At 36.8% G+C, this 57,671-nt stretch carries 64 protein-coding genes and 2 pseudogenes (1 of these 66 running past the window's edge); 43 read left to right on the top strand and 23 right to left on the bottom strand.

The features are described 5' to 3' along the window. On the top strand, positions 1-918 hold the end of the coding sequence (yicI, locus tag B1R93_RS00320) for an alpha-xylosidase (protein ID WP_088102007.1). Its footprint begins 1,398 nt before the window's first position; only the last 918 of its 2,316 coding nucleotides appear in the window; the start codon falls outside the window, past its left edge; it ends in the stop codon at positions 916-918. 77 nt (positions 919-995) lie between these two features. Here the strand turns inward: yicI and B1R93_RS00315 are convergent, their stop codons facing one another. The 3 genes from B1R93_RS00315 to B1R93_RS00305 form a co-directional block, all read right to left on the bottom strand. After that, positions 996-2,120 (bottom strand): polysaccharide deacetylase family protein, encoded by a 1,125-nt coding sequence (locus B1R93_RS00315; RefSeq protein WP_088102006.1) that lies wholly within the window; start codon positions 2,118-2,120, stop codon positions 996-998. A 146-nt stretch (positions 2,121-2,266) separates the two neighbouring features. Then, complete coding sequence (locus B1R93_RS00310; RefSeq protein ID WP_245308151.1) at positions 2,267-3,040, bottom strand: response regulator transcription factor; 774 nt, start codon at positions 3,038-3,040, stop codon at positions 2,267-2,269. Continuing rightward, the gene (locus B1R93_RS00305; protein WP_165763685.1) at positions 3,037-4,863 is read right to left on the bottom strand and encodes a cache domain-containing sensor histidine kinase; all 1,827 of its coding nucleotides are present in this window, start codon (positions 4,861-4,863) and stop codon (positions 3,037-3,039) included. The genes B1R93_RS00310 and B1R93_RS00305 overlap by 4 nt, the downstream gene beginning before the upstream one ends. A 155-nt stretch (positions 4,864-5,018) precedes the next feature. On the opposite strand from B1R93_RS00305, the gene B1R93_RS00300 reads away from it, so the two are divergent. The 5 genes from B1R93_RS00300 (at position 5,019) to B1R93_RS00280 (ending at position 9,447) form a co-directional block, all read left to right on the top strand. Further along, positions 5,019-6,317 (top strand): ABC transporter substrate-binding protein, encoded by a 1,299-nt coding sequence (locus B1R93_RS00300; RefSeq protein ID WP_088102004.1) that lies wholly within the window; start codon positions 5,019-5,021, stop codon positions 6,315-6,317. A 260-nt stretch (positions 6,318-6,577) separates the two neighbouring features. After that, a complete protein-coding gene (locus B1R93_RS00295; protein WP_088102003.1) occupies positions 6,578-7,453 on the top strand; it encodes a carbohydrate ABC transporter permease in 876 nt (291 codons plus the stop codon). After that, entirely contained in the window at positions 7,454-8,278 is an 825-nt protein-coding gene (locus B1R93_RS00290; protein WP_088102002.1) for a carbohydrate ABC transporter permease, read from the top strand. A 211-nt stretch (positions 8,279-8,489) separates the two neighbouring features. Then, on the top strand, positions 8,490-8,822 hold the full coding sequence (locus B1R93_RS00285) for a hypothetical protein (protein ID WP_088102001.1): 333 nt from the start codon (positions 8,490-8,492) through the stop codon (positions 8,820-8,822). Continuing rightward, positions 8,809-9,447, top strand: coding sequence for an O-methyltransferase (locus tag B1R93_RS00280; protein WP_088102000.1), 639 nt, complete (start codon positions 8,809-8,811; stop codon positions 9,445-9,447). The genes B1R93_RS00285 and B1R93_RS00280 overlap by 14 nt, the downstream gene beginning before the upstream one ends. A 126-nt stretch (positions 9,448-9,573) precedes the next feature. Here the strand turns inward: B1R93_RS00280 and B1R93_RS00275 are convergent, their stop codons facing one another. Then, positions 9,574-10,023, bottom strand: a complete 450-nt coding sequence (locus tag B1R93_RS00275) for an AraC family transcriptional regulator (protein WP_088101999.1) — start codon at positions 10,021-10,023, stop codon at positions 9,574-9,576. A gap of 758 nt (positions 10,024-10,781) precedes the next feature. Between B1R93_RS00275 and B1R93_RS00270 the strand changes: the two genes are divergently transcribed. The 3 genes from B1R93_RS00270 to B1R93_RS00260 all read left to right on the top strand — a co-directional run bounded on the left by B1R93_RS00270 (position 10,782) and on the right by B1R93_RS00260 (position 13,186). Then, a complete protein-coding gene (locus tag B1R93_RS00270; RefSeq protein ID WP_088101998.1) occupies positions 10,782-11,351 on the top strand; it encodes a CBO0543 family protein in 570 nt (189 codons plus the stop codon). A 236-nt stretch (positions 11,352-11,587) separates the two neighbouring features. Continuing rightward, positions 11,588-12,367, top strand: coding sequence for a class I SAM-dependent methyltransferase (locus B1R93_RS00265; RefSeq protein WP_088101997.1), 780 nt, complete (start codon positions 11,588-11,590; stop codon positions 12,365-12,367). A 111-nt stretch (positions 12,368-12,478) separates the two neighbouring features. Further along, positions 12,479-13,186 (top strand): DinB family protein, encoded by a 708-nt coding sequence (locus B1R93_RS00260; RefSeq protein ID WP_088101996.1) that lies wholly within the window; start codon positions 12,479-12,481, stop codon positions 13,184-13,186. A 154-nt stretch (positions 13,187-13,340) separates the two neighbouring features. Here the strand turns inward: B1R93_RS00260 and B1R93_RS00255 are convergent, their stop codons facing one another. Beyond that, positions 13,341-13,811 (bottom strand): GyrI-like domain-containing protein, encoded by a 471-nt coding sequence (locus B1R93_RS00255; RefSeq protein ID WP_088101995.1) that lies wholly within the window; start codon positions 13,809-13,811, stop codon positions 13,341-13,343. A 401-nt stretch (positions 13,812-14,212) separates the two neighbouring features. Here B1R93_RS00255 and B1R93_RS22620 point away from each other — a divergent pair, with 401 nt between their 5' ends. Continuing rightward, positions 14,213-14,824, top strand: a complete 612-nt coding sequence (locus B1R93_RS22620; RefSeq protein ID WP_133058588.1) for a DUF3953 domain-containing protein — start codon at positions 14,213-14,215, stop codon at positions 14,822-14,824. A 209-nt stretch (positions 14,825-15,033) separates the two neighbouring features. On the opposite strand, the gene B1R93_RS00245 is transcribed toward B1R93_RS22620, so the two are convergent. After that, positions 15,034-16,176 carry a hypothetical protein gene (locus B1R93_RS00245; protein WP_088101994.1) on the bottom strand — a complete coding sequence of 381 codons (1,143 nt, stop codon included), beginning with the start codon at positions 16,174-16,176 and terminating at the stop codon, positions 15,034-15,036. A 403-nt stretch (positions 16,177-16,579) separates the two neighbouring features. Between B1R93_RS00245 and B1R93_RS00240 the strand changes: the two genes are divergently transcribed. The 6 genes and pseudogenes from B1R93_RS00240 to B1R93_RS23245 all read left to right on the top strand — a co-directional run bounded on the left by B1R93_RS00240 (position 16,580) and on the right by B1R93_RS23245 (position 19,501). Then, entirely contained in the window at positions 16,580-16,933 is a 354-nt protein-coding gene (locus tag B1R93_RS00240; RefSeq protein WP_088101993.1) for a VOC family protein, read from the top strand. A gap of 328 nt (positions 16,934-17,261) precedes the next feature. Beyond that, positions 17,262-17,906: a GNAT family protein gene (locus tag B1R93_RS00235; protein WP_088101992.1), complete on the top strand. Its 645-nt coding sequence runs from the start codon at positions 17,262-17,264 to the stop codon at positions 17,904-17,906. A 349-nt stretch (positions 17,907-18,255) separates the two neighbouring features. Then, on the top strand, positions 18,256-18,618 hold the full coding sequence (locus B1R93_RS00230; RefSeq protein ID WP_088101991.1) for a VOC family protein: 363 nt from the start codon (positions 18,256-18,258) through the stop codon (positions 18,616-18,618). A gap of 95 nt (positions 18,619-18,713) precedes the next feature. Beyond that, the gene (locus B1R93_RS23255; protein ID WP_245308150.1) at positions 18,714-19,016 is read left to right on the top strand and encodes a hypothetical protein; all 303 of its coding nucleotides are present in this window, start codon (positions 18,714-18,716) and stop codon (positions 19,014-19,016) included. Beyond that, positions 18,983-19,057: pseudogene (locus tag B1R93_RS24015) on the top strand (hypothetical protein); the annotation flags it as partial. The gene B1R93_RS23255 and the pseudogene B1R93_RS24015, both read left to right, overlap by 34 nt. 36 nt (positions 19,058-19,093) lie before the next feature. After that, positions 19,094-19,501, top strand: a complete 408-nt coding sequence (locus B1R93_RS23245; RefSeq protein ID WP_245308149.1) for an alpha/beta hydrolase — start codon at positions 19,094-19,096, stop codon at positions 19,499-19,501. Positions 19,502-19,780: 279 nt separating this feature from the next. Here B1R93_RS23245 and B1R93_RS00220 read toward each other — a convergent pair whose 3' ends face one another. Continuing rightward, on the bottom strand, positions 19,781-20,581 hold the full coding sequence (locus B1R93_RS00220; RefSeq protein ID WP_088101990.1) for a CsxC family protein: 801 nt from the start codon (positions 20,579-20,581) through the stop codon (positions 19,781-19,783). 271 nt (positions 20,582-20,852) lie between these two features. On the opposite strand from B1R93_RS00220, the gene B1R93_RS00215 reads away from it, so the two are divergent. From B1R93_RS00215 to B1R93_RS00185, 7 genes are all read left to right on the top strand, one after another. After that, positions 20,853-21,566 (top strand): metallophosphoesterase, encoded by a 714-nt coding sequence (locus B1R93_RS00215; RefSeq protein WP_088101989.1) that lies wholly within the window; start codon positions 20,853-20,855, stop codon positions 21,564-21,566. A gap of 210 nt (positions 21,567-21,776) precedes the next feature. After that, the gene (locus B1R93_RS00210; protein WP_088101988.1) at positions 21,777-22,289 is read left to right on the top strand and encodes a hypothetical protein; all 513 of its coding nucleotides are present in this window, start codon (positions 21,777-21,779) and stop codon (positions 22,287-22,289) included. Continuing rightward, the gene (locus B1R93_RS00205) at positions 22,255-22,716 is read left to right on the top strand and encodes a hypothetical protein (RefSeq protein ID WP_088101987.1); all 462 of its coding nucleotides are present in this window, start codon (positions 22,255-22,257) and stop codon (positions 22,714-22,716) included. Before B1R93_RS00210 ends, B1R93_RS00205 begins: the two co-directional genes overlap by 35 nt. Before the next feature lie 245 nt (positions 22,717-22,961). Next, positions 22,962-23,156, top strand: coding sequence for a hypothetical protein (locus tag B1R93_RS00200; RefSeq protein ID WP_088101986.1), 195 nt, complete (start codon positions 22,962-22,964; stop codon positions 23,154-23,156). A gap of 82 nt (positions 23,157-23,238) precedes the next feature. Continuing rightward, positions 23,239-23,502, top strand: coding sequence for a hypothetical protein (locus B1R93_RS00195; RefSeq protein WP_133058587.1), 264 nt, complete (start codon positions 23,239-23,241; stop codon positions 23,500-23,502). A gap of 129 nt (positions 23,503-23,631) precedes the next feature. Next, positions 23,632-23,979 (top strand): VOC family protein, encoded by a 348-nt coding sequence (locus tag B1R93_RS00190; protein ID WP_088101984.1) that lies wholly within the window; start codon positions 23,632-23,634, stop codon positions 23,977-23,979. Positions 23,980-24,282: 303 nt separating this feature from the next. After that, positions 24,283-24,909, top strand: a complete 627-nt coding sequence (locus tag B1R93_RS00185) for a LysE family transporter (protein ID WP_088101983.1) — start codon at positions 24,283-24,285, stop codon at positions 24,907-24,909. Here the strand turns inward: B1R93_RS00185 and B1R93_RS00180 are convergent. The 4 genes from B1R93_RS00180 to B1R93_RS00165 form a co-directional block, all read right to left on the bottom strand. Then, a complete protein-coding gene (locus tag B1R93_RS00180; protein WP_088101982.1) occupies positions 24,901-26,274 on the bottom strand; it encodes an amino acid permease in 1,374 nt (457 codons plus the stop codon). The genes B1R93_RS00185 and B1R93_RS00180 overlap by 9 nt on opposite strands. A 115-nt stretch (positions 26,275-26,389) precedes the next feature. Next, positions 26,390-27,265, bottom strand: a complete 876-nt coding sequence (locus tag B1R93_RS00175; RefSeq protein ID WP_245308148.1) for a dimethylarginine dimethylaminohydrolase family protein — start codon at positions 27,263-27,265, stop codon at positions 26,390-26,392. Between the two features lie 115 nt (positions 27,266-27,380). After that, positions 27,381-27,863, bottom strand: a complete 483-nt coding sequence (locus B1R93_RS00170; RefSeq protein WP_088101981.1) for a DUF456 domain-containing protein — start codon at positions 27,861-27,863, stop codon at positions 27,381-27,383. A gap of 19 nt (positions 27,864-27,882) precedes the next feature. Then, positions 27,883-28,407 carry a hypothetical protein gene (locus B1R93_RS00165; protein WP_088101980.1) on the bottom strand — a complete coding sequence of 175 codons (525 nt, stop codon included), beginning with the start codon at positions 28,405-28,407 and terminating at the stop codon, positions 27,883-27,885. A 113-nt stretch (positions 28,408-28,520) separates the two neighbouring features. Between B1R93_RS00165 and B1R93_RS00160 the strand changes: the two genes are divergently transcribed. Next, complete coding sequence (locus tag B1R93_RS00160) at positions 28,521-28,880, top strand: hypothetical protein (RefSeq protein WP_088101979.1); 360 nt, start codon at positions 28,521-28,523, stop codon at positions 28,878-28,880. Between the two features lie 78 nt (positions 28,881-28,958). Then, complete coding sequence (locus tag B1R93_RS00155; protein ID WP_088101978.1) at positions 28,959-29,303, top strand: hypothetical protein; 345 nt, start codon at positions 28,959-28,961, stop codon at positions 29,301-29,303. Positions 29,304-29,342: 39 nt separating this feature from the next. Here B1R93_RS00155 and ymzB read toward each other — a convergent pair whose 3' ends face one another. After that, complete coding sequence (gene ymzB, locus B1R93_RS00150; protein WP_088101977.1) at positions 29,343-29,696, bottom strand: protein YmzB; 354 nt, start codon at positions 29,694-29,696, stop codon at positions 29,343-29,345. Positions 29,697-29,821: 125 nt separating this feature from the next. On the opposite strand from ymzB, the gene B1R93_RS00145 reads away from it, so the two are divergent. The 5 genes from B1R93_RS00145 (at position 29,822) to B1R93_RS00125 (ending at position 36,595) form a co-directional block, all read left to right on the top strand. Continuing rightward, positions 29,822-30,046, top strand: coding sequence for a DUF3892 domain-containing protein (locus B1R93_RS00145; RefSeq protein ID WP_088101976.1), 225 nt, complete (start codon positions 29,822-29,824; stop codon positions 30,044-30,046). A gap of 156 nt (positions 30,047-30,202) precedes the next feature. After that, complete coding sequence (locus B1R93_RS00140; RefSeq protein WP_207634105.1) at positions 30,203-31,549, top strand: multi antimicrobial extrusion protein MatE; 1,347 nt, start codon at positions 30,203-30,205, stop codon at positions 31,547-31,549. Positions 31,550-31,691: 142 nt separating this feature from the next. Beyond that, positions 31,692-32,744 (top strand): flavin-containing monooxygenase, encoded by a 1,053-nt coding sequence (locus B1R93_RS00135; RefSeq protein WP_088101975.1) that lies wholly within the window; start codon positions 31,692-31,694, stop codon positions 32,742-32,744. A 299-nt stretch (positions 32,745-33,043) separates the two neighbouring features. Beyond that, positions 33,044-34,315, top strand: a complete 1,272-nt coding sequence (locus tag B1R93_RS00130; RefSeq protein ID WP_088101974.1) for an erythromycin esterase family protein — start codon at positions 33,044-33,046, stop codon at positions 34,313-34,315. A gap of 195 nt (positions 34,316-34,510) precedes the next feature. Continuing rightward, on the top strand, positions 34,511-36,595 hold the full coding sequence (locus B1R93_RS00125) for a bifunctional diguanylate cyclase/phosphodiesterase (RefSeq protein ID WP_088101973.1): 2,085 nt from the start codon (positions 34,511-34,513) through the stop codon (positions 36,593-36,595). Positions 36,596-36,784: 189 nt separating this feature from the next. On the opposite strand, the gene B1R93_RS00120 is transcribed toward B1R93_RS00125, so the two are convergent. Continuing rightward, a complete protein-coding gene (locus B1R93_RS00120) occupies positions 36,785-37,057 on the bottom strand; it encodes a hypothetical protein (RefSeq protein ID WP_088101972.1) in 273 nt (90 codons plus the stop codon). Positions 37,058-37,235: 178 nt separating this feature from the next. Here B1R93_RS00120 and B1R93_RS00115 point away from each other — a divergent pair, with 178 nt between their 5' ends. Then, on the top strand, positions 37,236-37,934 hold the full coding sequence (locus tag B1R93_RS00115; protein WP_088101971.1) for a class I SAM-dependent methyltransferase: 699 nt from the start codon (positions 37,236-37,238) through the stop codon (positions 37,932-37,934). Positions 37,935-38,124: 190 nt separating this feature from the next. After that, positions 38,125-39,780: a PAS domain-containing sensor histidine kinase gene (locus B1R93_RS00110; RefSeq protein ID WP_207634104.1), complete on the top strand. Its 1,656-nt coding sequence runs from the start codon at positions 38,125-38,127 to the stop codon at positions 39,778-39,780. 55 nt (positions 39,781-39,835) lie between these two features. Here the strand turns inward: B1R93_RS00110 and B1R93_RS00105 are convergent, their stop codons facing one another. Next, positions 39,836-40,651 (bottom strand): Cof-type HAD-IIB family hydrolase, encoded by an 816-nt coding sequence (locus B1R93_RS00105; protein WP_088101969.1) that lies wholly within the window; start codon positions 40,649-40,651, stop codon positions 39,836-39,838. A 164-nt stretch (positions 40,652-40,815) separates the two neighbouring features. Between B1R93_RS00105 and B1R93_RS00100 the strand changes: the two genes are divergently transcribed. Further along, complete coding sequence (locus B1R93_RS00100; protein ID WP_088101968.1) at positions 40,816-41,109, top strand: Dabb family protein; 294 nt, start codon at positions 40,816-40,818, stop codon at positions 41,107-41,109. 300 nt (positions 41,110-41,409) lie between these two features. On the opposite strand, the gene B1R93_RS00095 is transcribed toward B1R93_RS00100, so the two are convergent. Next, positions 41,410-41,808, bottom strand: a complete 399-nt coding sequence (locus B1R93_RS00095; protein WP_088101967.1) for a (deoxy)nucleoside triphosphate pyrophosphohydrolase — start codon at positions 41,806-41,808, stop codon at positions 41,410-41,412. Positions 41,809-41,989: 181 nt separating this feature from the next. Here B1R93_RS00095 and B1R93_RS00090 point away from each other — a divergent pair, with 181 nt between their 5' ends. Continuing rightward, positions 41,990-42,736, top strand: coding sequence for a Cof-type HAD-IIB family hydrolase (locus B1R93_RS00090; RefSeq protein ID WP_088101966.1), 747 nt, complete (start codon positions 41,990-41,992; stop codon positions 42,734-42,736). 79 nt (positions 42,737-42,815) lie between these two features. On the opposite strand, the gene B1R93_RS00085 is transcribed toward B1R93_RS00090, so the two are convergent. Continuing rightward, positions 42,816-44,009, bottom strand: a complete 1,194-nt coding sequence (locus B1R93_RS00085; RefSeq protein ID WP_245308147.1) for an HD-GYP domain-containing protein — start codon at positions 44,007-44,009, stop codon at positions 42,816-42,818. Positions 44,010-44,167: 158 nt separating this feature from the next. Here B1R93_RS00085 and B1R93_RS00080 point away from each other — a divergent pair, with 158 nt between their 5' ends. After that, positions 44,168-44,773 (top strand): lysophospholipid acyltransferase family protein, encoded by a 606-nt coding sequence (locus B1R93_RS00080; protein ID WP_088101964.1) that lies wholly within the window; start codon positions 44,168-44,170, stop codon positions 44,771-44,773. Next, the gene (locus B1R93_RS00075; RefSeq protein WP_245308146.1) at positions 44,773-45,537 is read left to right on the top strand and encodes a ThiF family adenylyltransferase; all 765 of its coding nucleotides are present in this window, start codon (positions 44,773-44,775) and stop codon (positions 45,535-45,537) included. Before B1R93_RS00080 ends, B1R93_RS00075 begins: the two co-directional genes overlap by 1 nt. An 84-nt stretch (positions 45,538-45,621) precedes the next feature. On the opposite strand, the gene B1R93_RS00070 is transcribed toward B1R93_RS00075, so the two are convergent. From B1R93_RS00070 to B1R93_RS00060, 3 genes are all read right to left on the bottom strand, one after another. Beyond that, the gene (locus B1R93_RS00070; protein WP_088101963.1) at positions 45,622-46,467 is read right to left on the bottom strand and encodes a MetQ/NlpA family ABC transporter substrate-binding protein; all 846 of its coding nucleotides are present in this window, start codon (positions 46,465-46,467) and stop codon (positions 45,622-45,624) included. Between the two features lie 67 nt (positions 46,468-46,534). Further along, positions 46,535-47,197, bottom strand: coding sequence for a methionine ABC transporter permease (locus tag B1R93_RS00065; RefSeq protein WP_088101962.1), 663 nt, complete (start codon positions 47,195-47,197; stop codon positions 46,535-46,537). Further along, positions 47,190-48,200: a methionine ABC transporter ATP-binding protein gene (locus B1R93_RS00060; protein WP_088101961.1), complete on the bottom strand. Its 1,011-nt coding sequence runs from the start codon at positions 48,198-48,200 to the stop codon at positions 47,190-47,192. The genes B1R93_RS00065 and B1R93_RS00060 overlap by 8 nt, the downstream gene beginning before the upstream one ends. A 279-nt stretch (positions 48,201-48,479) precedes the next feature. Between B1R93_RS00060 and B1R93_RS00055 the strand changes: the two genes are divergently transcribed. The 4 genes and pseudogenes from B1R93_RS00055 (at position 48,480) to B1R93_RS00040 (ending at position 49,755) form a co-directional block, all read left to right on the top strand. After that, entirely contained in the window at positions 48,480-48,878 is a 399-nt protein-coding gene (locus B1R93_RS00055; protein WP_245308145.1) for a hypothetical protein, read from the top strand. Between the two features lie 94 nt (positions 48,879-48,972). Next, entirely contained in the window at positions 48,973-49,071 is a 99-nt protein-coding gene (locus tag B1R93_RS00050) for a YjcZ family sporulation protein (RefSeq protein ID WP_088101960.1), read from the top strand. 294 nt (positions 49,072-49,365) lie between these two features. Beyond that, a pseudogene (locus tag B1R93_RS00045) lies at positions 49,366-49,512 on the top strand (TRAP transporter substrate-binding protein); the annotation flags it as partial. Positions 49,513-49,536: 24 nt separating this feature from the next. Further along, positions 49,537-49,755 carry a hypothetical protein gene (locus tag B1R93_RS00040; protein WP_088101958.1) on the top strand — a complete coding sequence of 73 codons (219 nt, stop codon included), beginning with the start codon at positions 49,537-49,539 and terminating at the stop codon, positions 49,753-49,755. 124 nt (positions 49,756-49,879) lie between these two features. Here B1R93_RS00040 and B1R93_RS00035 read toward each other — a convergent pair whose 3' ends face one another. After that, on the bottom strand, positions 49,880-51,196 hold the full coding sequence (locus tag B1R93_RS00035) for a Glu/Leu/Phe/Val family dehydrogenase (protein WP_088101957.1): 1,317 nt from the start codon (positions 51,194-51,196) through the stop codon (positions 49,880-49,882). A gap of 145 nt (positions 51,197-51,341) precedes the next feature. On the opposite strand from B1R93_RS00035, the gene B1R93_RS00030 reads away from it, so the two are divergent. Further along, a complete protein-coding gene (locus B1R93_RS00030; protein WP_088103338.1) occupies positions 51,342-52,721 on the top strand; it encodes an NAD-dependent malic enzyme in 1,380 nt (459 codons plus the stop codon). Positions 52,722-52,767: 46 nt separating this feature from the next. Here B1R93_RS00030 and B1R93_RS00025 read toward each other — a convergent pair whose 3' ends face one another. After that, the gene (locus B1R93_RS00025) at positions 52,768-52,947 is read right to left on the bottom strand and encodes a DUF3918 family protein (RefSeq protein WP_088101956.1); all 180 of its coding nucleotides are present in this window, start codon (positions 52,945-52,947) and stop codon (positions 52,768-52,770) included. Between the two features lie 229 nt (positions 52,948-53,176). Between B1R93_RS00025 and B1R93_RS00020 the strand changes: the two genes are divergently transcribed. Then, positions 53,177-54,682 carry a BCCT family transporter gene (locus B1R93_RS00020; protein WP_088101955.1) on the top strand — a complete coding sequence of 502 codons (1,506 nt, stop codon included), beginning with the start codon at positions 53,177-53,179 and terminating at the stop codon, positions 54,680-54,682. 50 nt (positions 54,683-54,732) lie between these two features. Here B1R93_RS00020 and B1R93_RS00015 read toward each other — a convergent pair whose 3' ends face one another. Together B1R93_RS00015 and B1R93_RS00010 are read right to left on the bottom strand one after the other, a co-directional pair. Continuing rightward, positions 54,733-54,819, bottom strand: coding sequence for a YjcZ family sporulation protein (locus B1R93_RS00015; RefSeq protein ID WP_088101954.1), 87 nt, complete (start codon positions 54,817-54,819; stop codon positions 54,733-54,735). Between the two features lie 190 nt (positions 54,820-55,009). Then, positions 55,010-55,774 (bottom strand): 3D domain-containing protein, encoded by a 765-nt coding sequence (locus tag B1R93_RS00010; protein WP_088101953.1) that lies wholly within the window; start codon positions 55,772-55,774, stop codon positions 55,010-55,012. Positions 55,775-56,008: 234 nt separating this feature from the next. Here B1R93_RS00010 and B1R93_RS00005 point away from each other — a divergent pair, with 234 nt between their 5' ends. Then, the gene (locus tag B1R93_RS00005) at positions 56,009-57,133 is read left to right on the top strand and encodes an NAD(P)/FAD-dependent oxidoreductase (protein WP_088103337.1); all 1,125 of its coding nucleotides are present in this window, start codon (positions 56,009-56,011) and stop codon (positions 57,131-57,133) included. Positions 57,134-57,671: the final 538 nt, after the last annotated feature.

The raw sequence follows: 57,671 nt of genomic DNA, 5'->3' as shown, positions 1-57,671 counted from the left end.
GCAGGTGGACAACAGTTCCCAGTTCACTGGGGAGGCGATTGTACGGCCACGTATGAATCGATGGCGGAAAGTCTGCGGGGAGGATTATCTCTCGGGATGTCAGGGTTCGGGTTTTGGAGTCATGATATCGGTGGGTTTGAAAGTAATGCAACCGCAGATGTATACAAACGTTGGATTGCCTTTGGTCTATTATCGAGCCATAGTCGTCTTCATGGAAGCAGGTCATATCGTGTGCCTTGGCTTTATGATGATGAAGCTGTTGATGTATTACGTTATTTTACTAAATTAAAATGTCGCCTCATGCCTTACTTATTCCAGCAAGCAACTGAATCGGCAAGCAAAGGCATTCCGATGATGCGGCCAATCGTGTTGGAGTTTAATGATCCAACATGTGATTATTTGGACCGTCAATATATGCTAGGTGATTCACTGTTAGTGGCACCAATTTTTAGTGAGGATGGAATGGTTCAGTATTATTTACCAAAAGGAGAGACATGGACTCATTTCGTTACAGGCGAAAAAGTCACAGGGGGCGTGTGGCGAAAGGAGAAGCATGATTATCATAGCCTGCCATTATTTGTACGTGCCAATACACTCATTGCGATTGGCCAAGAAGATTCCAAACCGGATTATGACTATACAGACGGAGTGGAATTTCACCTTTTTGAATTAGAGGAAGGACAACAGACAACCGCAACTGTGTGTACGACACAGGGCGCGCCGACAGCGACATTAACGGCATCGCGTCAATCGAATAAGATAGTATTTGCAATAGAAGGCTTCGTATCGAACTGGAGCGTGATGCTGCGTGGGAATGAACAGGTTCAAGCAGTTATTGGCGGGTCGTTAGTTAATGATAAACATGGCTCACGACTAATACCGAACGCGGGTGAGTCGAATATAGAAGTACGTGTATAACAGAACGAGAGATGTAATGAGGCGGTGCCAAAAGGTTGTTTTTTAACCTTTTGGCACCGTCTCTACTTACATTCGTACTATTCCTTGAGTTTTCCTTCGAATGAACGCTGATTTCTTTCAATCGAGGCGGACTGTTCTTTTGCTAATAATGTTTGTAAGGTTACAAATGTATACCCTTCTTTTTGTAAATCGTCAATGATTCGCGGAAGTGCTTCAACAGAGCCGTCTAATAAGCGTCCATATTGAAAGTTATGCTGCAATACAATCCCACCAGGGTTGATTTCTTTATGAACAATCTCGATTATTTTATCAGCTGATAGTCCACTCCAGTCTAAGGTGTCAACAGACCACATAATATTCCTCATACCAATCTCGTTCAAAACTTTGATATCAGCTTTAGTTATGGCACCGTATGGGGGACGGAACAAATCAGATTTTCGACCGACAACTCTTTGCAATTCTTCCTGTGTTGATAAAATTTCTTCTCTAACGACAGAGGACCATTGCGTTCTAAGATTCGGATGGCTTTTTGTATGATTTCCTATTCCATGCCCTTCTTTAACGATACGCTTCATGACGTCCGGATACTTCGTTATTTCGTTTCCAACAACGAAAAATGTAGCAGGCACACCTTTCTCCTTTAAAACATCTAAAATCTTTGGAGTGTAATAATCTTCTGGTCCATCATCAAACGTTAATGCGACAAGTTTTTCGTTTGTTTCTACACTTTTAATGGAGTTTGACTTTATGGTGATATTTGTTGTGATAAACGTTCTGTTTAGTGTAGGGTTGTATTTGATATTCATTCCTAATTTTTTGGCAACATCAACTAAAGGAACAAATACATCACCCTTAAATTCAATCGCTTCGGTTGAAAGTACACCTCTTTTCCATGTGCCACTATCATACTCATCTGTGAATTTCTTTCCAACTGGTAATGCAATCAGTTCTTCATTTCCTTTAAATACAACTGACCGATATTCACGATTCCAATCAACAAACGCTCCAGTATGCTTAAAAAACATGGCAGGAACTAACATATGTCCTTCTTTAAAAAGGTATTTTGTGTTTACTGGTTCCTCATCAACAAAAATAGGCGCTTGTGCAAGGGTTGAATCTTGAGCATAAATAGAAGGAATGAACATAAATAGGAACGTGATAAGAAACAATGGCCATAAATAGGGTGTTCGTTCTGTCTTCATATGTTTCAGCTCCTTTTAAATTCATTAATCAGAACTATTTATAACGTGCACAATATCCTCATTAATATTAGTTGTAGATGGAAAAGTAAGCAGCATAAAAACCCATTCCACCTTGAACAATAAGAAGGATGGAATGGGTTAATTGCCTATTTAAAAGCAGAATGTCGATATTCGCTTGGATAAACACCAGTATGTGTTTTGAATATTTTGCTAAAATAATGTGGATCTTGATAACCTACAAGCTCACCGATAGTCTTTATTTCAAGCTCTAGATTCGAAGAAAGTAAGGATTTTGCCTCATTCATTCTAAGATGAGTGATATATTTTATTGGTGTCATTGTACGATGCTTTTTAAAGAGTTTACTTAAATAATCAACAGAATAATTAAGCTGGCTTGCAATTTCTTTTAAAGATAAATTTTTCGTATAGTTTTCTTTAATAAAAAGCTCTAATTGATTCACTAGTTCAGTAGGTGTCATTGTTTGGCTCGAGGAGGAAGATGCATGTACTAATGCTTCTATATCCTTTTTTATCGTTAATTCGATTTTGCCTAACATCGCTTGTAAACTATCAGAACAAACGGGTTTTAATAAGTAATCCTCTACGCGATATTTTATTGCCTGTCGAGCGTATTCAAACTCATAGAGGCCACTTAGTATCACGACTTTTGTGTTAGGATAGGCAAAATAGAGGCTTTTTGCCAATTCAATTCCGTTCATATTCGGCATTTGAATATCTGTTATTACAAGATGAGGGTGCTCTTCCTCAATGAGGTTTAATGCTTCTTGACCATCAATACAATCACCTACAACTTTAAAATTAGAATTAAGCTCTTGCACCTTTTTAACAATATGACGCCTAATAAGATGTTCATCTTCTACTACGATTGTTTTAAAAAGATTGGACTGTTTCACGTTCACATCTCACCTCCATGTAAACTACCACCGATTGTAACAGAGGCTCCTTGTGATCTTTCTTTCTCGATTTCAAAAATAGCCATATCCCCGTACATTAATTTAAGTCTTAAATAGATATTTTTTAGGCCCATTCCACCGATTTCAATATCTGGTACAGATGATAGGTGATTTTTTTGTGAAATAAATTGTTCAAGTTGCTGGATGATATCTGGATCAAACCCAAGACCATTATCGGTAATCGTCAGTTTCCATGTGGAAGAATCCATATACCCTTTCATATGAATGTGCCATGGTGGGGAGGTATTCATCCCATGCTTAAGCGAATTCTCTATTAACGGCTGAACAAGTAGTTTAGGCACGGTGAACTTTTTCAACTCTTCAGGAATATCAATTGAATAGCTTAATTGGTCGCCGAAACGAATTTTCATGCATTCTAAATAGTTCTCTGTATATTCTAGTTCAGACTGCAGACAAATTCCTTTTTTGCTATCCTTTGAAATATACCTCATCATGAACGAGATATTGTTACAAAGTTGAATAATTTCTTCATTCATTTGCTCTTCGGCCATAATGCTAATGTTTGTTAAATTGTTGTATAAAAAATGCGGATTCATTTGAGATTGCAGTGCTAAAAATTTTGCATCCATTTCCTGTGATTTTGCATGTAAAAGCTCTTGTAACGACTGTGATAATTTGTGATTCATGTCGTTAAAGGCACGGTTTAAATCTGCAATTTCATCTAGTTTTGAATGATGAACATCTGATTGATTTATATTCGATAAATTCATTTTCTTGATAGCATGTTGCAGCTGCTTTAGTGGGTCCGTAACCTTTTTTGCTACGATATACGTTATGATTAAAGTGAAAATGAGGGCAAGAATAAGCACAATAAAAAACCATTGCTGCAGCTGTTTCAAGTAAGAAAACACTTCATAGTGTGACTGTGCAAGAATAACCGTCCAGCCAGTTTGTTGTGAAACAGCATGACTAATCAACTGTTTAGAGCCATTTACGGGGCTGTTAACTTCTATAATTTTCGATGGGCTATCATTTAATTCTTGAATCTTACTTCGATAAAAGTGGCCCTCATAGTCGTGAACTGAATGATAGGGGTAAATAAAGCTACCACTTGCATCGAATACAAAAATTTGAAGCTGGTGATGTGTTTTCTTTAAATCATTTAAATAGTGAAAGAAAATCTCTGTGTCCTGCAATATTTCGACGATACCTTGGGGTACATAGTTTCCGTCTTTATATACTCTCGTGTGAGCAATATACATTGGAATATTTTTTTGACGCATTGAAAAAGGGAGTTGTCCTTGCGAGAGTAGACTTAAATGCTTCTTTCCGTCCTTCTCTATTGTATTCGTAAACCACGGTTTATTCGTTAAATCAGTTTTCAGTTCTCCGTTAAAAGTTCCAGCACCAATCATTTGCCCATCTAGGTCGTATATATTGGCTTGTTTTGCAGTTTCAGAACTACTAATAATCGCAAGAATGACATCAATTAATGTTGTTAAATTAGCAAAATGATTCGGATCATGCTGTGCATTTTGGATCGGTGTTAAGTTTTTTTGGAAATGCTCTTTCACTAGGTTCGAATACACAATATTCATGGAGAAATTATTCATCTTGTTTACTTCTTGTTCCAGTGAATTAACAATCGACTTATTAAGCTGTTCTTGCTGTTCCATGACATTTTGCTCAGTATTTTCGATTAAATAGTTGTATAGGGGAATGGATAAACAAATTAAGAACAGGATAAAAAACAAAGAATAGTAAGCAAATAAACTCGTTTGAATCGTTTTGAATTTAAAGAATTTCAATGAACTCCCTCCAATAATGATACCTGAAATGTACAAAAGAGATACCGGTTTCATTCATTGTACTTATTGTTGAAAACGCTATCATTAAAGTAGAAGGTTCAAAGGGCTTTGAGCTTCTATTATAGCTTAGAATAGAAAGAAAAGGGGATGGAAAAATGAAAAAATGGCTATTTTTATTATTACTTTTAACAGTTACGCTCGTCATTACGGCTTGCGGTGGTAGCTCTTCAACGGGGGAAGAAGCAAAATCTGATGTTACTTTAACGTTTGGAACGCATCAGTCTGGAATTCCACGGTCAGGTATTATGCAAGAGATGGCGGTAGACTTCGAGAAAGAAACAGGGATTAAAATTGATTTTCAAGTCGTTCCAGATGCGCAGTGGCGTGATTTAATCAAAGCAAAACTAGCATCAGGAGAGGCACCCGATATTTTTAATATCGATGTTGATCCAATTAGCATGCCTTCACAAGTTCGCCCAGAAGAAAATGCAATCGATCTTACAGATGAAGAATTTACAACGAGAATGTCTGAGGATATTTTACCCTCTGTTAGCTATAATGGAAAGGTTTATGGAGTGTCCTATGCACCGAGAAAAATTTGGTACATCTATTACAATAAAGCTATTTTTGAAGAGTTAAATTTAGAGATTCCAACAACCTATGAACAGTTTAAAGATATCTCGCAAAAGATCAAAGATAGTGGGGTGACGCCTCTATGGCAAGCACCTGGAAGTGGGTGGTATCAAGTTCTGCCACTGTTTGAAACAGGACCGCACTATGAAAAGCTTGAACCAGGTCTTTATGAAAAACTAAATAATAATGAACTAAAGGTGTCAGACATTCATCATTTAAAAACCGTAATCGAACAGCAAAAGGAATTTGCTGACTTGGGCTACTTCGGTGAAAACTTTATGTCAAATACGGTTGAAGGTGGCATTCAAGCATTTGGTCAAGGGAAAGCGGCCATGATTTATCGAGTACCAGGATCTGAAAAGGAAATTTCTGATGAGTACCCTGAGATGGAAGGAAATATGGGATTTTTCGTAATGCCATGGGCAGATAACCAAACGATTGGTATTAATCCAGGTGGTTCTGGTGCGATGTTTGGAAATAGCCATACTTCTCATAAAGAAGAAGTCCTTGAGTTTTTCCGTTGGATGACGAAGCATGAGAATATTCAAAGATTTTTCGACCATAATGATGGGAATTTAACGACAAGCTGGCCGGAAATTGAACCGAAGCTTACAGAAGAATATATCGAGTACGAAAAGGGACTTGAGTCAGGTACCGTTATGCAGGCTGCAGTTAAGTATATTGATCCACAATGGATGGACATTGGGAAAGACTTACAAGGGATGTTCGCCGGCCAATTAACGCCAGATGAAATCCTTGAGATTATTGATAAGCGTCGGGAGGAGCAAGCAAAAGTTCAGAAAGATCCTGCATGGCAATAAACGATAGAAATACGATGGCAATGACCTTGCACGCTACTTAGAGGCTGTGCCAAAAGGTTGTTTATTAACCTTTGGCACAGCCTTCATGCAGGGTTCTCATCGTATAGCGAACAGAGCCATTGCTGCGCAGGCTTTAAGCTTTTGAGACAGCCACCCTTTTTAAAAAAGCAGCTGCTTTATTGCCTAGTGGGTATCCGAAACGGTGCAGAGGCATTTATATACCCGCATTGTTAGAGTTATAGAAAGGAGTGGTTAGCTCTATGAAATCATCCAAGATGTATCCTTGGTATTTCTCTTCTGGTGCATTAATCATTTATTTTACCTTTATCGTCTTACCATCATTTATCGGGATTTATTATTCGTTTACGGATTGGAATAGCTTTTACCCTGAAATTCGATTTGTAGGCTTTGATAATTATAAGACGATTCTTTTTGAAGATCGTGCTTACTTAGCTTATATCAAAAATACGGTATTGTTTACAGTTGTAACAACCATTGCTAAAACGATTTTAGGACTTTTACTAGCGATGTTATTAGTTAGCGGAATTAAAGGAGCTAGTTTTCATCGGATGGTGATGTTTTCACCACAGGTACTATCATTTCTTATTGTAGGGTTAGTGTTCAAAAGCTTATTAGATCCGAATTTCGGTTTTTTAAATTATTGCTTAAGAGCCATTGGACTCGACTTCTTAGCTCAGGATTGGCTAGGGTCGTTAACATGGGCAATGCCATCTGTTATGGCGGTTGATACATGGAAGGGGATGGGATATATTATGGTGCTGTTTATCGCCGGTTTGCTCGCTATCCCAAAAACATTCTATGAGGCTGCTGATATTGATGGGGCAAGTCAGTTGCATAAATTTTTTCGGATTACGTTGCCACTTTTACTTCCAACGATCACGATTACAACCATTCTTAATATAACGTATGGATTGCGTGTCTTTGATATTATTTATGTGTTAACAGGCGGTGGACCAGGTTATGCAACAGATGTGATTAATACTGCTGTTTATTCAGCTTTTGCAAAAGGTTATTGGGCGATGGGAAGCGCACTTTCAACGATTCTTTTTATCATTATGGTTTTTGCATCTTATTTCGTCATACGGGCGATGAATAAAAAGGCGGTGGAATATTAAATGATGCGTAGGAAAATAGTTAAAGCATATATATTGAATCTTATCGCATGGATACTGAGCCTAGTTGTGATGATTCCATTTGCCGTGATTATCATGAACTCGTTAAAAACATCAGGAGAGGCGACTGTTTTAACTCTTTCTTTGCCGAGGGAATGGGTGTTTGAAAATTACACTATTGTATTTGAACGTGGGAAGCTAGGGCAGTCCTTTATAAATAGTTTTCTGCATTCAATTGTAAGTACGACATTACTTGTGATTGTCGTCGCATTTTCGTCTTTTGTTTTGGCAAGAAACCAATCGAAACTAAACAAATTCATCTATTTTTTCATGATTCTTGGTATCACGCTACCACTGAACTATATCCCACTTATGAGTGTAATGAAATCGTTAGGGTTAATTAACACACATTTTGGAATGATTCTTCTCTATACAGGTATGGGGATCCCGATTTCTATCTTTATCGTTTATGCCTTTGTTGGCTCAATTCCGAGAGATTTAGATGAAGCAGCGGTTATTGATGGTTGTGGCCCATACAGTTTATTCTTTAAAATCATTGTCCCACTATTAAAACCCGTACTTGTCACAGTGTTTGTCCTAAACTTTATGGCTGTATGGAATGAATTCACCGCACCGCTTTACTTTTTGAATTCAGTTGATAAATGGCCAGTAACGTTAGCTGTTTATAATTTCTTCGGGCAATTTTCTGCGCAGTGGAATCTTGTTAGCGCTAATATTGTTCTTACCTCACTACCGGTGTTGCTCGTTTTTTTAATTGGCCAAAAGCACATAGTAGGTGGGCTGACATCCGGTGCTGTGAAAGGGTAATCTTGCTGTTAATAACATAAGTTGTTTAGTACTGTCAGCTCTCATTTAGCGGCTGGCAGTTTTTATTTTGTAAAAGGCCCAGCTGGTTGAACATAGTTTAAAAAGTATTCCCAAATTAATTACAATCTATTTATTGACTTTCTGTATATGTTCGTATACATTATAAATGTCATATTTAGTATACAAATGTATACATAAAAGGGGTTTTGTTATGAGAGATGAAGGAGATAAGAGTGATAATAAAGAAAGAAAAAGCCGTGGTGATCGTTATAAACGAAAAGAACAGAATTCTCACCAACGTGGTGCAAAAACGTTTCGCCGCGGAAGAGCAATTGCCTTTTTAGAAATGATGAATCTTAAACGTTCCACATTAAAAAAGCAGTTGCATACACCAGAGTTACAATCGATTCATCCAATTTTAGTCGGTGAATTAAAAGCGATTGATATGGTAATAAACGAATTTATGCAACTATTTGAAATACACGAAAGTGAAGCACCAGAAACCTCTGATGAGAAAGGAAGCGAATGTAATGAAACAAATTAATCATTATATTGATACAGTGTTCCATGCTCAAGATGCTCTTTTGGAGGAAGTCATTTCTTCCATAAAAGATAACGGAATGCCCTCCATCTCCGTTTCACCCTCCTCTGGAAAACTTCTCACCATGCTTATTTCAATTTCAGGCGCTAAAAATGTCCTCGAGATAGGAGCGCTTGGGGGGTATAGTGGGATTTGCCTTGCAAGAGGATTCGGTAAAGAAGGAAAATTAACGTCCCTGGAGTTAGAGGAAAAGTACGCAAAGTTAGCACATAGTAATTTATCTAAAGCAGGCTTTGGTGAACAAGTATCATATATAACGGGACCAGCTTTACAAAGCCTTGAAAAACTAGTTGGCGAAAAAAAGCGATATGATTTTTTCTTTATCGATGCTGACAAAGAAAATTATGAAAATTATTTGAGTTATTGCATTAGATTGGCAGATTCCAATGCTTTAATAGTGACCGATAACGTACTTGCGGGGGGGAGTGTAGCAGATCAGGCGATTAAACCGAAGAGTTATACTGAAACAATGAAGAAATTTAATGAAACGTTAGCCAGTCATTCTCAATTGGAGTCTCTGCTTATTCCAATCGGTGATGGGATAACTATTTCAAAAGTGAAAAAATAAAAAAATCACCGGATGATTTTGATATGCTCCTCTAAAGGTCAACAGATGAAAGTAAATAAATCTGTTGACCGATAGGGGAGTTTTTTACTGAAAGTAAAGTATTAAACAAGTAAAAAATAGCTACTCTTACGGTTTTACCGGTACACATATTTCGCAATAAGGGTTATTAATCATATCACCAGTGTATTTTTCCAAAATTGGTTTGTTATCAATTTGATATCCTTTGCTCTGTAAATCTTGAAAAATAGTAGCGTATGCTTTTTGAATATTTTCTGCTGTATGTTTGACTTCGTAAATAAGGTATTTGCCCCCAGAAAGTTCACTCTCGCAAATTGAATCATCCATTTGATAATCCTTTGATATAACAATACAAGCATCAAATCTACAGTTTTCAGGAAGTGTTGTCTCAGGGTTATCTTGTGGAATGGCAAACAGGATTGCTGATTTAAGAAGATTTTTCTGCTTAGCCCATTTTTTTAACCTCTCTATTACTTCAATATTTCCAGGACCATATGGACCAATGCGTCGCACATAAGCAATGCGATAGTTTGGAAGTGTTTCGACTTTAAATTTCATAGATTCTTTGTTCCTTTCTTCCCTTATTTTTGTTTCGTACATATCGAATGTAGCATGCTTTAAAATTATATACATTTTATTTTTTAAAATTGTTTGAATTTTTTTAAAATGACATTTGTCCTTTTTCAGTGCCCTCGTAGCTCATACGTTTTTTTAAAACTCGGAGAGCGACAAAAATTCATAAATCTATAAACTATATCGTCTGGCTTATTACATCTGTATTGAGAACGCCATACGATTTTACTCTCTGTGATGCAGTACCGATTTGTGCTGCATCTGCGATAGTAGAACAGGTCTGTCGCTTCTATCTTGTACTGAATTCGAAGCAATACAAATTTTTAATAAAAACTGATATAATTTCTTTTTTTAAAACAAACACTATTTTTAATTGAATTATGCTTTTAATATCAATTTTTAAAAGAAATTGATGTACTTACTGCCATAAGTAGCATCACTTTTTTAATTTGGCGACTGGAGAAATTGAAAAAAGTATCTGCTTTTCGGAACTTGATATACAAATTCTTAATTTTGTGGCGCTACGGTTCTGCTCTTTTTTCAAATCAAACCCTACTGGATTTTGCTTTATTTAGGGCATTTGGGAATTCGTTTTTACTTTAAAAGAAGATAATGAGCACCAATTGTGAATTTTGCTGGAAACGGGGAGTGTTTCTTTAACACAGTTAGAGTGGTTTTAAATATTTTAAAACATAAAAGATGCCGAAAATTTAAAAAATTAATAAAGACAAAGGATAGTTTACATGACGGGAAAATATCCAACTTTCGATGAAATAAGGAATGTCCACCAACAACTTTATGATATGAAATTAGATTATTGGATTTCTCACGACTTGTTTACTTTTCAATGGTGGTTACTTTTATTTATACTTTTTGTTCCTTGGGTTATTTGGTTGAGATTCGTAGACAAAAAAAGAATTACCGAAATATTGTTATTTGGAACGTTGTTAATGTTACTTGTAATAATGTTGGATGACATAGGGGTAGAAACACACCTTTGGTCATATCCTTATCAATTGATAAATATCATGCCTAGATTACTTCCAATAGATCAAGGCATATTAGTTGTTGCCCATATGTTCTTATATCAGTATTTTCCGAAGTGGAACAAATTTATCATAGCCAATGTAATTATGGCGATAATCTTCACATTTGTTTTTGAACCTTTAACAGTTTGGCTTGGTATTTATAAATTGGAAAATTGGCGTTATATTTATTCTCTGCCTATCTATATTATGAAGGCTGCTTTAATAAAATGGTTAGTCGATGAATTCATTACGAAAAAAGAAAATATTAACAAACAAAAAAAATAAGTATATACAGATTTAATCCTAGTAACGGGGGAGCGTTCCTGCAACAGCAGTAGGAGCGCTTTTTCAGTAACGGCGCAGGATTATTGGGTTAGAAGGATGAACATTATTAAAGATGTAACAAATTTTGAAGGCTAGCTATGGATAAATGGAAACGTTTATTATTTATTCAATAAAATCTCGCATAACTAAGGCGGTAAGGTGAGGGTGAATCGTTATTATATGAGGAGGGGGTAAAATTGAAATTAACTGACCCAGCTACTTTTTCGGATTGGTTACAACCACATTCAATAGAATGGTACAAACAGCTTAGTAATTTACAAGGTGAATATAAATATTCTTGGGGCTCCACACTGTCAGAGCCTAACGGGAAGTCCATTTTTGATGAAGAAGTTACTCGTGCCATAAAAAATAAGAAAGTGTTGGATGTTGGATGTGGACATGGAGAATTCACTATTCGATGTAGTTCGGTTGCGAAAGAAATCGTTGGCTTTGATATAACCGACACTTTCATAAATGTCGGGAAACAAAATAAAAATTCAAATGTGTCGTTTATTGTTGGAAATACAAAACATGGATTACCTTTTGAAACAGACGAATTTGATTGTGCGTATAATCGAAAGGGACCTACATCTGCTTATCCTTCCCTCAAACAAGTGGTTAAAAAGGGAGGGGACATTCTCGGACTCCACCCTGGTGATGAGTTAGGTAAGGAGTTACCCCTTTTATTCCCGAACCTCTTCATTAATTCTCAAGGTACTCCAATCTTAGATACTGTTAAGCAAAGAATTGAAATAAGTAATTTCTCTTTTTCAGAGATTGAACATGTAAAAAGTATTGAATATTTTCACTCTCCTTTTGATATATTAAAATTACGTTGTTTTGGTCAAACTCCTCAAGTCTATGAAAGGATGAAAGAAGAAAACTTCTCAGAAATTTCAAGGATTTTTGAGGGGAATGCTACAAAGGATGGATTAGCGATAACATTTTCCCGTTATATAGTTCGCGCAATAGTATAGTTATTCAAATATCTATTTGAACTATTGGGTGCGTGATCATAACAACGATTGAAAATACAAAACATAGAATGATAGGGTTAATTATCACTTAATCGGAGCGAGATGGTTTCTATGAATTTAAAACAACGAAAAGCTTGGAATGAAAATCATAAGATATTGAAGGAACTTATTTTAAAACCCGAAGAACACTCTCGAGCTATTACATTATTTCTTTCTCAACATTCCCTGTTACACTCCTCTTTTATTGGTAATACGGGTAAGAGTACATTGGAAGATGAAATGTTGAATAACTTGGCTGAAACAACATTTAGAGAGTATCCAGTATCTAATCCTGATACGAAAAACTCCATTGCATGGCATTTATGGCACATTGCCCGAATTGAAGATATGACAATGAATATTTTGGTCGCAGATGATCAACAAGTTCTTAATAGTGAATGTTGGCTTGAAAAAATGAATATTGAATTTTCTCACTCTGGTAATAGCATGAACGAAGAGGATATTGCTAACCTAAGTGCTAGAATTGATTTCGGTTCATTATTAGCATATAGAGCTGCAGTTGGGAGGCAAACACAAGAAGTCGTATCGTTGTTAAAACCTGGACAATTTAAGATGAAAGTTGAACAGAACAGAATCAAACGATTGTTTGATGAAAATGCTGTTACGCAAAATGCTACATGGTTAGCCGACTATTGGAGCAAAAAAACGATTGCTGGCCTAATACTAATGCCTGCAACTAGACACAATTATTTACACTTAAATAAATGCATTCGTATAAAGGATAAAATCCATAAGCAGATGAAGAAACTAGTTAAATGATAAGGAGGCTTATTCTTTATATGGAAATATAGAGCCATTTGGCTAAAGAGGTTTTATACGGAGAAAGGCTATTATTAAACGGCGGGTCCTTTTTCAAAAAAGAACCCGTTTATTTATTGTTTTTGTTATTGGAATAATCGTTCGCTCATTCATTTTATGATTCTATTGGTATTAGTATTTCTACTTGTTCCTCTACATTACGTTCTTCTATATAGTAAACTTCAATTTGAAAAGCATTATTTCCTTTTTTAATATACCCATTATCACCCATCCATTGAAAAACTTTGTTGTAACCTTCTCCAATCGTTTTATTGGTACACGTTATTTTTGCATAATCGGTAGACGGTAATTCAAATCCAATCATACCTTCTGGGACGGATTGAATATCGGAAACTTCAAGACAAGCAAAATACGTTGCAATAATATTGTTACATATAAACGGAGAATATATGATTCTATTATTATCGCAATTTGGAACTGTTTCTCTGATTCCCCAAAAGTCTTGATGAACTTTAATTGCAGCTTCAGGAAAAGCCGAAGGAAAAGGTGCCGTATTGCTAATCCCTATAAATTTAAATTCCTTTTTCACAACTTCGCAAGAATAAGTTGCTATTACTTTGCTCATTCCATCTACCTACCTTCTAAACTATTTTTTTGAAAGTGTAGCTAATCATTATTTACCACAAAAAACTTATTTTGGCAATTGAATACATTCGACAAATACTAGATTATAAAAAATGACGTTGCCTTTTTCTAATTGATGTGAAGTTGGAGGTTACGTTAAGAAACATTATTGAGGTTGCAGAAGAATTAAAAGGTATTTTCGGTTTTTTAGTATATAATTACATTAGTTTGGGTAGTTAAAGCACAAATTACCGTTGCTATAGCTCTGAATCAAAAAGAAATAGGCCTTGATTTCGCACAAGCAGTGGATGCATTCTTATAAAATAAAAGTAGGATACGTTTCCTTCTCAATAAAACAAACAGAAAATGACATTATAAAGTTAAGTAGGGAGGAGAGAGAAATTGCTGAAAATAATAAGAAATATTTTATCAGTGATTGTTTTCGTATTGGGATGCTTTATTTTAATATCTCAGAACTTTAAACTTTTACCTTATTCAGTATTTATAGTTGGCATCCTTTCGTTAATAGTGGGGTTCATTGAACTAAAAAAAGACATTAAATCTTATTGGGGATTTTTAAACATTGGTGTCTCTATGTTTGCGATTTTTGTTGCTATCTACACATTATGGGGTATAAATTGGGAGGTAGATATTGTGTTGGATATGAGGAAAATGGCTTTAGTGATGGCTTGCTTCTTATTAATGTCAATCCTAGGTGCATGTGGGTTTACCGTAGAGCAAAACGAAGAATTTGGGGAAGGGACAACAGGCGATGCAAATGGTACAGTGCCTGCCGGGCAAGAAGCCCCTGAAATAGTTGGCTTTTTAAAAAGTATTGAAACAAAAGAAGAGGTTATTATAACTGTAGGAGAGCAAGATGTGCATTACCGGCTATCTGAAGAAGCTAAAAGTCAAATTGAAGGAAAAGAAGTGGATATAGATAGTGAGGTTACTTTTACAACCTACTCAATAGGAGATGACCAAGAAACAATTGATGAGTTTATTATCAAATAAAATTTTAAAATTTAGGGATGTTGGTATCCCTAAATTTTTTTTTGAGCGAAATCACTGAAAATATGAAGCAGTACCTTACAGCAAGAGGCATTTTCATAGCATTTCATGGATAATTATGGTGTTTTTGCATAAGTATTATTAAACTAGTTAATAAAGGATTAACTAGTTTAATTAACGGGTGAGCTGCTTTAATAAAATAACTAACAAGTCTAATTTATATTCCTCATTCGATTTTTCTGCTTTTGTATTCCTTCGTGATGATGGGCTGGCTTCCATTTTCGAAGAAGGTATGAAATGATGACTACCGGAATCAAACCAATCATGTAAGGTGTAAAGAAATGGAACCTCTCATCAAAGTTAGGCAATTGAAAGGCTAACATGACAATACTCGAACTAATTAAGTACGTAAGAGAGGACAAGCCAAAAATGATAAAGTGACTGTGTGCGCGGAGGCTTTTGAATGTATAGCTGTAAAGCAAGTGACCGATAACGAGAATCATCGTCGCCAGTACTGCTGAAAATATCGTTACTTCTATCCCATTTGTACTAACATACCACTGCTCAAACAAAAACAAGAGGCTCATTAGTAAACAACTAACAATGAAGATGTGGTACTTCTTCCATTTGAACGTGAATATATGATTAAGATTCAATGTCATAGACTCGCCCTTTTTATATTTCGTTAATGGACGGTCGTATTTTTGTTGGCGATTAATATAATTGCGAATATGCCCGTAAAATGAAAACGGTTTTGTAAATAAATCCGTTAAAATAAGGTCTGCTGCGTTTTTATAATTGTAGAGATTATTAACGGCTTCATCTGTAATTTCTAAAGAGAGCCCTGCAGCTTGCGTTCGTTGTAGCCAAACATTCGCATTAGCATCGGTTTTAAATGTAACATGTGTAAAGTGGCGTTCTCCTGCTTCCTCATAAACAAGTAGGACAACAGGTACATAGAAATAGTTATGATAGACCGTGTCACTCGTGCGCACAGAATGATACAATTCATAAGGAGCTAGAACAATAGACTGGATTGATGTAAAAGGAATCTTGAAAACTTCAAGCGGTTCCACTTTACCATCTTCAAACACCGCACTCCATAAAAAACCATTCTCTTCATCGACACCATATCCAACAAAGGTATTCATTTTTTTGATTTTCTTAATCATGGAAACCCCAATCAGAATCAAACCGAGACCCGTTACACTAAAAAGGATTAAAAATGGCAAGTTCTCTACGGACACTCCAAAGAAAAAGAAAAACAGCCCTATTATCATGATAAAGGCAACTAACCCATAGTAAAACCTTATATCCGCTTTAGTTTCTTGTAAATCATGAGTTTTTCCTCGCACGTAAATGTTCCCTCCTAAAAAAGAACTAAATCCTCTAGACAATGTAGAAGAAAAAAACGCTAGTCAACGTTTTTCGGACCATCCTCTCGAGATAAGGAGATGTTTAATCCTTATAAAGGAATTTCAAGCTGCAATTTCTTCTCCTAAAGAAGCTTCCAGTAGAACAGTTTAGTGAGTAAACAAAATGTCCCTAACTTAAGACAACGCTTTTTCAATTGTCACACATATCTATTTTAAGAAAGACGAATGTTGGTTTCTATCCATCATAAGTCACTTATTCCAACTATTGTATTGATTGTTCGGGAGTTTTTTTACTATAACCAAAGTTATTTTTTGTAAAAAGATCTTGAATTTAGTAATGTTATAAATGAATATAACCTGATCTTTTGAGAGGGGTATTAGTTTGGGAAAAGTAGTAGGATTTGAATTAATTAGTCAAGAGCCAGAAAAAGCGGCGATGTTTTATTCAAGTGTTTTTGGATGGGAAATATCAAAACCACAATGGGACTATTTTGCTGTTTTAACGGATAAAGTTGAAGGGCAATTAGGAATGAACGGTGGGATTAGTAAAGGACCTAATGATTTCCCTCATGGAACGCGTATTCAAATTGAAGTTGAGTCTATTGATGACGCAATCTCTAAAGCAAAAGAAAACGGGGCTATGGTAGTTAGAGATAAAATGGAATTTGATAATTTTTTTCTTGCTTACTTAGTTGATCCTACGGGAATTGGCTTCGGTCTCATACAATATGTATAAAAATTTATGACCTAAAAATAACTTTCCGAACAATGGTTGAACAATAATTCTTAAAAATTAGCACAATGCGTTGTTCAAATAAAGGGTGCATTTCTACTTTAAAGGGAAATGCTCTTTTTCTTTTAATAAAACACAAATAAGGAAATTAATGCTAAAATTAATGTGGTGTTATTATGCTAACGGAACAGTTTTTGTTTAAGATAAGGGCTAAAATTCTATGGTTAAATAAGTAAGAGGGGGGATTAAAATTAACATTAAAGTCTATACATTAAAAGATTTACCTACTTTGAATACTAGCGAAATCATGAAAGGTGCATGGGCTAAATTTATGACACCAGATAAAGCAACAATGAGATATTGGGCTGATATGAGAAGGTTGTTTCCTGATTACCAATTATGCTTATTAGACGGAGAACAACTTGTTGGTGTTGGAAATTCAATTCCTCTAACTTGGTCAGGAAAGGTTGGAGATTTACCCAAAAGTTGGACTGATACGTTGATAAACGGTGTCGATAATAGAGAACGAGCTTCTGTTAATACATTGTCCGCTGTTAATATTGCTATACATTCAGACTATCAGAAATCAGGGTTGAGTCAGAGACTTTTATCAGAGTTTAAAAAGCTTGCACAAGAAAAAGAACTAGGGAAATTAATTGTACCAGTTCGCCCAAGTTTTAAAGAAGATTATCCTCTGACACCAGTCGATAACTATATTCATTGGAAACGTGATGATGGAGAGCCTTTTGACCCTTGGATTCGAACGCATTGGAGATTAGGGGCGAAAATATTAAAACCAATCTATCAAGCGTATACTGTTAAGGGAACGATTATGGAATGGGAAGAATGGACAAATATGAAGTTCCCTGAAAGTGGTAGTTATGTTATTAAAGGAGCTTTACAACCTATTGAAATATCTCATGAGCAGAACATAGGTGTTTATCATGACCCAAATGTATGGATGGAGTATGAGTAAGAAAATTTTTAAAAGGCTTCGTCCAGAGTGGGTTGAATTTGTTGAAAACTTGGATGAAGGGGACCCTGAAATTATTATAAATCAAGATAAATACTTCTGTTATTAAATGAAACAAAAGCTGCTTGAACGAAAGAGCGGGAGTTGGGGTACCGGCAGATCCTTTAGCAAGAAAAAATAATGATGGCGGAAAGGGAGCAGTACTAGTTTGGGGAGAGTTCTCCAAGCGAAAATAAAGTTTAAGAAAATCGACTCGATTGATTTGCCTATTATACTTTGCTCAATATGGGTGAAAAGCCTATTAGATTATATAAATTAAGATAGAATAAGTAATGTGAATGGGGGAATGTAAATGATTATTGGTTTACATCACGCACAAATTACGATACCAAAAGGCGCTGAAGATGAAGGTAAGAATTTTTATTGCAATATATTAGGTTTAGCCGAAATCGAAAAACCTGAGTCTCTAAAAGGGCGAGGAGGTTTCTGGTTACAGGTCGGTGACAAAGAGGTTCATGTTGGAACGGAAGAAGGGTTTGATAGATTAACTACAAAAGCCCATTTAGCATATGAAGTAGAAGATGTATCGTATTGGAGAAGAATATTAGAACAGAACGGCATTAAAATTTTTGATTCAGTACCAATTCCTAATTTTGAGCGGTTTGAGTTTAGGGACCCATTTGGAAATAGAGTAGAGATTATAAAAGAGCTGTAGACCATTTTATTGAACTACAATCCTATTAAAATCAACGGTTGGTACGTTGTATTATTTATAAAATGTTAAGCTAAACCGAAAAGGAGTAGTTGGGTGTGCGGGTCAATAAATTCGATTATCCCGTGAATGAAGTAACATATAAAGTAATAGGTGAACGTAAATTAAACCTATACATATTAGAGCCAGAATCCAATTCAAAAAGCAGAGCAGCTATTTCGTTTTTTATCGGTGGTAGTCTTGGAAAAGGATCACGAACGCCAGCAGATTTCCAAGATCAAGCACACTATTTTTCTGCAAAAGGTGTAGTCTCAATCTGTGTTGATTATAGAACGGGGCATGACGAAAGTTTTTACCAGTTCAAGCCATATGTAATGTTAAATCTGCTGTTCGTTGGGTAAGGGAAAATTCAGATGACTTAGGAGTAGATCCACAGAAAATCGTTGTCTGTGGTTCGTCCGCAGGCGGATATATTTCTGTGTCATCAATTATGTTTGAAAATATAAATGATGATAGTGATAATCCAAATACAGAACATATTCCCAATGCTTTAGTCGTTTTCGGTGCTGGAATGGATGGCGTTGATATTATGAGTAGACGGTATCCAGAATTGCTTGAAAGGGCTGTGGAACTTTCACCTCTTCATAATATTAAAAAGTGCTTACCACCAACTTTATGGATGTGCGGAACTACAGATGAATTTTATGAGCAAAATAAAAATTTTGCAAAGTTAATGGTAGATAAAGGTAATGAAATTAATTTTATAACATACGAAGGCATGGAGCATGGCTTTTTTCATTATGGAAGGCATGAAAATAGGTGCTTCCACGATACGATACATAGAATTGAGGACTTTCTGAAATCGTTAAAATTTCTCAATTCTTAATCAGAGAGTAAATCTCCCAGAGAAACCAACCAGTGCGACTATACTTTAACTATGTATTCACTTTATAGGTGGTCGTTAGGAGTCAGTTTATAAATATTCGTGATCTGGGAAAACATTACAAAGCAGCTTTGCTCTATTTACGCGGGGGGACTTGGAGCTAGTTTATTAGATTTTTTATTATGAAAAAGTACATTCTTAACAAGTAAGAGTAGTATTTAAATAGGAAGGTAGTTGAAGGGTTACGCCCGTCAACCACCTTATTCTCGCTATCTACTCACTTTAACAATGCTTATCAGGCTTTACTTTAACTTGTTGCTTTTGTAAAACCTTTAATTTTATCTCTACTACCATTTTTTCTTCAATTTCTGTAAATGTTCCTTCTTCAAATGGAGCATCAATGGATTTTCCTTTTTCGTCATAGACTTTACCCATTTTACGATCTAATGCTTCATCGTACTCAAAGAAATGGGAAGAAATTAACTCACAATAAGGAAGTTCATTAAACTCTTCTCCACTGAATTGGTCGAATTGAGAAAGATCAGCGGATAGTAGATGATCCTTTGAGGCAAAACCATCGCCAAGCTTAGATTTCATAAAGTAAGAAGATTTTTGGGATTGTGGTGAAAAGGCGAATTTTGGTTTGTTAATATAATCTACTTCTGTCACTGCTTTAAAAGGAACATCAACCGTTAAGGAACGAATGTTAGAAATGACAGCGTCTTTTGTACCATAACGCGGTGTAGCATACTGAATATTTTTGCGAACAAATCCCGTTATAAATAATTTGTTCGTAGGCAATAGAAGACGACATTGCGTAACTTTAAGGTTCTTATTAATCGCTTTAATTTCCAAGACAGGCTCTGGGAACTTAATAGTTGGATTTAAATCAACTTGAACCACGGTTTCAGCTAGAACAACAGGAACCTTAACTGCTGTCGGTGCTATTGTTAAATCGGGCTCTGTTGGGTGATTACTTACCTTAGGAGAGATAGCATTTTTTTCCTTCATTGGCTTATAGTTAAAATACGGCGGGGCAGGTTGTGCCTTAGAATTTTTTTGATTACCTTTCTTACCGGACATTATTTATTCACCTCCATATATTTCTAATAATAAGGTATGTGTAAAAAAGCCAATAGTGTGGACGAAGTTATCAAGTTGAAACAACCATTTTTTATTCTACGTATTATTAAACGAAACTCACACTGTTTTTTGGCCTTAATTTTTGGCGAACTTTTTATCGTTCGAACCGTATCTGGTTGAAGTAGTACGCTAAAGTGGCAGAATATTTCAATAAAAAGGGTTGGGTTTTTGTGGTAAAATTGGTTTGTGTTTTCGAGAAGGGGGGAAAAGATTGAATGCTAGAACGTTAGTTATAAGCGATATTCATGGCTGTTTAGATGAATTTAATAAGCTATTAAAAATAGTGAAATATGAACCAAAGTTAGATAAACTCATACTTCTTGGTGATTATATTGATAATGGTGGCTACTCTAAAGAAGTAGTTGATAAAGTCATGAATATGGTAAAGGAATTCGGGGTTATAGCTATTAAGGGAAATCATGACCAACGTTTTATTGATTTAATAAATTCTAAAGACAAAGAGGTTGAGTCAAAATTTATTAAACATGGTGGTCACAATACCCTTTTAAGTTATGTAGAAAAGCAACAAGGTGATAATACTACAGAAATGGATAGTTTTAGGAGGTATATAAAAAAGAAGTATTCTCATCATCTGAAATTTTTAGAGCAACTTCCTCTTTACCATGAGGAGGATGATTACATATATGTTCACGCTGGTCTTAACCCCAATTTTAAAAATTGGAAAGAACAATCGGAGCATGACTTTATATACATTAGAGAAGCATTTCTAAATTATCCGACTGTAACAAATAAAACTGTAATATTTGGGCATACAAAATTGAGAGATATACATGGCAAAGCAGATATATGGTTTGGTGGAGATAAAATCGGTATTGATGGCGGATGTGCATATGGGCATCAACTTAACTGCTTAGAAATTAGGGAGAAAAAGAAGTATAGAATGTATAGTGTTAATTCAATTTAGAGGTATGAAAATTTTAGTAGTCAAGTTAGGGATATTTACGTAAACTCCGTTAATTGTGAATTGATTCACTTAAAGTAAAGGGTGCAGTTCTATGAGAAGAAGGAAGGCCGTTTCTATGTATTAGTTAGAGATTCTGGAAGAGGAAAATCACTAATTTAAGAAGGTGTAAAAAATGTTGTTTATTAACGACAACTTATTGAGAGGTCTTTTATGGAGAAAAAGCTTATTCTATTAGAGGGTATTCCGGGTTCTGGTAAGTCAACGTTTGCTCGTTTTATTTCTATACAACTACAAAGAAATGGATATCAATCGTTACTTTTTCATGAAACAACCTATGACCATCCAATAATTTTATCCGACTCAATTAAAGATGAGAATATGTGGATAGAAGCTTATTTAAAAAGGTGGCATACATTTTTGAACAGACAATTTGACAATAATTCCGTAATTGTCATGGAATCTGTACTGTTTCAAAATCCAATTTTAAATTTACTAAATAAAGATGTGGCTCGGGAGCGGATACTTTCGTTGATTAAGGAATTGTGTTTGATGACAAGCCAATGTTCTGTTAGCTTGATCTTCTTTCATCAAAAGGACACAATAACTGCAATCGACAATATGATTAAAAGCAGAGGTGGAAGCGAATTTTTAAATAGAAAATATGAAGAGTTTAAAAACGAAAAATACTATGAATCGAAAGAATCAAGGACCCCAACTACATAGAGAATTCCTTAGTGAATATGCAAAACTTGCACAAGACGCAATATCGACAGTCGAGGTAGATTCTCTTTCTATTGATAACTCCGAGAAAGATTGGAAAACCTATGAGCAACAATTACTAACTTACTTTAACCTGAGATACATTTCAGATCCTGTTATTCCCTTTAAAAAATTACATGAATTTGTTGGGATTTATCGTAATGACCAAATGAATATTAATGTGAATATTGAAATAAAAGATGAACATCTATATATTTTTGGAAATAGAAAATTAAAACCACGAAGTAGAGATGTATTTTATATTGATGACATCAGTGTAGAAGTAACATTTATTAAGGACAATGGTAAATACAATAATTTAATTATTGGAGAGAAAGATATATTTGTTAACAAGAATGAAGAAGGGACAGAGTTTGTAAGAATTGCATAGAAAAGACAAAGGATTATGCTTATGATAGAAAGCTATATGTCATTCAATCGCTAGTACGAGGGTATGGATATGACTTAGAAAATGATTTGGTTGTAGGGATAGAATTATAAGGACCGAAACGTTATGGATTGAAATATGAATTAGGGTCTTATTATACCTAAAGATCAAGTTACGGCGTTCGAGTTAAAAAACTATTAATATCTTTGCTAAGTAGTCCGGAAATCGAATTTATAGGAGAGGTTACATTGGAGAAGCAAGTGACTAAAAGAGAAAAAGACATTATCACACTATCTATATTACTCATTTTTATACTTTCAATTGTGCTTATTTGGAGTTTATTAACTCGCTATGAAGCATATAAAAATGTTGGAGCGTTGGTAATGTCTGAAAATCCAATGATTAGGATGGAAGCAAGAGAGCTAGCTACAATTAACTTTTAAAACGATTGTTAACGGCCAGGAAGATTATGATGAACAACTGATAAGAGAAATGCAAAGTAACTTACAAAGTCGAGTAAATCTTATGAATGAACTTCATGATGAAGTTACGAAAGTAATACAACTATTAACTGAAAGTAGGGCCTACTTTGTTAATGGGGATGAAAAAAGTGCGATTTCACTCTTAGGTGAAGCAGTATTTTTAGTTAGGCAGTTAATACATAACACAGAGGTTGTCCAAGAATATTGTTCAATAAATTCCATTTATCGAGTTGGTACCATTTTTTTAAAGAATGATGTAAAAGAAAGTGAACTTTATCAACTTCTAGCTAAAGATTCAAGGGAGTAATGCTTTAAAGATTTGTTTGAACATTTCTACTATTACAAGAGATATTTACCAAAAGTTTAAAGTGTTTAGAACAGGAAATATATAACATATGCCGAATTGATATATATAAAATTTTTATGGAGGGATGTTATGAATCCTATCTCAAATAAAATCAGTGGGGTCTTTATTCCGGTAAGCAATATAGAAAATGCACGTGATTGGTATTGTGAGATTTTAGGCTTGCCAACAGATGGTGAAATATTTTTTGGTCATATCTATGTTCTTCCTTTAGTGGGACCAAATATTGTTCTGGATAGCAAAATTTTTGCTCCAGATAACGTATATAAAGTTCCAGCGTTTCAATTTAATGCAGAAGATATCCATCAAGCTTATGAATTTATGCGTTCAAGGAATGTGGAATTAACAACTGGAATCGAGAATGGTCATTGGTTCAATTTTAAGGACCCTGATGGTAATCTTTTAATGGTATGCAAGTAATTCCTTGGATAGAATTTAATGCTCCAATTAGCCGATGAAATGAGTCAGAACTTAGGAATTAGGGCATAATTATTCGCATTCATAGCAAGGCTTTCAAAACCAGGCAACGGCTTCGCACATTACTTAAAGGGCGCTGAAAAGGAAAAACCACCCTTTTTCAGCGCCCTCACACGACAACCTTTTTTTCGTGCCCTCTTTTTTCTCTCGAATTCTCAATCTTCAGTCGTAAAAGCTTGTTCTACTGAATAGGATGTACAAGCGGGCAGGTTTGTCCGGTTGACTGATTGATTGTGGAGGTAGGCTATGAGTGTGTTTTTAAGTTATGTGTTACTAGGATTATCTTTGGCTGCACCGATAGGACCAGTTAATGCTGCACAAATTGATCGTGGGATTAAAAACGGTTTTTTACATGCTTGGCTCGTAGGACTTGGTGCAACGATCGCTGATGGCATTTATATGATGCTTGTTTTTCTTGGGGTTGTCTACATTATTGAAATTCCGTTTGTTCAAGCGTTTCTTTGGTTATTTGGCTTTTTTGTGCTTGTTTATACGGGGTATGAAAGCCTACTTGGTGCAAATAAAGTGTCTTTAGACATGACTAGAGGTAAACAGGAATCCCATGTTAAATCGTTTTTTTCAGGTTTTTTTATGTCTTTATTTAATCCTTTGACGATCCTGTTTTGGCTCGGTATTTTTGGTTCGATTTTGGCTAAAACCGTAACCACCTATGACACACATATGCTTATTGTCTATTGTGGTGCGATCTTTTTAGGGATTACGGTTTGGGATGTGACGATGGCTAGTCTTGCAAGCGGTATGCGCCGTTTTTTAACAACGAAGCTTCTTACAGGTGTCTCGATTGTTTCAGGACTGTCATTAATTGGATTCGGTGTGTATTTTGGAATCCAAGCGTGCAAAATTTTATTTTAACTTTGTAAATAATGTCCCAATTGGCTCGGGTTTGTCTTCCTTAGGGTTTTTCTTCCAAAAGTGCCGCATGATTAACGTAACAAGGCCAATGATTACGACGAAAAGTAAGCTAACAAAAAATCCAGGTCTACTCGTATGGTGAAAGACGGTTCCAATAACTGCAAGAAGGACGAGAATGTACCCGAAAAATTGCTTAACATGATCCATTCTCGTTAATTCATGTAAACGCCCATAGGAGCCCAATATAAAAAACCAATTATATAGTAGCATTAGCCCAGCGGCTGTTGTTATATACTCATAAATTCTCCCAGGCATTACGAGTGAAAGAATGATGGATACGATGATTCCACCTGTTGTCAAAGCCATTGCAGGTAAGGCAATTTCTTTTTTTACGCGTTTTGAAAAAACAGTAGGTGCATCGCGGTCCTCAGCAAGCGTGACGAGAATTCTAATAACGGCAAATAATGAAGCAACCATGGTTGAGAAACCAGCGATGATAAAGACACCGTTAAAGATATCTTGGACATATCGAATCTTGTAATTGTTTAAGGCTGTAACGAACGGACTTGCATCGGTTGAGAAGTTATTCCAATTTACGATAATAAGAGCTAAACCAATTGATGTAATATATAAAATCGCTAAAATTAGCAGCATCACTTTTCCAGACTTTGGTGCTTCTTTTTTATTTTTTAAACGCATCGCCAAAAGTCCGATGATTTCAATCCCAGCAAAACCATAAAACCCATATATTAAAGAGGGTAAAAATCCAGTTATCCCATTTGGTAAAAATTCGCCATATGTTCGAGGTAGCTCATTTTGTGCTGTGCCTTTCCCGAAGAGACCAAATAAAGCGAGTGCAGCAAGAATAATAAACATTAATATAGCTGCTATTTTTAACACAGCAAGCAAATTTTCAATCCGGTCAAACCCTTTAGGTCCAGCAAGAATGACAAGAAGTCCAAGAATGGCATAAATACTAGCAAAAATCCAAAGAGGAATGGCCGGAAACCAAAATTTCGTAAAGATGGATAAGGCGGTCATTTGACTCCCGATAATCAACATTTCTGAAATCCAGTAAACCCAACCACTAGAGAAGCCGGCCCAGCGTCCGAAGGCTTTTTTCGCGTATGTACGAAAGGAGCCTTTTTGCGGATCGGTTATTGTCATTTTCGCAAGAGCTTCATAAACAAAATAGGTTCCCAAAGCGGCAAGGGCAAATGAAAAGAGAACAGCTGGTCCAGCCATGCCAATCGCAATACTTGAACCTAGAAAAAAACCAGTACCAATTGTACAGGCTACACCGAGCAATGAAAGCTGCCACCATTTTAACGGTTTTTCAGACTTCTCGGCAGAATTTGATTTCATATGCCTCACTCCTCCTTTGGATAATATGTAAGCTAGTTTACATTGCGCACATCCTCTACAAGAAGCTTAATTGTAGAGGACTAAAAGCAATGCAGTGGTTTGGACTGTACGATTCTTAGTTAGCAGCATACTCACTTTCTTCACGATATATTGGAAGGGTACAGCATCTAAATGACCCACCTGATTTGATAATCTCGGTAATATCAACTTCAATTACTTCAAATCCGCGCTGACGTAGCTGAGCATTAACCTTCTTATTTACAGGTAGGCTCAAAATTCGCTTCTCTCCAATTGAAAGTACGTTTGTTCCAAGTGTAAATTGCTCTTCTTCTGAGACTTCAATTAAGTCGTAATGATATTCGAGAATGTTGCGTTCCTTTTTTGTGAAAGCGCCAGGAAAATAAATCGCTTCATGTGGTGAAATGATATTGAAAACACAGTCTAGGTGAAGATACTTTTCTGTAAATGGAATAACTATCACTTCATAATCCGGTAAAAGAGTGCGTAAATGATCGATGGCGTACTTATTTGTCCGGTCACTTAAACCAACGAATATTTTATTACGGTCGATGATTACATCGCCGCCTTCAATTCGGTCACCTACCAAATTATAATAGGAGATCTTCTCTTGCTCGAGCCATCCTTTAAATACGTCCTCTTCCCCTTGGCGAACGTCACTAGCCATTTCAGCAACAAAAATCGTTTGACCAAGGGTAAAGCCAATATCTCTTGTAAATACTTGCTCAGGATATCTTTCTTGTTCCGGTAGCAAAATGACATCGACTCCATGGGAACGAAGGGTCTTGACCATTTGGTCATGCTGTTCCATTGCTTTTTCGATATTAATTCCTTCATCTTTAAAATGCTTTTGGGTTTCATTTATTAAATCTTTGATTGTCATATAGCGTGGTGGGCAAAGGACCACGCGGATTAACTTGTCATATTCGCTACTACAAAACGACCTTGTTTTTTTCGTCATTAATGAAAACATGAATAAGCCTCCCCAATCGTTTTACGTTACTAATAGAATGACCGTTTACCAAAAAGTTATCGTATGTAAAAAATGGCGATTAATAAAAAAAGCTGGTACCAATTTTAGTACCAACTTAGATAAACACATCAAGTAAGAACACAACAATAAGAGTTAGTTGAATACACGCTTTCGCAAACGTACTACTTAAAAAGGCTATGAGTGTACCAAGTGCAACTTTTCCAGCTTCATTAAAAGGTTTCTTTTGGACCAATTCCGTTATGAGGACGAGAGAGAACGGAATAATTAAAATCCCGAATGGTGGAAAAATAAAGCTTCCAACGATTAAACCAATTGTCGCCGCACGTAGTCCAGATTTCGTCGCTCCATATTTTTTTACGAAAAAATGATTGGCGATATAATCGATTACAAAAAGAATCATTGTGAATACAAGGAAAGACCCCCATGTCCACCATGTGAGCATTTCGGCGTTAATAAGAAAATGGTAGATGATGGCGCCAACCCAAATCATTAGAACCGATGGGATAATCGGATAAATAAGTCCAACAAAGCTAAGTAAAAAGGCGACAACGATAACAAGCCACCAAACTGTATCCATGAAAGCAACTCCTCATCTATTATTGGTCAAAGTTCTCTGTTAAAAATGCTAATGATTCTAATGAATATTCGACGATTCCCTTTAAATCATCAATTTGATTTTCATTGATTTTTCGCTCGAAGTTTAAATTTGTTTTGTTTAACAGTCGTTTTTTCCGTCCGTACTTAAACGAGATCTCTTGATTAATAAAAGGGCGGCGGTCCCATATGTCCGTAAAGGCTTTTTCAATCATTTGACAATGATCTTCTACGTTATCAATGATTGTATAAAAATTAATCTCTATTACACAACCTGCCCGTTTTTCATCACCGTCAATCATTTCTGTCGCAAAATCCCGTAACGATGAAAAAATAATGATTTCAGCAACAGGATAGGTTTGCTTGGCGCCTTGCATCTGAAATTGCATTGAGAAGCGCCGTGACATCGTTGCTAAATCAAGCAAATCAGCCCGATTCGTCACAATAATCTCCCCATCTAAGTCCAAATCATAAATAGCGCCTTCTAAAACGACCTTTAAATTATCAAATATGGTTGGGTCAAACATTTGTTTCACTCCTACATTGAAATCATGTTATTTTCCATAATCAGGTTTAGAGATTATTGATTCGATTATACTAAAAAATGAACGACTATTTGTAGTTTGTTGGAGGATTTGTCATGGACTTACTCGAAACTTTATTTGCCAAAGAGAACTGGATTGTTATGATCGGTGGATTGCTCGTCCTATTCCTAGTTTTGTCATTAGTACGTACGTTAATTAAGTGTGTACTGGTAGCGGCAATTTTACTAGTAACAGCCAGTATCTTTTTTAACATCGATCCAGAAGAAATTATGAATATAACGAGCAACTCCTCACAGTGGGGACAAGAATTTGTCGAGGAAACAATTAAGCCGATGCTTGTCGATTTTCCTTTGGAGTCACTTCTGCCTGATAAGGATGAATTTGAGCAGTGGAGGGAGCGTTTACCAGAGGAAGAGGAGTCGGGAAATGTTTTGGATTCACTTGAACAAAAATAAAGAAAAAAAATGATGTTGAAAACGCTTTCAAATAAATGCGGATAGTGGTAAACTAGACGTATAAAAGGAGTGATAATAATGAACCAAAACAAATTATTTATAGAAGAGATAAAAAGATTTGTTGAAAATGGATTGTCACTTAATCAAGCTATCATCGAGATGAATGAGAAATATGGTAAAAGCCCAATGTTGATATCGGAGCTATATCAATTATTTGCAAAAAACCCCTACATATTAACGGTTAAGGAAGACCTAGATAGTGTCGTCTATGAATCACTTCTCCAAGGGGAATTGCAAAAAGCAAAAACATATTACGGAGGATTGGTTTATGTAGCCGAGCTATTTGAGCTTTCGGAAACGTATGTCAAATGCAAAGTAGAAAAATACAAGCAACCAATGATTGATTATAAATTCACAGCATAAAAAATGAGCGAAATCCTATCGTGGATTTCGCTCGTTATTTTATTGTTTATACAAATCATAAATGGATTTTTCAGTTTTTACTTGCAATCCGTTGTCTGTTACCGCCGATTCAAATCTTCCGAAAAGGGGGATTTCATATGTGTTTTGTGGTAAGGGCATTTGCCCCCGATCCGTTTTAATTTCACCATTTCCATGTAGAATGATTTCTGATTTCGCTAAGTATCCATCTGGATCAGGAGCTTCTATTTTTCGTACGGAAACATCTTCTAACTGAAGCTGCACACTATCAAGGTCAATGACATCCCCTTGTTGAATCTCCCTCTTTTGAATCATGACTGTATGTCCTTTTCCATTCTCGAGCCAATTGGCTAATTCATTAATCATCTGATCCATCGTCAACCTCCTATCATGTATTCGTACTATTCCCAAACTTACTCTGTTCATGCGTGTTGTTCGAAATCCGATTGATGAATAAACGACAAAACTTGGCACATACTAGTGGGTAAGGAGGCGATAGGATGAGTCAACAAATTATAGCAGTACGCAAAAACAATGAAGGTGACATTATTGAATGTAAGCTTTCAAATGGACAAGTTGTTGATTACAAACAAGCACAAGCTATGGCCCAAAATGGCGAAATTGAACATGTGAATGTGTTTAAAGGTCGCGACGGTGATATGCATTTACGAAGTGATGCAGATGGAGACCCATCAAATAACTTGGACAACCTTCCAACCTTTTAATGAAGTACTGTATGTAATAAAAGGGGTATCCCTTATGGGATACCCCTGCTTCATTGACTTTTGAGATAGGCTCTTTATTTAGTTGTAATAAGTGGTATGATACAATATACATATAATTATAACAACGTTGTTAAGACGATGAAAGAAGAGAAGGCTATGAGAGAAGAGAAGCAAACATCATTTTTACCTATAAGCAAACTGTTGTTGTTCTTTATTCCGTTGGGGTTGTCAGCAAGTTTGGTAACGTTTTCACATATTATTATCAACGGAACATTAGCACGTGGGGAAGAGGCAGAAGTCATTATCTCTAGCTATGTTATTGCGATGAGTTTATTTGCGATTACAGAAAGACTGGGCGTCTTATTGCGGCATACATGTTCAGCCCTAGTTCGAGATAAAGTTTCGTTTAAAGCCGTTTTGCATGTAGCTACATATGTGTTACTAGTACTTATGTTCATTGCAACGACCATTGCTTATACACCAATCGGAAAATGGATTTTCACTTACTTTTTCGGTGCGGAGTCTGCGATGGTAAGTCAAATTATAGAAGTTTATCAAATTTTAATCATTGTTACGTTTTTCTCTGCGATTCGCTGCTTATTTCAAGGGGTTATTATTTTAGAAAGACAAACAAAATGGCTCACGATTGGGATGATTATTCGCTTAATTGTTATGTATCTACTTTCTTTGTATTTTATTAAAGGAGGAAATATTACGGCAGTTACAGGCGCGTATATCTTTTTAGCGGGGATGATGGTCGAAAGTCTTGTAAGCTATCTTGAGGGTCGTTTGCTTGTCAAAAAACTTAAAGAGAAGCAAGCCAATCATACCGTTACAACAAAAAAACAAGTGTTTCGTTTTTATAGTCCGTTAATTTGGTCTTCACTCATTATCGTTATGGTTGGACCTTTTATAAATGCATTTCTAGGGAAAACAAATGAGATTGAGCTTGCTATCGCATCCTATGCATTAGCCCTTAGTGTTACGCAATTGATTTTAAGCTTTTTTACGTACGTCCATCAAATTGTGCTATCTTTTTATAATGAAAATTCTAAAAAAGTCATCCAGTTTACATCGGTTATTGGAATCATTCCAGCTATTGTGTTAGCAATCATTTGTTTCACCCCACTTGGCCCGCTCTTTTTAGAAACGGTTCTAGGAGCGAATGAACGATTAGTGGAAGCAAGTATGGACTGTTTACATGTGTTTCTAATCATGACGATTGTCTTTCCTTGTATTGATTTTTGTAATGGAATCCTTCTTATTCGAGAGCAAACAAAAGCGATGCTTATTACTCAATCTACGAATCTTCTGATTACGTTCCTAATTTTACTAGTAGGCTCAAGCCTTGTTCCAAATTGGAATGGTGTAATTGGGGCACTAGCACAATCCGTTGGAATGGTAGGGGAGCTTGCTGTGCTTTTATTTATTGTGTTAAAAGGAGGAGCAACACTGCATCAACAAAAGAAGCGTAAAGAGAAAGAGCAATCGATAGGGCTGTAACAACAACCGGGGTGGACGCAACGACTGCTCCGGTTATTTGGTATAAGGAAAATATTTCAATTTTATTCTTTATTTTATGGACAAGCTTCTTTATAATAATATTCAAATAGGTATTAGAATATTATTTTCAGGAGTTGCGAGTATGGAATATTACGATGCGGTAATAATTGGTGCAGGTCAAGCTGGTATTGCGATGGGTTATTACTTAAAGAAAGAAGGCATTTCCTTTATAGTATGTGATGAAAATGAAAGAATAGGAGACTCCTGGAGGAAGAGGTACGATTCATTAGTTCTATTTACTCCAAGAAGATACTCTTGCCTACCTGAATTAAGAATGAACGGTTCAGCTGACGGATTTCCAACTAAAGACGAGATGGCAAATTACTTAGCAAGCTATGTTAATCATTTCAACATTCCCGTAAAGTGCAACACCTTAGTTTACAATATAATCAAGAAACATGACTTATTCTATGTTGAGACAAATAAAGGACGAATTGAAGCGAAAAATGTCATCATTGCATCAGGAGCCTTTCAAAAGCCTTATATACCCCCGGTTTTTAAAGAACATGAACAACATCCATTACAGTTCCATTCTTCTTCATATGTTTCTCCTAGACAGATTCCTAAAACATCAGTATTGATTGTTGGAGGAGGTAATTCGGGTGCGCAAATTGCACTTGAGCTAGCAAAAGAGAGGGAAGTGACAATGGCCGTTAGTCATCGACTAAAATTTTTACCGCTTCGTTTTTTAGGAAGAAGTATATTCGATTGGTTAGAACGACTTGGGCTGTTGTATGCTGGAGTTGATACGAAACGAGGAAAATGGTTTAAAAAACAGAAGGACCCGATTTTCGGAAAAGAATTAAAGGGATATATTAAGAACAAGCAGGTACAGCTTAAGCCAAAGGTCGTTTCAGTTATCGGAAAAGAAGTAGTGTTTGAAGATCATAGTCGTCAGACCTTCGATACGGTAATATGGGCAACGGGCTTTGTTCCATCTTATGAATGGATTTCGATCGAAGGTGTGAAAGATTCTGATGGAAAGCCTATTCATAAAAGAGGCATAAGTGAAATTGATGGACTTTACTTTTTAGGTTTGCCTTGGCAATACCAACGTGGGTCGGCATTAATTTGTGGCGTTAGCCATGATGCTAATTATTTATTGTCACATATTCTCACCAACTTGCAGAAATGAAAGCGATTAAGGAGATGGATGAATTGGACGAAAGAATCCAATCTATTTTAACAATCTAGATTCCAAAGATAAAGAGGTTCAATATGAAGCTTTTAAAAATGTGATTGAAGTAATCGAAAACCCCGTGAATTGGGCGTATGAGGTGTGGGGAGGTTTAAAGGATGAATTAATCGATCGTGTTCCTCATAAACGGTCAAGAGAATGTGGGATCTCAAATCAAAAGGGTAAAACCTGTTGGGATACTCTCTTCTTTAATTTTCAAATACATGGACATACTAGAGGCAAGGTAGGTGATAAACGTGTTAAAGGACGAACAAGAATTTATTCGTTCAATTAAAGAGAATGCGATTCGTTTTGATAAGCTTGAGGACATGGAACCATTGCTTGAAGAGGCAAGTAAGGCAAGATTCGCATTACTTGGAGAAGCCTCTCATGGTACGTCGGAGTATTATAAAACACGAGCGGAGATGTCAAAATGGCTCATTGAAAAGAAAGGATTTTCATTCCTTGCCGTAGAAGGAGATTGGCCTTCTTGTTACGAAATCAACCGTTACATAAAAGGGTATAGCAATAAAAAAGGCCCTATAGATGTTTTAAACGCGTTTAATCGTTGGCCAACATGGATGTGGGCGAATGAGGAGATGATTGATTTAATTGCTTGGTTAAAGGACTATAATGACGATAAAGCACCGAAGGACAAAGTCGGATTTTACGGGATTGACGTATATAGTCTGTGGGAGTCTATGGAGGCCGTTATTGCTCATTTAGATAAAACAAACTCACCAGCAGCATCACATGCAAAAAAGGCGTTTTCATGCTTTGAACCATTTCATCGTGACGCCCAATCTTACGGCGTTTCCGCAGCATTATACGGTGAAGACTGTATTAATGAGTTAATGGAGATGCTGAGGCAGCTATATGAATCAAGGGAATTCTACGAGGATGACGATGAAGCTTCCTTAAATGTAGCAGTGAATGCGCTTGTCGCGAAAAATGCTGAGGCGTATTGTCGGACGATGATTACAAACGATAATGAATCATGGAATATTCGTGACCGCCATATGGTTGCTGCGCTTGATTTTATCGCTGATTATTATGGACCGGATTCAAAGGGAGTCATTTGGGAGCATAACACACATATTGGTGATGCTCGTGCAACTGACATGGCTGAGGAAGGCTTAGTAAACGTCGGTCAGCTTACGCGAGAAAAGTACGGTGTAGAGAACGTTTATGCAGTTGGCTTCGGGACATTTGAAGGAACTGTTATCGCTGCGGACCGTTGGGGTGAAAAAGCGCAGGTGATGCAAGTACCTAAAGGTCGGTCAGGAAGCTGGGAAGAGTACTTACATGAAGCGGGTGCCTTCAATAAATATATCCTGTTTCATGAAATGAACCGTCCTGTATTTGAACATACAATTGGTCACCGTGCCATCGGTGTAAGTTATAATCCTCGCTATGAGCATTATGGAAATTATGTTCCTACAAAAATAGCGAGGCGCTATGATGCGTTTTTACATTTCGAACAAACGCATGCACTACATCCATTAAATGTAAAAGAAATTCGGGCCTAACTATTTGTTAGGCTTTTTAAAATTTGAACAATTCTAAATATATTTATTTAAAAATTCGCTAAAAATGGTACAATAGAGCTAAGTTAACTTCGTTTGATTAAAAGGGCTTTTTAGGAGTCTCTAATTACACTGATTTTTTTAAGAGAAATGAATTAGAGTGTCACTGTTTTTTATCCGGATATATAAGGTGATAAAATGACAAATCAATTTGAACGCATCTTTCAAACAGAATGTATTTTGGAAAAACAAACAACAGGCTTCTGGGAGATTGATCGTACGTTGCAGTTCACATTTTGGTCTAAAGAAATGTATGAACTATTTTCTAACTACTCTGAGAAGCCACCACAGCTGACGGAGTTTTTAAATACAATCCAGTCTGAATATGCTGACATTGTATTTAAGGCATTGAGAGAATGTATAGTTCATCAACGTGATTTTTCGATAGAATACGAAATTGTTTCAAATGCTCATCGTCACCGAACGGTTATTCAAACTGGAAAAGCAGTGTTAGATAAGGATGGACAAGTTCATCGAGTGATTGGTACTTTTCAAGACGTTACGAGCTACAGACAATTCGAGACAAGGATAAAAAATGTTGATACTATTATCTCAGCAATTACTGAGAATTTAAGTGCAGGAATTTGGGCAATGGATGCACAATCTGGTGCGATTTTGTATCTTTCAAACGGAGTAACAGATATTTTTGGCTATTCATTGGATGAGTTTCGGCATGATCCACTTTTATGGAAAAAAAGTATTCATCCTGACGATGTCATGAACGTTGATTATAAACGTGAGAAATTGTTAAGGAATGGGAAACTTACGCATCAATATCGGATTATCACGAAGAAGAATGAGGTGAAATGGCTCCATGATCAAACGTTAATTGTTGCGGACGAAAATGGAAGCGCTACACATTTGATTGGAATTGTAGCAGATGTATCAAAACCGATTGAATCGACAATGAATATAAAGTATTTGTCGCATCATGATTCTTTAACCGATTTACCGAACCGTCGCTTTTTCATGAAAAGATTAGCGGAAAAAATGAAAAATCCAGCCGGAGAAAAGCGTTCTTTTGCCATGTTTTATCTTGATTTGGATAGATTCAAATATATCAATGATTATTTAGGTCATGAGATGGGCGATATGGTGCTGGTCGAAATGTCGATTAGACTAAAACGGTTCATTGATTCATCCTGTTTTCTAGCGAGACTAGCTAGTGATGAATTCGCGATTATACATGAGGGAATGACGGAGCGAAATGAGGTCATTTGTTTTGCTAGGAAACTCATTGCACTCATTGAAGAACCTATTCATTTTGAGAATCAGGAGCTTTCTTTGACAGCGAGCATTGGCATTTGTTTCTATCCTGATGATGGAACGTCTGTGCAACCGTTATTAAAAAGTGCAGATATGGCGTTGTCTCGCGCTAAAGAAAATGGGAAAAATAATTTCCAAATCTATTCAACCGCAATGAATAGAAAGGTTACGCGCTATTTTGCCTCCGATAAAGAGCTAAGAAAAGCGCTCCGCAACGAAGAATTCTTCTTAGAATATCAACCGAAAGTTGATACGAAAACAGGCAACATTGTTGGTGGAGAAGCACTTATTCGCTGGTACCATCCAGAAAAAGGGGAAATTCCTCCGATGAGTTTTATTCCGTTGGCAGAAGAAAACGGGTTAATCGCCGGAATTGGAGATTGGGTGTTCCATAAAGTGTGTTCCGACTTGAAAGGGTGGAAGGAGCAAGGGCTTGAAGTTGTGCCGATTTCTGTTAATCTTTCACCGAAAAGGCTAGTTGTTCCTGGGATTTCTCAGCACATTAAATCTATTGTCTCTCATTATGATGTGAATCCTTCATTACTTTGTGTGGAAATCACAGAGCGTTCGATTTTATTAAATGAACAACAATCTCAAAATGTCATCAGAGAGCTAAAGGAATTTGGTATTCGCTTTGCTCTTGATGACTTTGGGACAGGCTATTCATCACTGACATCATTAATTAATTATGATATCGACATTTTGAAAATTGATAAAATGTTTATCGCGGGAATGTTTGAAAAAAACCGAAATAAACAAATTATTAAGTATTTGCTTTCTTTAGCAAATAGTATCGATATGTTAGTTGTAGCAGAAGGAGTTGAAACGCAGGAGCAACTTGATTTTCTTGTTCAAGAAGGCTGCCCGATTATTCAAGGTTTTCTGTTTAGTAAACCATTAAAAGAACCAGAATTTGTTCAGTGTCTTATCCAAAAAACTTTACCGGCTATTCCTTAAATAAATAGAAGTTGTCCCAATAGCTCGATTGTGCCTTTGGGACAACCTTGAAGCAATGCGAAATTGCTACTTTTGTACGTCCTACTATGAGTTGGTATGCATAGTAGGACGAGTAGCGTATGGAGTTTCTATTCCATTTTCGATTTTTGAGAAAGCCTTTATTTTAGTTAATAAGCAATAAAATGATCATTAAATCCAGAACCAAGGTAGAAGTGCTAGTGAAGTAATTGCACCTAATCCAATTCCAACAGCGAATCCTCTTCCGAATCCCCAGCCTGGATAGCCCCAGCCATAGCTAAATCCTCCAAATCTACTTCCTGTGTAACCTCCAACCGGTTGAATATATACTTCTCTATCTGTTACATTTTGAATGACACCACGATGCACTTGACCATCAACAGTGTTAATTTCCACTAAACGCCCACGATACTTTTGGCAAATATGATAATAGTGTAAAGACAACTTATTCACTCCTTTTTAATAGGCTATATTGCATCATATGTAGAAATGAAATAACCGAAACGGACAGGTGTACTAAGTAGTTCGTGGAATTGGCTACTAGAAAAGGCTTATGACCTAGACCGATAGGAAGAAATGAATCATAGTCTAAATGGAATGCTAAAAGATTTGAGGGGATAAAATGTATGTTGATGCACTAGCAGAATTCGGAGTAGGGGGATCTCATCCAGGAGGTTTACTTTTAACAAAGAAATTACTTGATAACGAGGAAATCCAATCTTCGTCAAGTATTCTTGATATCGGGTGTGGAACAGGGCTAAGCGCTTATTACTTATATGAAAAGTATCAGTGTGATGTTAAAGCTTGTGACATCCATCCTATGATGATCGAAAAAGCGAATCAGCGTTTCAAACTGGCAAATTACCCAATTGAAGTAGTTTACGGTGATGCTGAAGCATTAGATTTTCCCGATTGTTCGTTCGACTATCTATTATCTGAATCGGTTACTGCGTTTACGGACAGCCGATACTCGCTGAAAGAATACTGGCGTGTGTTAAAACCACAAGGTAGATTAATAGCTGTCGAGATGGTACATGACGAAAGCTTACCAAAGCCGGACCAAGAAAAAATAAAGGCTTTCTATCGGTTTCAATCATTTTTAACAATCGACCAATGGAAACAGAAGCTATTTGAAAATAACTTTTCCTCTATTATTATTGAACCGTATTTACCAAAAGAAGTACAAGAAGATATAATAAATGATATAAGTCCATCCGCATCTATTCATCCGAAGTTACATGACACTGTACTAGAGCATGGAGATATTGTTCAAACTTATCGCGAGAAAATGTTTCCTGTTGTCATAACAGCTACAAAATGATGTGCAAGAACTATAATTTTCTCTATATAAGAACAGAATCGTCAGTCTTATATTGAAGGAAGAAACTTCATGAAATAATCTAGAAAAATATTTAATAAAACCGCTTTTTTCTCTATTAATTTTGATAAAATAGAATTTGCAAGAAATCTATTTTATGCGTTGGATTCGAGTAGAAAAGGCGGTTTTTTCGGTGAATCGAAAGAAAAGAATTTTAATCATCTATTTGATTGTAAGCACCATTTGGGTCATAGGTTCCGATTATCTCCTCTCTCTTTTGCATTTAGATACGTATATATTACTACAAAGAGTAAAAGGGGTTGTCTTTGTTTTATTAACAGGGGTCTTTATTTATTATTTATTAATTAAAAAAGAAGAGTTTGAGTTGCTTAAACAAGAGAAAGAAAAGCTTTCAACTCTCATTAATTCGATGGTCGATTTTGTGAATTTCAAAGATGGGGATGGGAGATGGATTGAAGCTAATAATTTTGGCTTAAAGCTCTTCCAATTAGAGGGGGTCGATTATCGAGGAAAAAAAGACTCTGAACTCGCTGAATATACAGATTTCTATCGTGAAGCACTTATCTATTGTGAAACGTCCGATGAAGAGACGTGGATGAACGGCAAAATAACATATTGTGAGGAAGTAATTCCTCTGCCGAACGGAGAAGAAAAAACCTTTGATACGATTAAAACACCTTTATTTTATGAGAACGGAGAACGAAAGGGTTTAGTCGTTATTGGTAGAGATATTACGGAGAAAAAGTTAGCAGAACAACAATTAAAGGAAAGTAATATTCGCTATCGTTCTTTATTTGAATATAATCCAGAACTAGTATTTATGATTGATTTAAAAGGGAATATTACCGATTTAAACCGGAAATTTGAACCATTAACAGGGTATAGTAAGGTAGCGAGTATTGGAAAGTCAATCCTATCGTTTATCTTTGAAGGAGATAGAAAACGGGCAATTTGTTCGTTTAAAAAAGTTCTGCAAGAAAAAAATGCACAAAAAATTGACCACATTCATGTTATTCATGCAGAAGGAAAACGGGTTATTGTAAATTGTGCTGCTGTTCCAATTATTAGTGATGGAGAGATCATTGGAATTGTTGGATATGCAAATGACGTAACACAAATTCTTGATACGGAAGAACGTCTCATGAAAACGGAGAAGTTAGCTGTCATTGGTGAACTCGCGGCAGGGATTGCCCATGAAATTCGCAATCCGTTAACATCATTAAAAGGATTTGTGCAAATGTTCCAATCAGAAAGCCAAGATAAGAACCGTTTCTATCGGATTATGTTAGATGAACTTGAGCGAATAAATGCTATCGTAAGTGAATTATTAGTACTCGCTCGTCCTCAGGAGGTTCAATTTTCAACATGTGATATGAACGTCATTATGAATGACGTGTTTACACTATTAGAGTCAGAAGCGAATTTACATGGTGTGACGCAGTCCTTAGAAGTTGCAGAATCGTCCTTACTTGATTGTGAGCCGAATCAGTTAAAGCAGCTATTTATTAATATTATGAAAAATTCGACTGAAGCCCAAGCAACACATATTCATGTTTCAATCTCAAAATCCGAAGAGCATATCATTGTAAAAATTATTGATGATGGTTGTGGAATGACAAAAGAACGAATGGAAAAGCTAGGGGAACCGTTTTATTCACAAAAAGAAAAAGGGACTGGCTTAGGTCTTACGGTTAGTTTTAAAATTGTACAAGCTCATGATGGTACGATTCATTATAAGAGCAACCCAGGGTATGGGACAGAGGTGACGATTATGTTACCGAAGAATAATCATAGCCTACGTCATAAAACAGAAATGGGGTTGGGGTAAAGGGAATGACACCTTTGTCCCAGCCCCTGTTTTTTTTCGTATATAAAGCTGTTTTTTACTCAGTGACAGGCTGTAACACAAACTCTTCGACTGCTTTGGCAACACCGTCATTTTTATTCGTATCTGTGACATAATCTGCTTTTTCTTTAATATCATCAGGAGCATTTCCCATAGCAATACCTAAGCCTGCAAATTCAATCATTTCAAGGTCATTGTAGCTATCACCCATAGCAATGACTTCCTCGCGTGTAATGCCAAGCTGTTCAATCAAATGGGCAAGACTTGTCCCTTTTGAAACCCCTGCTGGCATAAATTCGAGAAAGAAAGGTTTAGACCGCATTATGCTAAGTTCTTCTCCTAATTGCTGCTTAAGTTTTTCTTCGACTGGGATTAGGTGCTCAGGAGCTTCGAGCATTAACACCTTTACCACTGGCTCAGTAACGGCTTCTTTCAAGTCGGCAATAACAATAGGTAAACCAGTTAGATGGGCCTCGACATCTGAATACTCATTGGCTTTCTCGGTTACGATTGTATCTCCAACATATGTATGAATGCCAACATTTTCTTGATGACTTAAGTCAACTAATTGATGAACTGTTTCTGGTGGTAAAGATTGGCCAAAGATTTCTTCCTTTGTTTTGCAGTTAATGATTTTTGCACCATTAAAAGAGAGAATATAGCTTCCGTAATCAGCTAATTTTAACTGGTCAGCATAGTCATGCATCGCATAAGACGGGCGTCCAGAAGCTAAAACTACTTTTACCCCTCTTTCTTGAGCAGACATTAATGCTTCAATCGTACGTTGTGATATTGAATGGTCATCTTGTAAAAGGGTATCATCCATATCGAGAACAATCATTTTGTAAGTCATGGTCAACATTCCTTTCCGATTAGGTAGACCTCTTAATCCTACTACAAAACTAGGTTTTGCGGAAGAACAACTTCACAAGTAGCCGAGGTTATGAGAGTTGCATCAACTAGTAATGTTAGTTAAAATAAATTGTTGGAAATTTGCACTAGAAAAGAGGCCCTATTATGATCAATCGTGTTGTCCTTGTAAAATTTGCAGAAAGCACCACAGCTGAACAATTACAAGGAGTTATAGAACGCTTTAAAGCGTTAAAGAATCATCTTTCTGGTATCGTTGAGATTCATGCCGGACTAAATGTTGCGGAAAAGAGCAAAGAGTATCAAGTGGTGTTAAGTGTACGTTTTGAGGACCAAGCAGCACTTGAAGCTTATGTCGCGAATGCTGAACACCAAGCTGTTGCAGCTTACATTCGTGAAGTTGGAAGAATTGATAGCATTGGTGTCGATTTTGAAATCTAAAAGCCAACAGGTCCTAACAGAGGAAGCCACTGAAAAACCCCTTGAAAGTCACGCTAGGAAGTAGCAATGGCTTCACACGTTGCTCGCCTGCTAAGAGAAACCCACTCATAGCGAGGCCACTGAAAAACTACTTCTTGTAACTCAAAGAAGGAGTAATGGCTCCACACGTTGCTCGCCCTGCTATGAGAAAACCACTCATAGCAGGGCTTTCAAAACCAGGCAACGGCTCCGCACATTACTTAAAGGGTACTGAAAAAGGGAAACCCACCCTTTTTCAGTGCCCTCTAACAGAGAGGGTTGTTAGGACCTAATCTGTTTGAGTAGGAGCTCTACCGTTGGAATGTCAGCAGGAGCCCAGCGCAACCGGTCTAACTGTTCGAGAGGAATCCACTTAAGATCCGCATGTTCTTTTGCTTTCGGGAAACCAGAAATAATCGTCGCATGATAGGTAAGCAAATGAACCAATACGTTAGGATATCGGTGAGTAACACTTTCTATTTTCTCGGAAACCTTTATTTCACAATCTAGTTCTTCACGAATTTCTCGCGTTAACGCTTCTTCAGGCGATTCGCCATCTTCTATTTTTCCGCCTGGAAATTCCCAATGATGGGCAAGGGACATTGTTGGTGAGCGTAATGCACATAAAATATGACTTTGCTCATTATTTATTACCGCAGCAACTACTTGAACTTTTTTCATTTGACCCCCATTAAAAAATTATGATGTTATTTATTATAGTGACTTCACACATGATACGCAAAACATTAGAGGTAAATAGGAAATAGAACCGGTAACATTTCCTGGGGAAGCGCATATTTTGACATGATTCTGATAAAAAGTACAATGTTTTTTTAAAATGAACGATTGGAGGCTGTAAACAATGACGGATGGGAGAAAAGTTATTAAATTAATAGCCATTGATATGGATGGAACGTTGTTGAATAATCGCAATGAAATTTCAGAAGAAAACCGAAACGCTATAAAGGCTGCAGAAAAGCAAGGGATTCATGTTGTCATAAGTACGGGACGAACAAGAACGACGTGTGATGATTTAGTAAAATCACTTTCACTTCAATCCTATTTAATTACTGTAAATGGGAGTGAAATTTGGGATGAGAATGGTACATTAGTTGAAAGAACATTACTAGATACTGCGTTTATTGAACATATGTGGGGGCTAAAACAAAAATACAATACATATTGTTGGGGTGCAACGGTCGGAAATGTTTGGAGAGAAGGGATTCCAGAAGATTTATCTGCACATGAATGGATGAAATTTGGATTTGATATTCCCGATGATAGAATACGAGAAATAATTTATAAGGAGCTATCGGATAACGAAGCATTAGAAGTTAGTAATTCGAGTCCAACAAATTTAGAAATAAACGCTAAAGGTGTAAATAAGGCCAAGGCACTTAACAAAGTATGTCAACGTCTAGGATTTACAATGGAAAATGTCATGGCATTAGGCGACAGTTTAAACGACATTGCAATGATTCAGGGGGCAGGACTTGGAATCGCAATGGGCAATGCTCAAGAAAGTGTTAAAGAAGCAGCTAATTGGATTACAGCAACCAATATAGAAGATGGTGTTGCACAAGCGATTCAGAAATGGGTATTAACTTAAAATTCGTTTGTTTATCAGTAAGAAAGGTGTGTCTCAAAAAGACAGAACCTCTTTTAAAAACACACCTTTTTTAGATTTACTAGATAAAATCTGTTATTTGTTCAAGATCTCTAAGTTCATGGTAAGACGTTTCATATACTTTTTGTAACCTAGGTTTGATCGTATTCACAATGTCAATAAGGTAGGGGTCAAATTGAGTTCCCTTTCCTCTGTTTAATCTTTTAAATGCTTCATCAAAGGACAGAGCTTCACGATACGCCCTTGTAGTGGTCATGGCGTCTAAAGCATCAGCAATCGCAATTACCCTTGCATCTAAAGGGATTTCCTTTTCCTGTATTCCAGAAGGGTAGCCTTTGCCATCCCAACGTTCATGATGATAAAGTACGCCTGGTTTCAATAATTCAAGACTAGAAACCCGTTCAACCATTCTAGCTCCAACTATAGGATGTGTTTTTACCACTTCAAATTCCTCTTTAGTTAATCGTTCTGTCGATGTTAAAATTACCTCTGGTATATTAATTTTTCCTATATCATGAACAAGTCCACTCAGTCGAAGTCTGTTAAGATTTTGCTCATCATTATAATCACTTATTTTTTTCCCTATTTCTACAGCATATAAACTAACGCGTTCACTGTGACCAAATGTATATTGATCCTTTGCTTCAATCGCAATTATGAAGCTCTTAACGGTTTGCTCGAGGGTAGATTCCATAGACTCAATGATGATGTTTACTTGATTTCTATATGATTGAAATAACTTGCTAAACAATAGGTAGCTAAAAGTAGAAATTATAATATATAACAAAAGTCGATTAGATAAATCTATTGCATCTATTTTTATATCCCCTATTGGAAAAAAAAACGAAATTATTGAAAAAGTCATTAATCCAATTAATGAGTAATAAATAAGTAATGTTCTACTACTAAATAAACCTGCTAATATCGGCATTAGTAAAAAATAACTCCAAGACTCGCCATAGCCAGAACTAAAGTATATAAGAGTAAAGAGTAATAATGCATATAGTAGTATAAAATGAGGAAGATACATAGATGGAATCCAAATAAATATAATTCTTAGTAGAAGAACAATTAATAAACTGGTAACTAGATATGAAACATTTGCTCTAGAGTATGGTAGATCAAAGAATGTAAAAAGAACATTCCAAAAAATACTAAGGGTTAAATATATTGTCATAATGATAAAAATATTTTGAGTGATTTGATATTGATGCTCGGTAAAATATTTGGTTAAAAGTTTATCTTTTTGTTTCATTATTACGTTCGCCTTTTCTATTCAAAGTTATTTTTTAGAATTAGTAACTACAATTTTTGCTAAAAAACCGGAAAAAAATAGAAAATTATAGAAAAAAATCCCTTTTTTATTTATAGTTCTAAGTATAAGACTATTAAATTTAAAAAGGAGAGTTTTGTATGAGGAATTTAGACCGTTATGTTTATAGTAAAGCAGAGGGGGAGGTTAGAGAAGAGGCTATTTCCCTACATTACAATCGTTACAAAGAGCTAGGTTTTTTTAAAAATAATGAAATAGACGAATACGAACCGTATTCCACCTATTTTGTTGCAGAAACACAAGAGAAAGACCAAGTAGTTGGTGTAACAAGACTTGTTTTTATGGATTTAATGAGTTTACCAACTATAAAAAACTTTGAAATAAATGATATTTCTCTACAAAAATTAAGAAATTTTGAAAAGAATACTTTAGCTGAGCTAAGTGCACTTACAAAAGCTCCTCAACACGATGTTGGGTTAGGTCTTATTCGTTCTGCCGTTCAATATTCATTAGAAGCCAATATTGAATGTTGGGTTTGTTGCATTGATGAACGAGTGTTCAACTATTTAAACAGAATCTTTAAGTTTCCATTTCAAATTATTGGAGAACCTAAGATATATTTAGGATCAAAAACAATTCCGTGCATTTTTAATTTGACTGAAGGACTACCATTATTGAAAGAAAAAAAATATTCAATTTACGAGTTTTTAGTGACACCACAAGCCCAATTAATGGAGGTGAAATAATGATAGTCCAGGAACGATTGACAAGAAATCTAGGTATTATGTCAGAGGAAGATATGCATAAGCTTCGAAACGCAAAAATTGCGATAGCTGGCTGCGGTTGCATTGGTGGCTTCTCAGCAGAATTGCTTACGAGAATCGGAGTTGGTGAGTTACGAATTGCAGATCCAGATAGTTTTGATGAATCAAATATTAATCGGCAGTGCGCGGCCACATTTAAGACGATTGGGCGAAATAAATCAGAAGCTCTTAAGGAACATTTACTCGCCATTAATCCCGAATTAAAGATTACTACATATTCGGAAGGGGTTCATGAAGAAAATGTTTCAGATTTTTTGCATCAGGTTGATTATGTCATTGATGCCATTGATTATTTTGCGTTTCCGTACGCGGTTCTTCTACATCGTGAAGCACGTCAAAGAGGGATTCATATTATTACAGCAGCAGCTATTGGTTTTGGGACAACAGTATTAGCCTTTGATCCTAAAGGGATGGCGTTGGAGGAGTATGTTGGTATGCCAATGGGGTTAACCATTGAACAAATGAAGGGAATCAGGTTTCCTGTTTCAGGTTATGCAGAAAAACTACCAAGCTACATTTCAATGGAGCAAGTGACTAGATGGATTCAGGAGAAAACCATCCCAACGATTAGTGTCGGACAAGCACTTGGACCAGGTGTATTAGTTTCAAAAATGATTTTGCATATCCTTGATCGAAAAGTACCAAGCTTCGTTCCTGAATCATTTCAACTCCAGTTTGAGGATTGAGTTACTAGGGGTAGTTGTAGAAAAGAAGGGGCTGTTCAGTTCCAGGTGAAAAACAGACCTTAAAACTGGACACCCCTTGTTTACTTATTCCATCCAGCTTGGTTTTCCAAAGCCTTGGAACTCGTTATCAATCACAGCTTCAAATTCTTCAGATTCTACTGCTGCTTTAATATCTGCCACGAATTGCTCTTCTAAATCACTTGTATTAACAACGACACGGTTGCGATAATCATCGAACATATTCTCTAATTTAAGTGCATCTAGTAAATCCATTTTTGAAGCAAGTGCAAAGTTTCCTGGTACTGCTGCGACATCAACACTTTCAACTGCACGAGGAAGTTGAGCTGCTTCAATAGGTTGGAACTGTAGGTTTAACGGGTTATTTGCGACGTCTTTCTCTGAAACAGTTAGAGGGTCGACTTCTTCACTAATTGTAATTAAACCTGCATCTTCAAGAATAAGTAATGCACGTGCTAGGTTTGTCGGGTCATTTGGAAGGGCAACTGTTGCACCTTCTTCAATCGCGTCCATTGATTCAAACTTGCTAGAATAGATTCCCATTGGAGCAGTAGGAACAATAATAACTTCAGATAGCTCTAAACCATTTTCCGCTGCAAATGACTCCATGAAAATTTTATGTTGGAATAGGTTAGCGTCAATTGAACCATTTCCTAAAGCATTATTTGGTTGAACGTAATCACTGAATTCTACTACTTCAACTTCGTAGCCTTGCTCTTCTAGAATAGGTTTAATTGCTTTTGAAACCATATCACTATATGGACCAGAAGTGGCCCCGATTTTTAACGTACCTTTTTCCTCAACTACTGGTTCTGCATCTGACTCAGTCTGTGGAGCACTTTGCTCATTTGATGAGCATGCAACGAGAAGTGCAGCAAAGCATAAAAGAAATGCTAACTTAATTGCTTTCATATTGTTTCTCTCCTTTTTATGTTCTCTATATTTTATATTACAAAAGAGGGTAGACCTCTGTAATACCTTATCGTTTATCGACGACTTTAGCGATGTAGTCACCTAAATATTGAATAAATTGAACGAGACAAATTAAGATAATGATAGTCGTAAACATGACCGTATTATCATAACGATAATAGCCAAAACGGACAGCTAAATCCCCGATTCCGCCTCCTCCGACAGTCCCAGCCATCGCAGAATAACCAATAAGACTGATCGTTGTGATTGTTAAACCTTGGATAAGCCCAGGCTTTGATTCAGGTAGAATAATATCTTTTATAATCATCCATGGTGTAGCTCCAGTTGCAATGGCAGCTTCAATGATCCCTTTATCGATTTTACGAACGGCCGATTCAACAATTCTCGCAAAAAACGGAATCGCCGCAACTGAAAGGGAAACAGAGGCAGCAGTTGGCCCAATTGTTGTTCCGACAATGAATTGCGTAAAGGGTAAGAGAGCCACAAGTAATATTATAAAAGGAATGGAACGAATTAAGTTAACAGTTACTCCAATGATTCCTTTTAACACACGATTCTCTAAAAATAAATCCTTATCAGTAATAAATAGCAGAATTCCCAATGGTAAGCCAAACACAATGGCAATACTTAATGAAATACCGACCATGTAAAGCGTTTGGAAGAAAGCCTTATTTAACTCAGGTAATAAATTTATGATTGACTCAAGCATGTTCAATCACCTCCACACCATGCGTTCGTTCTACTAAATAATCAATCGCACGTTGGACTTCGCCAGCTTCGCCTTGAAGCTCCATGATGAAAATTCCGAGTGGCACGTCTTTTATGTACTCGATTTTCCCATGCATGATATTTCCGGTTACGTTAAATGATTTTAGGACATCTGAAACGACAGATTCACTTGCTACAGCCCCGCGGAATTGTAACTTTATCAAAACACCCGAACATTCGTCCATTAATTGCTTCGGAAGCTCAAATTGTAGAACACTAGAAATAAAATCTTTTGTAAGTGGCTGTTCTGGGTTTGCAAACAAATCGTAAACACGACCTTGTTCAACTACTTTTCCATTTTCCATAACGGCCATTTCATCACAAATGTCTTTAACGACTTCCATTTCATGTGTAATTAAAACAATCGTTAATTCTAGTTCACGATTAATTTTCTTGAGCAAATTTAAAATCGATTTTGTCGTGCTTGGGTCAAGAGCGGATGTTGCTTCATCACAAAGTAATACTTTAGGATTGTTTGCAAGTGCTCTAGCTATACCAACCCGTTGTTTTTGCCCGCCACTTAACTGGGAAGGGTAATGGTCTTTTTTATCAGCTAAACCGACAACGTCAAGTAATTCATTAACACGTTTTTCGATCATGTCTTTCGGTTGATTTGCTGCTTTTAACGCAAACGCAACATTATCAAAAACAGTTTTTGCACTAACAAGGTGAAAATGCTGAAAAATCATGCCGATTTTTTGACGTGCTTCACGAAGCTGCTGTTTGTTTAAAGTAACTAGATTTACGCCATCAACGATAATCTCACCTGACGTTGGTTTTTCTAGTAAATTTAAGCAACGTAATAATGAACTTTTCCCGGCTCCACTATAACCAACGATTCCGTAGATTTTACCTTTCTCAATCGTTAAAGAAACGTTGTCGACGCCAAGAACCGAACCTTTTTTTGTTTTATACTCTTTTACTAACTCTTTGATTTCGATCAATGTGGCACCTCCGATAAAAACAATCTACATAGAGAAAGCCTCTTTCACGAACGAAAGAAGCAAGAACGTCGTTAATTCATATTTTAATATAATTAAAGTTTAGAAGAACGTTATTAATAATAATGAACGTAGGGCTCCTTGTCAAATTTTATATTATTCTGTCGATTTAGGCGTTTTCATTAATGTCAATTAATCTAGGCGACTGACTATTCCGCATGTATCTAATGGTCATAGGTTAAACATGTAGCAATGAGCAAGGGTATGAGAGGAGAATGAGGAATGTATAGACATGAGTGGCATCCTTCAGAAGAAGAAAGAATTAGTCCGTTAGGGGCAGGTTTAATTGGTGCTAGCTTGGGATATTTAGGGAGTGAATTATTTGATCATAACGTTGGTGGTGGTTATGGTTATACTCCAGGAATGACTGGATTTAGCCCATATAGCTTTGGTGGATATGGATTCCCAAGTACTAGTTACGGTGCCTTCAATCCAGGAGGCGGATTTAATCAACCGATGGGCTACGGATTCCCAGGTCAAGGACTTACAGGCTATACACCATACGGAGGGTTCCCAAGACCGCAAAGTGGTTTCGGTTATCCAGGTTACGGAGTACCGGGCTATGGTTTGCCGGATTCAAGCTTTGGCATTGGTCAGAGCAATATTTTTGGGCTAAGATGATTAGTCGTTCATTTACACACTTCCGTAGTGGAAGCATAGACTATGATTGTGAGTGAATCACTCACCTGAAACTTTCTTAAAAGGAGCGATTCAAATGACTGCAGGTTATGCTGGCGGCGGCTTTGCGTTAGTAGTTGTGTTGTTCATTCTATTAATCATCATCGGTTCTGCTTGGGGAGGCTATGCTTACTAATGTAAGCAGCCTTGCATAGCAGGGTTTGAAAAGGAGCCCGCTTTTTGCGGGCTTTCATTATTATATATTGTGAATGTAATGATGGCGACATGAAAACAGACCATGGTTGCTCGATCTTGGTTAAGTGTTGTTTTATTTGTTCATACTATTGCTTGAAAGGTATGGAAGGGGTGTTAAGCTGAAAAGATGCCTTCTATCCTGTTTTATTGCTATTTTTTTCTTTTTTACATGCTCCTGCAATATGCGAAAGAAAATGTACATATAATAAACGCAAAATAATATGAAGACCTTTATCGTTTGAAAATAAGAGCGGCGGAAAGTCCAATTCATATCGATATATGGGGACAAGTAGGTACAAATGCCACTCCAATGACTTTTCCTGAGTTATTTTCTGGGTTGCAGCAAGGGGTTGTCGATGGGCAGGAAAATCGCGGGCACTGAAAAAGGGTGTTTTTCCTTTTTTCAATGCCCTTGAAGCAACGTGCGGAGCCATTGCTGCTTCCTAGTGTGACTTTCAAGGGGTTTTTCTGTGGCTTCGGGAAATTCCCTTTTTCGGTGATTGCAACGAATCGACTTTACGATATGCCATCCTTTCTAACAACAACAGGACGTGTATATGGTACAGTTGGTATGAATCAAGGATTATTGGACGAGCTGTCAGATAACGTGCGGAACATGAAGTGAATAAGTAGAGGCGTTAACACGCTAGATAAGGTGATTTTTCAATCGACAGAGATTTGGGAAGAAGAACTATTAACGGATTTATTGAATCCAAAGCAGAGGTAAGAGCTAACCTCTGCTTTCTCGTTTAGTTCAAGTAGTTCCTCGATAAATCAGGAGTCTTAATCCAACCTCGAGCTTTAAATGCTTTCACGATATGAGAAATCCCGACCATATATGCTGCTTTACGCATCCGACCATTTTGTTCGTTTCTCATTTTCAATACATTTTCAAATCCAGTGACCATGCGTTCCTCAAGCTTTTGATTGACCTCTTCTTCCTTCCAATAATAATTCATCGCATTTTGTACCCATTCGAAGTAAGAAACTGTTACTCCACCCGCATTACATAAAATATCAGGGATAACAAAGACGTTATTTTCCTCAAGAATACGGTCGCCCTCAGGTGTAGTGGGCCCATTGGCAGCTTCGGCAACAATTTTCGCTTTAATATACGGAGCGGTGTCTTTTGTAATTTGATTCTCGATGGCGGCTGGGACAAAAATATCGACTGGCAATCCAAATAATTCATCATTAGATAGTGGTGACGCATGAGGATATCCAACGACGCTATTGCCTGCTTGGACGAATTCAAGAAGTTCTGGGATATTAAGGCCTTCTTTCGAGTAAATCCCTCCATTTGCATCGGTTACTGCAACAACCTTCACACCTAATTCATGTAAAAATTTCGCCGTCATACTGCCGACGTTTCCAAACCCTTGTAAGGAAGCCGTACATTCAGATAAATTCATGCCGAGCACTCGGGCCGCTTCACGTATGGTAATGACGACACCGCGCCCTGTTGCTTCGAGTCTACCAAGAGAGCCACCTAATATCACCGGCTTCCCTGTCAGCATACCAGGAACATTAAAGCCTCTTAATTTGTCATACTCATCAATCATCCAGCCCATCACTTCTGGGTTTGTGTTCACATCAGGTGCTGGAATATCCTTTTGTGGCCCGATAATCGGCGTAATTTTTCGAATGTAGGTTCGGCTTAGTTCCTCAAGCTCACGCTCTGATAGTTCGCTCGGGTCAACGATAACGCCACCCTTTCCACCACCTAGTGGGAGGTCTAAGATTGCTGATTTTAACGACATCCAAATTGATAAAGCCTTCACCTCATCTGCATTGACCTGAGGATGAAAGCGAATGCCACCCTTCGTTGGACCAAGGATGTCAAGGTGTTGGGAACGATACCCTGTAAAATTCCGAAGCTCGCCATTATCCATACGAATCGGAATTGAAACTTCAAGCACGCGCATTGGTTTTTTTAAAATATTATAAATGTTATCACTTAATCCTAGTTCTGTAATCGAATCCTTTAAGAGCTCTTTGACAATCTTGTACGGATTTTTATTATGGGTCGTAATATCTGCTTCAACCTTATCGCGAATATTCATCATAGCCTGTCCTCCAAATATAGGTTCCTTAATCATAATCTCTCTCTAATTTCTTTTTTTATGCAGATGAGTGATAAAAGAGGGGATTTGAAGAGATACTACCGATATTATTTACTTTGAAAGGATGAGTCCGTTGCCACGCTCAAACATGACAACAATCTTACGTTTGGAAATAATCAAAAATGAAGTGACCTTTGGAGAGATTGCGACCGTTATAAGTGAAGCTGGCGGTGATATGATTGCGATTGACGTGATTAAAGAAGGACCACAAGTAACTGTTCGTGATATAAGCGTTAATGTGAATAGTAAAGAAAATCAGGAGCGGATTATTCAAGCGGTTCATGACTTGCCTGGCGTGAACGTGCGCCATGTGTCTGATCGAACGTTTTTATTACATTTAGGTGGAAAAATTGAAGTAACTTCGAAAAACTCAATTGATAATCGTGAGGAATTATCTCATGTTTATACACCTGAGGTTGCACGTATTTGTATGGCAATTGAAGAAAATCCTACACTTGCTTATAATTTAACGATAAAAAAAAATGCAGTAGCCGTTATTACAAATGCAACGGCTGTTTTAGGCTTAGGAAAAATTAAACCAGAGGCTGCAATGCCTGTAATGGAAGGGAAATCCATGTTGTTTAAGCAGTTTGCAAATGTCGATGCGTACCCAATCTGTTTGGACTCTAACGATACAGAAGAAATCATTCAAATTATTAAAGCACTAAGCCCAACGTTTGGAGGAATCAATTTAGAGGATATTGCTTCACCGCAATGTTTTGAAATTGAGGAACGATTAAAGAAAGAAATTGATATTCCTGTTTTCCACGACGATCAGCATGGTACCGCGATTGTCGCTCTAGCAGGTTTACTTAATGCATTAAAAGTGACGAATAGAGAATTAAAGGCTTGCAAAATCGTCGTATGTGGAATTGGGGCAGCAGGTATCGCGATTACAAAAATGCTATTAGCTGCTGGAGCTGAGCATGTTGTCGGGGTTGATCGGTTTGGTGCACTGTCTCGCGATGAACACTATGAAAATAAGATGTGGACTTGGTACGCCCGAAATACAAATCCTCACCTTGAAAAAGGACCACTTTCCTCGGTTATTAACGATGCTGATGTATTCATCGGTGTTTCAGCTCCGGATGTTCTTAAAGTAGAGGATGTAAAGAAGATGGCAAACGAACCGATTGTGTTTGCACTAGCAAACCCAAATCCAGAAATTTCACCTGAGGTTGCAAAACCGTATGTCAAGGTAATGGCAACCGGGCGTTCTGACTATCCAAATCAAGTCAATAATGTATTGTGTTTCCCCGGAATGTTTCGTGGTGTCCTTGATTGTAGAGCTTCAGATATAAATGAAGAAATGAAATTAGCTGCAGCAAAAGCAATTGCTTCTACGATAGGGGAGGATGAGTTAAATGAGGACTATATCATCCCAGGTGTGTTTAATGAACAAATTGTTCCGAAAATACGTGAAGCAGTCATTCAGGCTGGATATGAATCAGGCGTAGCAAAAAAATAGCGAGTAAAGAGCGTCTCACATGTTTTGGAGACGCCCTTCGCATACATTAGTCTCTTAATTGGTTAAATGCACGCTGTACCGGCTGCATCATGTTGTTATTGTTGCCTTGGTTATTACGGCCTCTCATCATGGTATAAGCAGCTGCACCTACGCCAATACCAACTAATGACCACATTAACGTGTTATTGTTGTTGTTGTTGTTGTTGTTTTGTCCCATACCAAACATTGTAACATCTCCTAATTGTTTATTTTTGAGTGTTGCTATGCCGAAATGTAGGAATTCGACATCCATTAGTATGGTTTACAGTGAGTCAGCTAAACGAGGATTTCGTTACCAAAAGTTCCGTTTCTATTTAGCTTAAAAGTAATTTTTGTCAGGAGTGGGTATTCCGAATATTACAGGTGAATGAGGAGATAAATAAATCCATATAAACAGAGATTAGGAAGGAGGAAACATGATGGCACGGAAAACGTTTCTTAACCCTGTTTTTTTTGTGTCAGCCGTTATTATCATCATCCTCGTCCTTTTTGGTGGTATTGCGCCAGAGCGATTTGGAGCTGGAGCAGAAGGGTTATTTCTATTTACAACAACGAACTTTGGTTGGTTTTTTCTTTTTTCGGTTTTTATTTTTGTCCTATTCCTAGTTGGATTAGCGATAAGTAAATACGGGAAGATTCGTCTAGGACCTCAGGACTCCAAGCCTGAATACCCTTTTTTCACATGGGTCGGCATGTTATTTTCAGCAGGATTTGGTGTTGGGTTGGTCTTCTGGGGAGTAGCGGAACCAATGAGCCACTTTTTCTCACCACCATTTATGAATGTTGAACCATTAACTCATCAGACAGCAAGGATTGCTATGGGGTATTCCTTCTTTCACTGGGGTTTAAGTCAATGGTCTGTCTTTGCAATAATCGGGTTGATGATTGCGTTTCTGCAATTTCGGAAAGAGAAGGATGGCCTCGTATCAACGGCGGTTGAACCGATTGTAGGAAAAAATAAAACAGTAAAAAACGTGATCGACTGTTTGGCTGTAATTGCTACGGTTATGGGGGTAGCAACATCGTTAGGGTTAGGGATTTTGCAAATGAGTGGCGGTTTACATTTTGTATTTAATATCCCTAATTCAATTTGGGTGCAATTGATCATAATGGTAATTCTTCTTATTCTTTATTCTTTATCATCCACTACGGGATTAAATAAAGGGATTAAGTGGTTAAGTAATTTAAATCTGAGTTTATGCTTAGTGCTACTATTGTTTGTCTTTATTGCTGGTCCAACTGTGTTTATAATGAATTCATTCACCCTAGGGATTGGTGATTACATTAATGAGTTTATTGCATACAGTCTACGGTTAACCCATTATCGAGGCGGCACTTGGGTTAGAGACTGGACTATTTTCTATTGGGCGTGGGCCATTGCTTGGTCGCCTTTCGTGGGAGCATTCGTTGCTCGTGTCTCAAAAGGAAGAACGATTCGTGAATTTGTAATTGGGGTAATGGTTGTCCCACCATTAATTGCATGTTTTTGGATTGCTACCTTTGGTGGAACGGCTCTTTATTATGATTTAATGCAAGGTACAGCGATAGCTGAAGCAGTAAATGCCGATATAACAGTTGCTCTTTTTGAAACATTTGCTCAATTACCATTAAGCATGGTGATGTCGGTTATTTCATTTTTATTAATTTTCACGTTCCTAGTAACGTCAGCAGATTCAGCCACGTATATTTTAGCTAGTATGACATCAGGAGGAAGCTTATCTCCTAAAACGTATATTAAGTTAACGTGGGGAATTTTGATGGCAGCAATCGCCATTGTCCTATTATTTGCTGGGGGACTAGGCGCTTTGCAAACAGCTTCGTTAGTTTCTGCTCTTCCTTTTACAGTGATTATCGTGATCATTATGTTCTCGATTGTTAAATTGCTCCGGGGGGAACCAGTACCAGTACGTAAGATTAGGTAAATGATAAAAGCAGCTAGGAGTGATGTTCCTAGCTGCTTTTTACTCTTTTATTAATACGTGTATGCAGACCCTACAATTACTAGTAGGATAAATAACACAACAATTAACGTGAAGCTAGTTCCTGTAACATGACTCATGAAGAATTCCTCCTTTTTTGAGTGGCTACACTATAGCTATATGTAAGGTTTTCTAAGATGGGTGGGCGGATATCTTGATAAAGTTAAATTGGGCTTGTTAATGATACAGTCGTTTTTTGATGAAAAAGCATAAATAATATAGAAAGGCAACTGTCCATTGACAAAAGACAGTTGCCTATATGTATTAAAATTAGTTTAGGACTTTTACTTTTACTTTTCTTGAACCCCAATTTATAGCATCTTGTTTGTCGGCAAGGAAAATGTCAATTTTATTGCCTTTTATAGACGAGCCTGTATCACCGGCGATTGCATAACCATAGCCTTCTACATAAACTTTAGAGCCTAGTGGAATAACTGAAGGATCTACTGAAATGACTTTTTTATTTGGATTTTTGTTTAAATCGATTCCGGTAGCTGTGATGCCGGAACAACCTTCACATGATGCAGTATAAGCTGTTGCGGTCATAGTTAATTCTTTAACCTCACTCGAAGAATTTGTTTCATTAGAACGATTACTATTTTTCTGTGAACCCGAGTTTGAGTTTGTTGATACCGATTTAACTTCCGCATTTTGTTGCTTGTCCGATCTTTTAACGTGAATAATGAGCTTATCATTAATCTTGAGAAGGGATGGGTTTTGAATTTGATTCCAATCAATTAAATCCTTGGTCGAAACGTTCTCATATTTTGCTGCAATAGCTGAAAGAGTATCGCCTTCTTTAACGATATACGTTTCTGAAGGGGAGACGATTAAACGTTGATTTGGAATAATAAGATTGCTTGAGAGTTCATTCCAAACTTTTAAATCATTAACGGAAACATTGTGTTTTTGTGAGATATTCCACAATGTATCCCCCTTTTGTATTGTTACTTCTTTTGCGGAAGCCTCTGTCCCTAATGTCATAGTAGTGGCCAAAACTGCTAAAGTTACAAGTGAAAGGAGCATTCTTTTCATAAACTACCTCCAAAAATCTATTAATCAAGCTTTTCGAAACATATCGTACCATTGAATTTGCGAAAACAAAGAACAGTGCAATAACAATTTGATTACATTTATGACAACCGCCTCAAAAATTATCGCAAGCATTACATACTTTTTAACAATTTCAGTGTTCGTGGCTATTAAATTGTAGTTATTAAATCGTTCCTGTAAAATGAGAGAATAACGGAGAAGGAATAGGTGTTTAAGGTGAAACGAATTGTTGTTATAGGTGCTGGGATTGTCGGTGCATCAACGGCTTATCATCTTGCAAGGTCTGGCGCAAATGTTACATTAATTGATCGAAATGATATTGGAAAAGCGACTGATGCTGCTGCCGGCATTATTTGTCCTTGGTTATCACAGCGAAGAAATAAAGCTTGGTATCAGTTAGCAAAAGCAGGGGCAAAGTACTATCCAGAATTAATTGGGCAACTAGAAGCTGAAGGAGAAAGGGAAACAGGGTATGCAAAGGTAGGAGTACTCTGTTTACATTCGGATATAGGCAAATTGGACAAGATGGAAGAACGAGCTAAAAAGCGTCGTGAGGATGCACCTGAGATTGGTGAGATAACTAGGCTTACACCTGAGGAAACAAAATCACGCTTTCCTGTTTTATCAGATGAGTATCGTTCTCTTCATGTAAGTGGTGCCGCCCGTGTAAATGGGAAAGCGGTCTGTCTTGCTTTGATAAACGCAGCAAAGCGACATGGAACCCGTATGATTAGAGCGGAGGGGAAGTTGTTTTGTGATGGTCAAGAGCTTAAGGGAGTAATTGCAGACGGAGAAACAATAATGGCTGATCAAGTCATTGTCACATCAGGGGCTTGGGCTAGAGAGACTTTACAGCTGCTCGGTATTACATTTCAGATCGAACCTCAAAAGGCTCAAATTGCTCATTTAGATTTGCTTAATACGAACACTGATGAGTGGCCTGTCGTAATGTCGCCAACTAATCACTATCTTCTAGCGTTTGATAAGGGGCGTATTGTTGCAGGGGCAACTCATGAAGATGAAGTTGGTTTTGATACGAGAGTAACGGCTGGTGGTGTGCATGAAATTTTAGATAAAGCTTTTACAATAGCGCCTGGTTTATCTCAGGCGGAAGTAAATGAGATCAAAGTGGGGTTTAGACCGGTAGCGCCTGGATTTCTTCCGGTTATCGGGGAGATTCCAAATTATTCAGGGTTATTCGTAGCCAACGGTTTAGGTTCCTCTGGATTAACAATCGGTCCTTACCTTGGTGCAGAATTGGCAAAGTTGGCACTTGGCAAGGAGACTGAGATAGATTTGTCTCTTTATAATATAGAAGAAGCTATTAGGAAAGAGACGTAAATGAAGGGGCTGATTCAAAAGCTTAAAGGGTGCACACAGTGGCTCCGTTTGCTCATTGCATGCTTTGCCAAAAGGATAAAAACAACCTTTTGGTAAAGCATCTAACGTAAAGTTAGTTGCAGTAACGTGACTCGTGAAGGATTTCTCCATTTAGGTAAGCTTTCTAAATATCCCTATGTCTTTGTCATGATTGTTTTGAATAGGGCTATTAAAAATAGATTGCAGTTTGACAACGTTTGTGATAAATTAATTAATCTAGTCGCAAATAAATATAAAATAAATATAAAATAAATATTGCGCAGAATTGAATAACATGATATATTATTACTTGTCGCTGACAACGGATTTAAATATTCCTAAAAACTTTTAAAAAAGTTGTTGCGCGGAACAATTTATTATGTTATGATAATAAATGTCGCCGATGAGTGACAAATAAGTTCTTTGAAAACTGAACAAAAGCCAAGCGAAAAGAGAGACAGTTTAAATGTTCTTTTCATTTAAACCAATCTCGTCAATTTATTATTTATTCGAGCTAATC

Source organism: Halalkalibacter urbisdiaboli, assembly GCF_002156385.1.
Taxonomy (GTDB): Bacteria; Bacillota; Bacilli; order Bacillales; family Bacillaceae_D; genus Halalkalibacter_A; species Halalkalibacter_A urbisdiaboli.
This window is presented reverse-complemented; position numbering and strand designations above follow the sequence as displayed.

Coding starts and splice junctions, on each gene's coding strand:
- B1R93_RS00315 (WP_088102006.1), bottom strand. CDS start 2,120: ATGAAGACAGAACGAACACCCTATTTATGGCCATTGTTTCTTATCACG.
- B1R93_RS00300 (WP_088102004.1), top strand. CDS start 5,019: ATGAAAAAATGGCTATTTTTATTATTACTTTTAACAGTTACGCTCGTC.
- B1R93_RS00295 (WP_088102003.1), top strand. CDS start 6,578: ATGAAATCATCCAAGATGTATCCTTGGTATTTCTCTTCTGGTGCATTA.
- B1R93_RS00290 (WP_088102002.1), top strand. CDS start 7,454: ATGATGCGTAGGAAAATAGTTAAAGCATATATATTGAATCTTATCGCA.
- B1R93_RS00285 (WP_088102001.1), top strand. CDS start 8,490: ATGAGAGATGAAGGAGATAAGAGTGATAATAAAGAAAGAAAAAGCCGT.
- B1R93_RS00280 (WP_088102000.1), top strand. CDS start 8,809: ATGAAACAAATTAATCATTATATTGATACAGTGTTCCATGCTCAAGAT.
- B1R93_RS00275 (WP_088101999.1), bottom strand. CDS start 10,023: ATGAAATTTAAAGTCGAAACACTTCCAAACTATCGCATTGCTTATGTG.
- B1R93_RS00270 (WP_088101998.1), top strand. CDS start 10,782: ATGACGGGAAAATATCCAACTTTCGATGAAATAAGGAATGTCCACCAA.
- B1R93_RS00260 (WP_088101996.1), top strand. CDS start 12,479: ATGAATTTAAAACAACGAAAAGCTTGGAATGAAAATCATAAGATATTG.
- B1R93_RS00255 (WP_088101995.1), bottom strand. CDS start 13,811: ATGAGCAAAGTAATAGCAACTTATTCTTGCGAAGTTGTGAAAAAGGAA.
- B1R93_RS00235 (WP_088101992.1), top strand. CDS start 17,262: ATGACACCAGATAAAGCAACAATGAGATATTGGGCTGATATGAGAAGG.
- B1R93_RS00230 (WP_088101991.1), top strand. CDS start 18,256: ATGATTATTGGTTTACATCACGCACAAATTACGATACCAAAAGGCGCT.
- B1R93_RS00220 (WP_088101990.1), bottom strand. CDS start 20,581: ATGTCCGGTAAGAAAGGTAATCAAAAAAATTCTAAGGCACAACCTGCC.
- B1R93_RS00210 (WP_088101988.1), top strand. CDS start 21,777: ATGGAGAAAAAGCTTATTCTATTAGAGGGTATTCCGGGTTCTGGTAAG.
- B1R93_RS00205 (WP_088101987.1), top strand. CDS start 22,255: ATGAATCGAAAGAATCAAGGACCCCAACTACATAGAGAATTCCTTAGT.
- B1R93_RS00195 (WP_133058587.1), top strand. CDS start 23,239: ATGAATGAACTTCATGATGAAGTTACGAAAGTAATACAACTATTAACT.
- B1R93_RS00190 (WP_088101984.1), top strand. CDS start 23,632: ATGAATCCTATCTCAAATAAAATCAGTGGGGTCTTTATTCCGGTAAGC.
- B1R93_RS00185 (WP_088101983.1), top strand. CDS start 24,283: ATGAGTGTGTTTTTAAGTTATGTGTTACTAGGATTATCTTTGGCTGCA.
- B1R93_RS00180 (WP_088101982.1), bottom strand. CDS start 26,274: ATGAAATCAAATTCTGCCGAGAAGTCTGAAAAACCGTTAAAATGGTGG.
- B1R93_RS00175 (WP_245308148.1), bottom strand. CDS start 27,265: ATGTTTTCATTAATGACGAAAAAAACAAGGTCGTTTTGTAGTAGCGAA.
- B1R93_RS00170 (WP_088101981.1), bottom strand. CDS start 27,863: ATGGATACAGTTTGGTGGCTTGTTATCGTTGTCGCCTTTTTACTTAGC.
- B1R93_RS00165 (WP_088101980.1), bottom strand. CDS start 28,407: ATGTTTGACCCAACCATATTTGATAATTTAAAGGTCGTTTTAGAAGGC.
- B1R93_RS00160 (WP_088101979.1), top strand. CDS start 28,521: ATGGACTTACTCGAAACTTTATTTGCCAAAGAGAACTGGATTGTTATG.
- B1R93_RS00155 (WP_088101978.1), top strand. CDS start 28,959: ATGAACCAAAACAAATTATTTATAGAAGAGATAAAAAGATTTGTTGAA.
- ymzB (WP_088101977.1), bottom strand. CDS start 29,696: ATGGATCAGATGATTAATGAATTAGCCAATTGGCTCGAGAATGGAAAA.
- B1R93_RS00145 (WP_088101976.1), top strand. CDS start 29,822: ATGAGTCAACAAATTATAGCAGTACGCAAAAACAATGAAGGTGACATT.
- B1R93_RS00140 (WP_207634105.1), top strand. CDS start 30,203: ATGAGAGAAGAGAAGCAAACATCATTTTTACCTATAAGCAAACTGTTG.
- B1R93_RS00135 (WP_088101975.1), top strand. CDS start 31,692: ATGGAATATTACGATGCGGTAATAATTGGTGCAGGTCAAGCTGGTATT.
- B1R93_RS00125 (WP_088101973.1), top strand. CDS start 34,511: ATGACAAATCAATTTGAACGCATCTTTCAAACAGAATGTATTTTGGAA.
- B1R93_RS00115 (WP_088101971.1), top strand. CDS start 37,236: ATGTATGTTGATGCACTAGCAGAATTCGGAGTAGGGGGATCTCATCCA.
- B1R93_RS00105 (WP_088101969.1), bottom strand. CDS start 40,651: ATGACTTACAAAATGATTGTTCTCGATATGGATGATACCCTTTTACAA.
- B1R93_RS00100 (WP_088101968.1), top strand. CDS start 40,816: ATGATCAATCGTGTTGTCCTTGTAAAATTTGCAGAAAGCACCACAGCT.
- B1R93_RS00095 (WP_088101967.1), bottom strand. CDS start 41,808: ATGAAAAAAGTTCAAGTAGTTGCTGCGGTAATAAATAATGAGCAAAGT.
- B1R93_RS00090 (WP_088101966.1), top strand. CDS start 41,990: ATGACGGATGGGAGAAAAGTTATTAAATTAATAGCCATTGATATGGAT.
- B1R93_RS00085 (WP_245308147.1), bottom strand. CDS start 44,009: ATGAAACAAAAAGATAAACTTTTAACCAAATATTTTACCGAGCATCAA.
- B1R93_RS00080 (WP_088101964.1), top strand. CDS start 44,168: ATGAGGAATTTAGACCGTTATGTTTATAGTAAAGCAGAGGGGGAGGTT.
- B1R93_RS00075 (WP_245308146.1), top strand. CDS start 44,773: ATGATAGTCCAGGAACGATTGACAAGAAATCTAGGTATTATGTCAGAG.
- B1R93_RS00070 (WP_088101963.1), bottom strand. CDS start 46,467: ATGAAAGCAATTAAGTTAGCATTTCTTTTATGCTTTGCTGCACTTCTC.
- B1R93_RS00065 (WP_088101962.1), bottom strand. CDS start 47,197: ATGCTTGAGTCAATCATAAATTTATTACCTGAGTTAAATAAGGCTTTC.
- B1R93_RS00055 (WP_245308145.1), top strand. CDS start 48,480: ATGTATAGACATGAGTGGCATCCTTCAGAAGAAGAAAGAATTAGTCCG.
- B1R93_RS00050 (WP_088101960.1), top strand. CDS start 48,973: ATGACTGCAGGTTATGCTGGCGGCGGCTTTGCGTTAGTAGTTGTGTTG.
- B1R93_RS00040 (WP_088101958.1), top strand. CDS start 49,537: ATGCCCTTGAAGCAACGTGCGGAGCCATTGCTGCTTCCTAGTGTGACT.
- B1R93_RS00035 (WP_088101957.1), bottom strand. CDS start 51,196: ATGATGAATATTCGCGATAAGGTTGAAGCAGATATTACGACCCATAAT.
- B1R93_RS00030 (WP_088103338.1), top strand. CDS start 51,342: ATGACAACAATCTTACGTTTGGAAATAATCAAAAATGAAGTGACCTTT.
- B1R93_RS00025 (WP_088101956.1), bottom strand. CDS start 52,947: ATGTTTGGTATGGGACAAAACAACAACAACAACAACAACAATAACACG.
- B1R93_RS00020 (WP_088101955.1), top strand. CDS start 53,177: ATGATGGCACGGAAAACGTTTCTTAACCCTGTTTTTTTTGTGTCAGCC.
- B1R93_RS00015 (WP_088101954.1), bottom strand. CDS start 54,819: ATGAGTCATGTTACAGGAACTAGCTTCACGTTAATTGTTGTGTTATTT.
- B1R93_RS00010 (WP_088101953.1), bottom strand. CDS start 55,774: ATGAAAAGAATGCTCCTTTCACTTGTAACTTTAGCAGTTTTGGCCACT.